The organism is Mycolicibacillus trivialis (genome assembly GCF_002102395.1).
GTDB classification, from domain to species: Bacteria; Actinomycetota; Actinomycetes; order Mycobacteriales; family Mycobacteriaceae; genus Mycobacterium; species Mycobacterium triviale.
Genome location: NZ_LQPZ01000018.1, coordinates 1 through 56477 on the forward strand (window position 1 = coordinate 1; position 56477 = coordinate 56477).

Annotated in this window: 52 protein-coding genes and 1 riboswitch; of the genes, 22 read left to right on the forward strand and 30 right to left on the reverse strand. The window is 70.5% G+C overall.

Features of this window, described 5'->3' with window-relative positions:
* Positions 1-497 (forward strand): PPW family C-terminal domain-containing PPE protein (locus tag AWC30_RS17780; protein WP_474623359.1); only part of this gene is annotated, 497 nt, incomplete at its 5' end.
* A gap of 7 nt (positions 498-504) precedes the next feature.
* Here the strand turns inward: AWC30_RS17780 and AWC30_RS08325 are convergent.
* Complete coding sequence (locus tag AWC30_RS08325; protein ID WP_085109734.1) at positions 505-1077, reverse strand: DUF7676 family protein; 573 nt, start codon at positions 1075-1077, stop codon at positions 505-507.
* Positions 1078-1251: 174 nt separating this feature from the next.
* Here AWC30_RS08325 and trpS point away from each other — a divergent pair, with 174 nt between their 5' ends.
* Together trpS and yhjD are read left to right on the forward strand one after the other, a co-directional pair.
* On the forward strand, positions 1252-2265 hold the full coding sequence (gene trpS / locus AWC30_RS08330; RefSeq protein ID WP_085109735.1) for a tryptophan--tRNA ligase: 1014 nt from the start codon (positions 1252-1254) through the stop codon (positions 2263-2265).
* Positions 2262-3284 carry an inner membrane protein YhjD gene (gene yhjD / locus AWC30_RS08335; protein ID WP_085109736.1) on the forward strand — a complete coding sequence of 341 codons (1023 nt, stop codon included), beginning with the start codon at positions 2262-2264 and terminating at the stop codon, positions 3282-3284. Before trpS ends, yhjD begins: the two co-directional genes overlap by 4 nt.
* Before the next feature lies 1 nt (position 3285).
* Here the strand turns inward: yhjD and AWC30_RS08340 are convergent, their stop codons facing one another.
* The 6 genes from AWC30_RS08340 to AWC30_RS08365 all read right to left on the reverse strand — a co-directional run bounded on the left by AWC30_RS08340 (position 3286) and on the right by AWC30_RS08365 (position 9545).
* Entirely contained in the window at positions 3286-3600 is a 315-nt protein-coding gene (locus AWC30_RS08340) for a DMT family transporter (protein ID WP_085109737.1), read from the reverse strand.
* 11 nt (positions 3601-3611) lie between these two features.
* Positions 3612-3675, reverse strand: a riboswitch (guanidine-III (ykkC-III) riboswitch).
* Between the two features lie 25 nt (positions 3676-3700).
* On the reverse strand, positions 3701-4870 hold the full coding sequence (gene nagA / locus AWC30_RS08345; protein ID WP_085109826.1) for an N-acetylglucosamine-6-phosphate deacetylase: 1170 nt from the start codon (positions 4868-4870) through the stop codon (positions 3701-3703).
* Positions 4867-6336 carry a sugar porter family MFS transporter gene (locus AWC30_RS08350; protein WP_272937748.1) on the reverse strand — a complete coding sequence of 490 codons (1470 nt, stop codon included), beginning with the start codon at positions 6334-6336 and terminating at the stop codon, positions 4867-4869. The genes nagA and AWC30_RS08350 overlap by 4 nt, the downstream gene beginning before the upstream one ends.
* 15 nt (positions 6337-6351) lie before the next feature.
* A complete protein-coding gene (gene dacB1 / locus AWC30_RS08355) occupies positions 6352-7569 on the reverse strand; it encodes a D-alanyl-D-alanine carboxypeptidase DacB1 (RefSeq protein ID WP_109561994.1) in 1218 nt (405 codons plus the stop codon).
* Positions 7570-7674: 105 nt separating this feature from the next.
* Positions 7675-8676 carry an SMP-30/gluconolactonase/LRE family protein gene (locus AWC30_RS08360; RefSeq protein WP_085109739.1) on the reverse strand — a complete coding sequence of 334 codons (1002 nt, stop codon included), beginning with the start codon at positions 8674-8676 and terminating at the stop codon, positions 7675-7677.
* 77 nt (positions 8677-8753) lie between these two features.
* Positions 8754-9545, reverse strand: coding sequence for a phosphatidylethanolamine N-methyltransferase family domain-containing protein (locus AWC30_RS08365; RefSeq protein ID WP_085109740.1), 792 nt, complete (start codon positions 9543-9545; stop codon positions 8754-8756).
* Between the two features lie 128 nt (positions 9546-9673).
* Here AWC30_RS08365 and AWC30_RS08370 point away from each other — a divergent pair, with 128 nt between their 5' ends.
* Entirely contained in the window at positions 9674-10576 is a 903-nt protein-coding gene (locus tag AWC30_RS08370) for a sigma-70 family RNA polymerase sigma factor (RefSeq protein WP_085109741.1), read from the forward strand.
* Here the strand turns inward: AWC30_RS08370 and AWC30_RS08375 are convergent.
* From AWC30_RS08375 to sdhC, 5 genes are all read right to left on the reverse strand, one after another.
* Positions 10548-11150, reverse strand: a complete 603-nt coding sequence (locus AWC30_RS08375; protein ID WP_085109742.1) for a carboxymuconolactone decarboxylase family protein — start codon at positions 11148-11150, stop codon at positions 10548-10550. The genes AWC30_RS08370 and AWC30_RS08375 overlap by 29 nt on opposite strands.
* Positions 11151-11317: 167 nt before the next feature.
* Positions 11318-12121, reverse strand: coding sequence for a succinate dehydrogenase iron-sulfur subunit (locus AWC30_RS08380; RefSeq protein ID WP_085109743.1), 804 nt, complete (start codon positions 12119-12121; stop codon positions 11318-11320).
* Complete coding sequence (gene sdhA / locus AWC30_RS08385; protein ID WP_085109828.1) at positions 12121-13875, reverse strand: succinate dehydrogenase flavoprotein subunit; 1755 nt, start codon at positions 13873-13875, stop codon at positions 12121-12123. The genes AWC30_RS08380 and sdhA overlap by 1 nt, the downstream gene beginning before the upstream one ends.
* Before the next feature lie 9 nt (positions 13876-13884).
* Complete coding sequence (locus AWC30_RS08390; RefSeq protein WP_085109744.1) at positions 13885-14352, reverse strand: succinate dehydrogenase hydrophobic membrane anchor subunit; 468 nt, start codon at positions 14350-14352, stop codon at positions 13885-13887.
* Entirely contained in the window at positions 14349-14780 is a 432-nt protein-coding gene (gene sdhC, locus AWC30_RS08395; protein ID WP_085109829.1) for a succinate dehydrogenase, cytochrome b556 subunit, read from the reverse strand. The genes AWC30_RS08390 and sdhC overlap by 4 nt, the downstream gene beginning before the upstream one ends.
* A gap of 184 nt (positions 14781-14964) precedes the next feature.
* Here sdhC and AWC30_RS17375 point away from each other — a divergent pair, with 184 nt between their 5' ends.
* Genes AWC30_RS17375 through AWC30_RS08410 form a run of 3 tightly spaced genes read left to right on the forward strand, consistent with a single transcriptional unit; the run spans position 14965 to position 17749 of the window.
* Positions 14965-15366, forward strand: coding sequence for a cytidine deaminase (locus AWC30_RS17375; RefSeq protein ID WP_165756466.1), 402 nt, complete (start codon positions 14965-14967; stop codon positions 15364-15366).
* Positions 15363-16664 carry a thymidine phosphorylase gene (locus tag AWC30_RS08405; RefSeq protein WP_109561985.1) on the forward strand — a complete coding sequence of 434 codons (1302 nt, stop codon included), beginning with the start codon at positions 15363-15365 and terminating at the stop codon, positions 16662-16664. Before AWC30_RS17375 ends, AWC30_RS08405 begins: the two co-directional genes overlap by 4 nt.
* A complete protein-coding gene (locus AWC30_RS08410; protein ID WP_085109746.1) occupies positions 16661-17749 on the forward strand; it encodes an adenosine deaminase in 1089 nt (362 codons plus the stop codon). The genes AWC30_RS08405 and AWC30_RS08410 overlap by 4 nt, the downstream gene beginning before the upstream one ends.
* A 131-nt stretch (positions 17750-17880) precedes the next feature.
* Here the strand turns inward: AWC30_RS08410 and AWC30_RS17380 are convergent, their stop codons facing one another.
* Both AWC30_RS17380 and satS read right to left on the reverse strand, forming a co-directional pair.
* Positions 17881-18459, reverse strand: coding sequence for an LGFP repeat-containing protein (locus tag AWC30_RS17380; protein ID WP_109561986.1), 579 nt, complete (start codon positions 18457-18459; stop codon positions 17881-17883).
* A gap of 117 nt (positions 18460-18576) precedes the next feature.
* Positions 18577-19845 (reverse strand): protein export chaperone SatS, encoded by a 1269-nt coding sequence (gene satS / locus AWC30_RS08420; RefSeq protein ID WP_085109747.1) that lies wholly within the window; start codon positions 19843-19845, stop codon positions 18577-18579.
* 254 nt (positions 19846-20099) lie between these two features.
* Between satS and AWC30_RS08425 the strand changes: the two genes are divergently transcribed.
* The 3 genes from AWC30_RS08425 (at position 20100) to upp (ending at position 23876) form a co-directional block, all read left to right on the forward strand.
* On the forward strand, positions 20100-21566 hold the full coding sequence (locus tag AWC30_RS08425) for a PE-PPE domain-containing protein (protein WP_165756467.1): 1467 nt from the start codon (positions 20100-20102) through the stop codon (positions 21564-21566).
* 113 nt (positions 21567-21679) lie between these two features.
* Positions 21680-23224: a PE-PPE domain-containing protein gene (locus AWC30_RS08430; protein WP_165756468.1), complete on the forward strand. Its 1545-nt coding sequence runs from the start codon at positions 21680-21682 to the stop codon at positions 23222-23224.
* A gap of 22 nt (positions 23225-23246) precedes the next feature.
* A complete protein-coding gene (gene upp, locus AWC30_RS08435; RefSeq protein ID WP_275993656.1) occupies positions 23247-23876 on the forward strand; it encodes a uracil phosphoribosyltransferase in 630 nt (209 codons plus the stop codon).
* Between the two features lies 1 nt (position 23877).
* On the opposite strand, the gene AWC30_RS08440 is transcribed toward upp, so the two are convergent.
* Both AWC30_RS08440 and AWC30_RS08445 read right to left on the reverse strand, forming a co-directional pair.
* Entirely contained in the window at positions 23878-25488 is a 1611-nt protein-coding gene (locus tag AWC30_RS08440; RefSeq protein WP_085109750.1) for a phospho-sugar mutase, read from the reverse strand.
* A 5-nt stretch (positions 25489-25493) separates the two neighbouring features.
* Positions 25494-26300: a purine-nucleoside phosphorylase gene (locus tag AWC30_RS08445; RefSeq protein WP_085109751.1), complete on the reverse strand. Its 807-nt coding sequence runs from the start codon at positions 26298-26300 to the stop codon at positions 25494-25496.
* A gap of 121 nt (positions 26301-26421) precedes the next feature.
* Here AWC30_RS08445 and AWC30_RS08450 point away from each other — a divergent pair, with 121 nt between their 5' ends.
* Positions 26422-27591 carry a M20 family metallopeptidase gene (locus AWC30_RS08450; protein WP_085109752.1) on the forward strand — a complete coding sequence of 390 codons (1170 nt, stop codon included), beginning with the start codon at positions 26422-26424 and terminating at the stop codon, positions 27589-27591.
* Here AWC30_RS08450 and AWC30_RS08455 read toward each other — a convergent pair.
* Genes AWC30_RS08455 through AWC30_RS08465 form a run of 3 tightly spaced genes read right to left on the reverse strand, consistent with a single transcriptional unit; the run spans position 27585 to position 30750 of the window.
* A complete protein-coding gene (locus AWC30_RS08455; protein ID WP_085109753.1) occupies positions 27585-29453 on the reverse strand; it encodes a GMC family oxidoreductase N-terminal domain-containing protein in 1869 nt (622 codons plus the stop codon). The genes AWC30_RS08450 and AWC30_RS08455 overlap by 7 nt on opposite strands.
* Positions 29450-29803 carry a hypothetical protein gene (locus AWC30_RS08460; protein ID WP_085109754.1) on the reverse strand — a complete coding sequence of 118 codons (354 nt, stop codon included), beginning with the start codon at positions 29801-29803 and terminating at the stop codon, positions 29450-29452. The genes AWC30_RS08455 and AWC30_RS08460 overlap by 4 nt, the downstream gene beginning before the upstream one ends.
* Positions 29800-30750 carry a tocopherol cyclase family protein gene (locus AWC30_RS08465; RefSeq protein ID WP_085109755.1) on the reverse strand — a complete coding sequence of 317 codons (951 nt, stop codon included), beginning with the start codon at positions 30748-30750 and terminating at the stop codon, positions 29800-29802. Before AWC30_RS08465 ends, AWC30_RS08460 begins: the two co-directional genes overlap by 4 nt.
* 62 nt (positions 30751-30812) lie before the next feature.
* Between AWC30_RS08465 and AWC30_RS08470 the strand changes: the two genes are divergently transcribed.
* Entirely contained in the window at positions 30813-31529 is a 717-nt protein-coding gene (locus AWC30_RS08470; protein WP_085109756.1) for a FadR/GntR family transcriptional regulator, read from the forward strand.
* Between the two features lie 13 nt (positions 31530-31542).
* On the opposite strand, the gene AWC30_RS08475 is transcribed toward AWC30_RS08470, so the two are convergent.
* On the reverse strand, positions 31543-32016 hold the full coding sequence (locus AWC30_RS08475; protein WP_085109757.1) for a gamma-glutamylcyclotransferase family protein: 474 nt from the start codon (positions 32014-32016) through the stop codon (positions 31543-31545).
* 37 nt (positions 32017-32053) lie between these two features.
* Here AWC30_RS08475 and AWC30_RS08480 point away from each other — a divergent pair, with 37 nt between their 5' ends.
* From AWC30_RS08480 to AWC30_RS08490, 3 genes are all read left to right on the forward strand, one after another.
* Positions 32054-33469: an NAD(P)H-quinone dehydrogenase gene (locus tag AWC30_RS08480; RefSeq protein WP_085109832.1), complete on the forward strand. Its 1416-nt coding sequence runs from the start codon at positions 32054-32056 to the stop codon at positions 33467-33469.
* A gap of 95 nt (positions 33470-33564) precedes the next feature.
* Positions 33565-35268 (forward strand): glycerol-3-phosphate dehydrogenase/oxidase, encoded by a 1704-nt coding sequence (locus tag AWC30_RS08485; protein ID WP_109561987.1) that lies wholly within the window; start codon positions 33565-33567, stop codon positions 35266-35268.
* Complete coding sequence (locus tag AWC30_RS08490) at positions 35265-36125, forward strand: pseudouridine synthase (RefSeq protein WP_085109759.1); 861 nt, start codon at positions 35265-35267, stop codon at positions 36123-36125. Before AWC30_RS08485 ends, AWC30_RS08490 begins: the two co-directional genes overlap by 4 nt.
* 101 nt (positions 36126-36226) lie before the next feature.
* Here the strand turns inward: AWC30_RS08490 and AWC30_RS08495 are convergent, their stop codons facing one another.
* The 5 genes from AWC30_RS08495 to AWC30_RS08515 all read right to left on the reverse strand — a co-directional run bounded on the left by AWC30_RS08495 (position 36227) and on the right by AWC30_RS08515 (position 45172).
* Entirely contained in the window at positions 36227-37219 is a 993-nt protein-coding gene (locus AWC30_RS08495) for an NADPH:quinone reductase (protein ID WP_234807995.1), read from the reverse strand.
* 192 nt (positions 37220-37411) lie between these two features.
* The gene (nei2, locus tag AWC30_RS08500; protein WP_085109761.1) at positions 37412-38167 is read right to left on the reverse strand and encodes an endonuclease VIII Nei2; all 756 of its coding nucleotides are present in this window, start codon (positions 38165-38167) and stop codon (positions 37412-37414) included.
* 28 nt (positions 38168-38195) lie between these two features.
* The gene (locus AWC30_RS08505) at positions 38196-39047 is read right to left on the reverse strand and encodes an SDR family oxidoreductase (protein WP_085109762.1); all 852 of its coding nucleotides are present in this window, start codon (positions 39045-39047) and stop codon (positions 38196-38198) included.
* A gap of 37 nt (positions 39048-39084) precedes the next feature.
* Entirely contained in the window at positions 39085-40569 is a 1485-nt protein-coding gene (locus tag AWC30_RS08510; protein ID WP_085109833.1) for a bifunctional phosphatase PAP2/diacylglycerol kinase family protein, read from the reverse strand.
* Between the two features lie 31 nt (positions 40570-40600).
* Positions 40601-45172 carry an ATP-dependent helicase gene (locus tag AWC30_RS08515; protein WP_234807996.1) on the reverse strand — a complete coding sequence of 1524 codons (4572 nt, stop codon included), beginning with the start codon at positions 45170-45172 and terminating at the stop codon, positions 40601-40603.
* A gap of 124 nt (positions 45173-45296) precedes the next feature.
* Between AWC30_RS08515 and AWC30_RS08520 the strand changes: the two genes are divergently transcribed.
* Positions 45297-45650: a hypothetical protein gene (locus tag AWC30_RS08520; RefSeq protein ID WP_085109764.1), complete on the forward strand. Its 354-nt coding sequence runs from the start codon at positions 45297-45299 to the stop codon at positions 45648-45650.
* Positions 45651-45682: 32 nt separating this feature from the next.
* Here the strand turns inward: AWC30_RS08520 and AWC30_RS08525 are convergent, their stop codons facing one another.
* Both AWC30_RS08525 and AWC30_RS08530 read right to left on the reverse strand, forming a co-directional pair.
* Entirely contained in the window at positions 45683-46168 is a 486-nt protein-coding gene (locus AWC30_RS08525; RefSeq protein ID WP_085109765.1) for a hypothetical protein, read from the reverse strand.
* Positions 46165-48486 carry a molybdopterin oxidoreductase family protein gene (locus tag AWC30_RS08530; RefSeq protein WP_085109766.1) on the reverse strand — a complete coding sequence of 774 codons (2322 nt, stop codon included), beginning with the start codon at positions 48484-48486 and terminating at the stop codon, positions 46165-46167. The genes AWC30_RS08525 and AWC30_RS08530 overlap by 4 nt, the downstream gene beginning before the upstream one ends.
* A 217-nt stretch (positions 48487-48703) precedes the next feature.
* Between AWC30_RS08530 and AWC30_RS08535 the strand changes: the two genes are divergently transcribed.
* A complete protein-coding gene (locus tag AWC30_RS08535; protein ID WP_085109767.1) occupies positions 48704-48952 on the forward strand; it encodes a hypothetical protein in 249 nt (82 codons plus the stop codon).
* Positions 48949-49104: a DUF6131 family protein gene (locus AWC30_RS17785; RefSeq protein WP_165756469.1), complete on the forward strand. Its 156-nt coding sequence runs from the start codon at positions 48949-48951 to the stop codon at positions 49102-49104. Before AWC30_RS08535 ends, AWC30_RS17785 begins: the two co-directional genes overlap by 4 nt.
* 37 nt (positions 49105-49141) lie before the next feature.
* Here AWC30_RS17785 and AWC30_RS08540 read toward each other — a convergent pair whose 3' ends face one another.
* Positions 49142-50257 carry an Rv2629 family ribosome hibernation factor gene (locus AWC30_RS08540; protein WP_085109768.1) on the reverse strand — a complete coding sequence of 372 codons (1116 nt, stop codon included), beginning with the start codon at positions 50255-50257 and terminating at the stop codon, positions 49142-49144.
* Between the two features lie 82 nt (positions 50258-50339).
* On the opposite strand from AWC30_RS08540, the gene AWC30_RS08545 reads away from it, so the two are divergent.
* From AWC30_RS08545 to AWC30_RS08555, 3 genes are read left to right on the forward strand one after another with little or no spacing between them, the layout of a single operon-like run.
* Positions 50340-50885 carry a DUF1360 domain-containing protein gene (locus tag AWC30_RS08545; RefSeq protein WP_085109769.1) on the forward strand — a complete coding sequence of 182 codons (546 nt, stop codon included), beginning with the start codon at positions 50340-50342 and terminating at the stop codon, positions 50883-50885.
* A 33-nt stretch (positions 50886-50918) separates the two neighbouring features.
* Entirely contained in the window at positions 50919-51332 is a 414-nt protein-coding gene (locus AWC30_RS08550) for a ChaB family protein (protein ID WP_085109770.1), read from the forward strand.
* Positions 51333-51385: 53 nt separating this feature from the next.
* Positions 51386-52147: a cutinase family protein gene (locus AWC30_RS08555; protein ID WP_085109771.1), complete on the forward strand. Its 762-nt coding sequence runs from the start codon at positions 51386-51388 to the stop codon at positions 52145-52147.
* 109 nt (positions 52148-52256) lie between these two features.
* Here the strand turns inward: AWC30_RS08555 and AWC30_RS08560 are convergent, their stop codons facing one another.
* Positions 52257-52955: a winged helix-turn-helix transcriptional regulator gene (locus AWC30_RS08560; RefSeq protein WP_085109772.1), complete on the reverse strand. Its 699-nt coding sequence runs from the start codon at positions 52953-52955 to the stop codon at positions 52257-52259.
* Positions 52956-53030: 75 nt separating this feature from the next.
* Entirely contained in the window at positions 53031-54209 is a 1179-nt protein-coding gene (locus tag AWC30_RS08565; protein WP_085109773.1) for an alcohol dehydrogenase catalytic domain-containing protein, read from the reverse strand.
* 147 nt (positions 54210-54356) lie between these two features.
* Here AWC30_RS08565 and AWC30_RS08570 point away from each other — a divergent pair, with 147 nt between their 5' ends.
* On the forward strand, positions 54357-56459 hold the full coding sequence (locus AWC30_RS08570) for a catalase (protein WP_085109774.1): 2103 nt from the start codon (positions 54357-54359) through the stop codon (positions 56457-56459).
* Positions 56460-56477 lie beyond the last annotated feature (18 nt).

A 56477-nucleotide genomic window follows, 5' to 3' on the forward strand; every position in this document is an offset into this window, starting at 1 on the left:
GAGCGCCCGCCCCGGCACCGGCTCCCGCGCCTGCGCCCGCCCCGGCCGCCGCGCCGCCCCCGCCGGGGCCGCCGCCGATCCCGGCCGGCCCGGAACTCTACGCCTACATGGTGGCCAACATGGGCATGGAAGCGCAGGCCGGCGCCGAGGCGCGAGCCCGACGCAAGCGGCCGACACCGGATGCCGCCGCGGCCCCGGCCGCCGCAGCCGCCACCGAGGAACAGCAGGCGGTACGCCGCAAGCGACGGCACGCCAAGGCCGAACAACTCGGCCGCGGCTACGAGTACATGACCCTGGACCAGGAGCTCGACGGCCCGCCACTGCCGGGCGGGCCGGGCGTCTCGGCGAGCGGCGCGGGAACACTCGGGTTCGCCGGGACCGCAGCCAAGGACGACGGCCGGCGCGCCGGTGGTCTGACGGTGCTCGCCGACGATCAGGGCGACGGGGTGACCGGCGCCCCGATGATGCCGAGCACCTGGGACACCCGCACCGACTGACCGCGGGTCACCCGCCGCTGCAGGTGATCCGCTTGCCGGTGCGGTCCAGCGGGTCGGGTTCCAGGCCGAGGAACTCCGCGCGCAGCTTGTCCCACAGCTCCAGCTGCTCCCACACCGGCTCGTCGCGCAGCTGCTGGTCGTTGGTCAAAAACGGATTCGGCAACATCACGGTCATCAGCTGGTCGTCACGGCCGTTGAACAGCCGGACGCCCCAGGAGTTGGGGTCGCCGTCGCGGCCGTAGCGGCGGTACAGCTCCGCGCGGGCGCACTGGCGGATCTTGCGCAGCTCGCGCGGCGCCCCGAGGTGCCGGCCGATGCACAGGTGGAAGTGCCAGCGGCCGAAGTCGACGGTGGCGTAACCGTCGAGCACCGAGATCTTCTTCGGTGCGTTCGGGGCGGCGACCTCCCACGCGGCACCCTGGATGAGGACACCGAACCAGATCTCGTTCCAGTACTCGTCGAAGCACAGGTGCAGCAGCTTCAGCAGGCTGTCCTGGTCGGTCGGCAGGGGCCAGCTCTGCTCCCTGCCGCCGTCCTCGGTCTCGATGATGGCCGGCTCGGCCACGCTGCTGCTGGTCATGACGTTCCTCCTGTGTCGTCGAGGTCGCGAGGCGGCCGGTCGGGAACGGCCCTGCGCCGCTCCGACGATAACGCGCCGCCGCGCCGGCCACGCCGGGCATCGCCGAATCGCCGGCGCGGCCGTTGCGACCCGGGCGCCCGCAGCGCAGCAAAAGCGTGCGAAGATCGGGACACCATGACTTCCGCGCGTCGACCCCGGGTGTTCTCCGGTGTACAGCCCACCTCCGATTCACTGCACCTCGGCAACGCGCTCGGCGCGGTCAGTCAATGGGCCGGGCTGCAGGCCGACCACGACCCGTTCTTCTGCGTGGTCGACCTGCACGCGATCACCATCCCGCAGGACCCGGCCACCCTGCGCCGGCGCACCCTGCTGACCGCCGCGCAGTATCTGGCTTTGGGCATCGACCCCGAGCGCAGCACCGTCTTCGTGCAGAGCCACGTCCCGGCGCACACCGAACTGGCTTGGGTGCTGGGCTGTTTCACCGGGTTCGGGCAGGCGTCCCGGATGACGCAGTTCAAGGACAAGTCGCTCAAGCAGGGTGCCGACTCCACCACGGTGGGCCTGTTCACCTACCCGGTGCTGCAGGCCGCCGACGTGCTCGCCTACGACACCGATCTGGTGCCGGTCGGCGAAGACCAGCGTCAGCATCTGGAACTGGCCCGCGACATCGCCCAGCGGTTCAACGCCCGGTTCCCCGACACCTTCGTCGTGCCCAACCTGCTCATCCCCAAGGCGACCGCGAAGATCTACGACCTGCAGGACCCGTCGGCGAAGATGAGCAAATCCACCGCGACCGACGCCGGACTGATCAGCCTGCTCGACGACCCGGCCAAGACCGCCAAGAAGATCCGCTCGGCGGTCACCGACAGTGAACGCGAGATCCGGTTCGACCCCGAGGCCAAACCCGGGGTCTCCAACCTGCTGACCATCCAGGCCGCGGTCACCGGCGCCGACGTGGATAAACTCGTCGACGGCTACGCCGGCCGCGGTTACGGCGATCTGAAGAAGGACACCGCCGAGGCGGTCACCGAGTTCGTCGCCCCGATCAAGAACCGGGTCGACGAACTCATCGCCGACCCCGCGCAACTGGAGGCGGTGCTCGCCGCCGGGGCGCACCGCGCCACCGAGGTCGCCACCGCCACGATCGCCCGCACCTACGACCGATTGGGCTTTCTGGGGGCGCGATGAGCGAGGCGAGCAAACCCGGACTCCTCGAGCGGCTGCGGGAACGCTACCGCTGGCTCGACCGGGTGCTGCGCGCCCAACAGCGTTACACCGAATGCCAGGGCAACTTCTACGCCGCCGGGCTGACCTATTTCACGATCTTCGCGCTGTTCCCGATCCTCATGGTCGCCTTCGCCGCCGGTGGTTTCCTGCTGGCCAGCCGCCCCGACCTGCTCGGCACCATCGAGGAGCACATCCGTTCGTCGGTGTCGGGCAAATTCGGTGAGCAGCTCATCGACTTGATGGACGTGGCGATCGACTCCCGCGCCTCGGTCGGGATCATCGGTTTGGCGGTCGCCGCCTGGGCCGGGCTGAGCTGGATGGACAAGCTGCGCGAGGCGCTGAGCCAGATGTGGGAGCAGCGCGTCGAACTGCCCGGTTTCGTCAAGCGCAAGCTCTCCGACCTCATCGCGATGCTCTCGGCGTTCGTGGCGATGGCGCTCACCCTGGCGCTGACCGCGCTCGGCGACCCGGGCCTGATGGCCGCCGTGCTGCGTTGGGTCGGTATCCCGCACGTCTCGGCGCTGGGCGGCGTGCTGCGCGCGGCGTCGCTGCTGGTGTCGCTGCTGGTGTCGTGGATGCTGTTCACCTGGATGATCGCGCGACTGCCGCGCGAATCGGTCAGCTTCGTCAGCTCCCTGCGGGCCGGACTGTTGGCCGCGGTCGGGTTCGAGGTGTTCAAGCAGTTCGCCTCGATCTATCTGAAGTCGGTGCTCAACAGCCCCGCCGGCGCCACGTTCGGCCCGGTGCTGGGTCTGATGGTGTTCGCCTACGTCACCGCACGATTGGTGCTGTTCGCCACCGCATGGGCGGCGACATCCGAGGAGAACCTGCTCGCCGCGCCGGTGCTGCCACCCAACCCGGTGGTGATCTCGCCGCGAGCACAGCCCCGCCCGGAACTGCGGGCCTGGCAGGCGGTGAGCGCGGCGGCCGCCGGCGCGATCGGCGCCCTGGGCCTCTCCCGGGCGCTACGGCGCCGTTGACTCAGGCCACCAGCCGCAACCCGATGACGCAGCCGATCACGCCCGTGATGAGCAATATCTTGGCCACCGACGCCGTCTCGTTGCCGGTCATCATCGCGTAGGCGACCGTCAGCGAGGCGCCGATCCCCACCCACACCGCATAACTGGTCCCGGTGGGCAGTTCGCGCATCGCGATCGCCAGCCCCACCACCGACAGCACCGAGAACACCGCGAACACCAACGACGGCACCAGTCGGGTGAACCCGTCCGAGCGCCCCAACGCGGTGGCCCACACCGCCTCCAAGGCGCCGGAGAACACCAGAATGAGCCAGGCCATCACACACCTCCGTGACGCCGTCTTGTCGCTGGCCGGGTACGGCGCCCCTCGTCCGGTGTCAGATTCTGACCGCCCGACGCTAGCAGAGACTCCCGGCGCACTACCGCCAGGCGCCGTCGACCATGACCCGGCTCACCCGCAGATCCCGGTCCAGCACAACGAGGTTCGCCCGCGCACCCGCACCCAGGACACCGACGCCGGGCAGTCCCAGTGCGCGTGCCGGAGTGGTCGCGGTCATCTGCACCGCCGCGAGCAGCGCGGCGTCGTCGCCGGCCGGGCCGGTGGTGGCGCCGCGGCCGTGGCCGGCGGTGTGGTCGACCACCGCCCGGAAGACGGCGTCCATGGTGGCGGTGCTGCCGGCGATGGTGTCATCCCCGGTGACCCGGGCGATCCCGTCGGTGACCGTCACGTCGCACTCGCCCAGCCGGTAGCGGCCGTCGCCGCACCCGGCGGCGGCCATCGCGTCGGTCACCAACGCCACCCGCGCCGGCCCGGCTGCCGCGATCACGGTGCGGATCACCGCCGGATGCAGATGGACGCCGTCGGCGATGAGTTCCACGCACACCCCGGGATCCTCGAGCAGGGCGGCGATCGGGCCCGGGTCGCGGTGGTGCAGTGGGCGCATCGCGTTGAACAGGTGGGTGGCCACGGTGGCGCCGGCATCGATCGCGGCGCGGGTCTGGGCGTACTCGGCGTCGGTGTGCCCGACCGCGACGACGACACCGGCCTGCACGAACCGATCGACCGCATCGAGTGCGCCGGGTAGCTCCGGGGCCAGGGTCACCATCCGGATGGTGCCGTCCGCGGCGGCCAGTAGCGTGTCGATCTCGACCGGGTCGGGGTTGCGCAACTGCCGAGCGTCGTGGGCGCCGCACCGGGCCGCACTCAACCACGGTCCCTCCAGGTGGATCCCGGCGATGTGGCCGGCGCGGGTGGCGGCGCCGAGCACTCCAGTCGCGTCGAGCAGGTCCGCTGGGCTTGCGCTGACCAGGCTGGCCAGCGTGGTGGTGGTGCCGTGGGAGCGGTGAAAGTCGGCCGCCTGCTCCGTTGTTGACGCGGTGGCGTCCGGGTAGGACGCGCCACCGCCGCCGTGACAGTGCATGTCGACGAAACCGGGCACGACGATCGCGTCGGGCAGTGCGGTGTCGACCGGCCGCGGTGGGGAGTCGGGACCCACGTCATGGATCATCCCGTCGGCGATCTGCAGCCAACCCGGCCGATGCACCTGCCCGTCGACGACAACGGTGCCCGCGCTGATCGTCGTGTTCACCGCGGGACCGCCGCCGCATCGGTGTCGTCGGGCCAGCGGCACTCGTTCTCCCAGTAGTGTCGGATCTCCTCGAGCTGACGGCCCTTGGTCTCCGGGGCGTAGCGGTAGACGAAACCGAAACTGAGCAACGCCATCACGCCGAGGAACCCGAACGTGACCGCGCCGCCGAATGATTCGAGCAGTGACAGGAACCCGCCCACGATCACCGCGTTGGCGACCAGGTTGGCGGTGAGCATCGCCGAGGACCCCATCGAGCGCAGCCGGGCGGGCAGGCTCTCCCCGGCATAGACCCACACCATGGCCCCGAACCCGAACGTGTAGCCGACCGTGAACAGCAGCACGCCACCGAATTTCAGCACCGGCAGCGCCTCCGCGCCTGCGGCGTCGGATGCGAACACCGCGACCAGGACCAGGTTCGCCAGGACCATCACGGCGATGCCGATGAGCAGGATCGGGCGGCGGCCTAGCCGGTCCACCAGCATCAGCGAGGTGAACACCGCCGCCAGGGCAGCGGTTTGGACCAGTGCGGGCAACACCAGCAGCGCGAAATGACCGGTGAAGCCCAGGGTCGCGAAGATGCGTGGACTGTAGGCGACGATCGCGTTGATCCCGGTGATCTGGATGAAGAACCCGAGGGTGACGACGAACAGTGTCGCCCGCAGGTAGGGCAGCCGCAGCATCTCGCGGAGCACGCCGACGTTCTCGGCCCGTTCTTCGCGCAGTGCCCGGTCGATCTCGGCGAGTTCGGTGTCGGCGTCGGCGCCGGGCTCGATTCCGCGCAGGGTGCGACGGGCCTCGTCGAACCGGCCCTTGAGCAGGTACCAGCGGGCGGTGTCGGGCACCCGGGGCAACAGGGCGAGCACCAGCACCGCGGGCACCGCGGCCAGCCCCAGCAACAGTCGCCAGCTGCCGAAACCGGCCAGCAGGTAGCCGATCAGGTAGCCGGCGATGAGCCCGCACACCGTCGCCAAGCCGTAGGAGACCAGCAGGGAGCCGCGCACCGCCGCGGGCACCGACTCGGCGACGAACACCGGAACCACCACGATCGCCACACCGATGGCCACCCCGAGCAGCAGTCGGGCGACCACCAGCATCGGAATCGACACCGCCGCAGCGCTGATCGCCGCCAGCAATGCGTAACCGGCCGCCACCCCGACCAGGCACTTCTTGCGTCCGATGGCGTTGGCCAGCCAGCCGCCCGCGGCGGCGCCGACGATCTCGCCGAGCACGACGGCGATCACCACGACCTCCAGCGCCACCGCGGTCAGCTGGTAGTCGGACTCCAGGAACAGCAGCGCGGTCGCGAGGGTGGCCAGGTCGTAGCCGTAGAGGAAGCCGATGCCGGCGGCGGTGACGGCGACGGTCAACGTCAGCGGCGAGGAGCGCCGCAGTTCGGTCAGTGCCCCCACAGCCCGCTCCTCCCGCTCGGTCGATGTGGTGGAGAAGTTACCGTCGGGCACCGCCACGCCGGGAGGCCGGTGTCAGGCCTGGATGCCGCGGCGGTTCATCGACCGCGCCACCAGCATCAGCGCGAAGACGATCAGGGTGCCGATGACGGCGACCCCCACCCGGACCGGCACGGTGTCGGCCGGGGCCAGTAGGGCGGCGGCGCGTCCGTCGGCGACGCTGGTCGCCGGGTCGGCGGCCGGGGCCAGCAGTGCGGGGTCCGGGTCGACCAGGGAGCCGATCTGGGTGCCCGGCGGGGTGGCGAACCCGTAGTCGAGCAACCGGGCGGCCTGCTCCCACGGCGCGATGGGCTGGCGGGTGCCGCGCAGCAGCACCGCCACCAGCCGGCGGCCGTCGCGTTCGGCCGCACCGACGAAGGTCTGACCCGCGTCGTCGGTGTAGCCGGTCTTGCCGCCGAGCGCCCCGGGGAAGTTGTAGAGCAACTGGTTGTCGTTCTCCAGCACGTAGCCGGGACTGTCGCCGTGGCCGGGGAAGTCGAAGGTGCGGGTGGCGACGATACCCGCGAAGGTCGGGTCGCTCCAGGCGTAACGGTAGAACAGGCCGATGTCGTAGGCCGAGGTGCTCATCCCCGGTCCGTCCAGGCCGGACGGGGTGGCGGCGCGGGTGTCGCGCCCGCCGAGCCGGGCGGCGAGCTCGTTGATCTTGTCGATCGCCACCGGCATGCCGCCGAGCTGGACCGCCAGCGCGTGGGCGGCGTCGTTGCCCGAGTGCATCAGCAGGCCGTGCAACAACTGGTTGACGGTGAACATGCCGCCGGGTGCGACGCCGACCTTGGTGCCCTCGGCGGCCGCGTCCTCGGCGGTGCCGGCGACCGGCTTGTTGATGTTGAGTTCCCTGATCGCGGCCATCGCGGTGAGCACCTTGATGACCGAGGCCGGGCGGTGCCTGCCGTGCGGGTCGCGCGCGGCGATGACCGCGCCGCTGTCCAGGTCGGCCACCAGCCAGGCCTCCGCGGAGACGTCGCCGGGCACCGGCGGCGTGTCGGGTGCGGTGATCACCCCGCAGCCGGCCAGCGCGTCACCGCCGACCGGCTTGGCCGGCACCGGCAGCGGTGCGGGCGGGTCGCCGGCCTGCGGGACCTCCGAGGAGTCCACCGCGGGCGGCGTGGTGACCCGGTAGGGGCAGTTGTCGGCGCCGGCGGCCGGGTTGGGTGCGGCATCGGCGACAGCGGGCAACGCGATCGGGGCGGCCACCAGCAACAGCGCCGCCAGGCAGGTGGCGGCGCGGGGCATGACCGCGGAGCGCAACGAGACCATCGTGTGTGCACAGTAGGCACTCGACGCCCGAAAACGGGGGAGCCACGCTGTTGCCAGTGTTACGGAAGTGGCAAATTTAGGTCAGCAGGCCAGGTCGGCCAGCGCCACGTGGCCGACCGCCGAGTAGCTGATCGACCCCATCCACAACCGGCCGTCGGCCTCCACCAGGCCGGTGACGACACCGAAGTCGGGTTGCGTGGTGCGTAGCCCGGCCACCGGGGCGCCGCTGTCGGCATCGAACGCGACCGCCCACACCTCCGGCTCAATCTGCGGCTGCAGCCGGTCCGGGAGCCGCCACACCACCTGCCGCAGCAGCGGTGAGCGGGGCAACAGCCATTCCAGCCGGGTGTTGACCGGGGTGACCATGGCGGTCCAGATCCGGCCGTCCGCGCCGGTGGACAGGTTGTCGGGCATGCCGGGCAGGTGGAGCGCCAGCGGGCTGACCGTGCCCGCCTGCGGGCCGGACAACCAGTACTTCGACAGCCGCCGGCCCTGGGTCTCGGCGAACACCAGCGCCGTCTGGTCCGCGGTGACCGTCACCCCGTTGGCGAAGTAGAGCCCGTCGACCACGGTGGTGACCGAACCGTCGGTGTCCAGCCGGAACAGGGCGCCGCTTCCGCGGGCCTCGAGGATGCCGGCGGTGAAGTCCTCGAAGTGCCAGTCGGCGGTGGACTCGGTGAAATAGATGGTGCCGTCGGCGGTTTCGGTGACGTTCGAGCAGAACACCAGCGGTCGGCCGGCCACTTCCGCCACCAGGGTCTCCAGCGAGCCGGCGGCGGGATCGAGTGCGAGCAAGCCGCGGTGGCTGTCGCAGATCAGCACCCGCCCGTCTCGGGCGACGTGCAAACCCAGTGGCCGCCCGCCGGTTTCGGCGACGACGGTCGGCTCGCCCCCGTCGGTCCCGAAGCGCACAATGCGCCCGTCGACCAACCCGGTCCACAACCGGCCGTCGGCGTCGACGACGACGTCCTCCGGGCCGTGGCCGGGCAACGGCACCACGGTCGCGGCCGGCGACGGCAACCGGGGGAGGGGATCGACGGGCGGCGGCTGCCAGCGCACCGGACGGATCCGTGGTTTGGTCATCGAACCTCAATTCACAGGTGGCCTGGCCGCCTCGACCGTACAACCGGTCCCGGCGGTCGGGGGTGAGAACAGCCGGTTCAGAGCACGAACGGGATCAGGGCCTTGCGGTCGGTGGGGTAGTCGGGGAACTTCGTCGCGTACCAGCGTTGGGTGGCCAGCGCCCGCGGGACCAGGTTGCCCGCGGTGATCAGCAGGATCGCGACCCCGGGCAGCGCCCAGGTGAGGATGGCGAACCCGGTCCAGGCGATCAGTTCGCCCAGGTAGGCCGGGCTGGTGACGAAGCGGAACCCGCCGCCGTAGGGGATGCGGTACTCGGCTCCGCCGGGATCGTTCTTGTCGCGCAGGTTGCGCACGATCGCCTCGGAGTTGACCAGCAGCGCGAACCCGGCGAGATAGACGGCCAAGCCCACCAGGAACCGCGGGTCGGTCAGCCACTGCGTGCCGTACCGGCCGAAATAGTCGTGGCTGAACAGCGCTCCGTTGAGGTAGCCGTGCATCGAGGTGACCAGCATGCCCATCACCACGACCGAGACGTTGAACGTGCTGCGCTTGCCGGGCACCTGCCGGATCGCCAGCGGGAAGAACCAGCCGCGGTTGGCGTAGTGCAGCGCCCAGATGCCGGCGAGCACCAGCGACGTGGGCTCGAAGCGGGCCGGGCCGGACAGGTAGGCGACGGCGAACACCACCGTCGCCGGGATCTCCATCAGCCACCACCCGAACTTCGGGTTCAGGTTGAAGCCGAGCGTGGTCGAAGAGAACCGCCCGTAGGAACTCTGCCCGAAGAATCCGGCGATGATCACGAAGGCGGCGAAGACGAACGCCGCGGTCAGGATGGCGTCGTAGCCGGTGTGGCCGGTGTACCAGTGCATGTTTGGGGTCTATCACGTCGGCGTGGCGGCCGGGCTACTCGGTGCGGTGTCGAGCGTGTGCCCAGTGCGAAAAGATCGGTGATCTTTCGCAGGAGGTGCACGTTGGCGGGCGCCTCTAGGCTGGTGCCATGCGCGCGGCGCCGACCGAGGAGTTCGAGGCTTTGCGCCCCCATCTGCTCGCGGTCGGCTACCGGGTCACCGGAACCGTCGTCGACGCCGAGGACGCGGTGCAGGAGGCCTGGCTGCGCTGGGACGCCGCCGACCGGGCGGCGATCGTCGACCCGCGGGCCTGGCTGACCACGGTGGTCAGCCGGGTCGGGTTGGACCGGCTGCGCTCGGCGGCGCACCGCCGCGAGCACTACGTCGGCGAATGGCTGCCCGAACCGGTGGTGACCGGCTTCGGGGAGAGCGAACCGCTGTCGGCGGTGGTGGCCGCCGACGACGCCCGGTTCGCGGCGATGGTGGTGCTGGAGCGACTACCGCCCGACCAGCGGGTGGCGTTCGTGCTGCACGACGGGTTCGCGGTGCCGTTCGCCGAGATCGCCGACGTGCTGGGCACCAGCCCGGCGGCGGCCCGGCAGTTGGCGTCGCGAGCCCGCAAGGCGGTGGCCGCCGACCCACCGCCGCAACCCGACCCCGCCCACGACGAGGTGGTCGGTGAACTGATGGCGGCGATGGCGGCCGGGGACCTGTCGGCCGTGGTGGCGCTGCTGCACCCGAAGGTGACGTTCGTCGGGGACGCCAACCGTCGGGCGCCGACGGCCACCCGGGCCATCCGGGGTCCGGAGAAGGTGGCCCGGTTCCTGTTCGGGTTGGCGCGGCGCTACGGGCCGACGTTGGTGCAGGCCAACCAGTTGGCGATGGTCAACGGCGAGCTGGGCGCCTACACGCCCGGCGCCCCGGCCGCGGAGGGTTTCGCCCCGCTGCTGCCGCGCATCACCGCGATGACCGTGCGGGACGGAAAGATCTACGCGGTGTGGGACGTCGCCAACCCGGACAAGTTCACCGGTTCTCCGCTGCGGGATCGGTAGTGGCCCACGGCACCCGGCAGGCGTCACCGGTGCTGAAGCCCTGCTCGGTGATGCCGAGCGCGCAGTACATCCGGGCCCGCATGTTCTCCACGCCGATCTGGTAGGTCAGCTCGATCACCCCGGCGTCGCCGAAGCGGGCGCGCAGGTCGGCCACCTGTCGGTCGGTGACGGTGTGTGGGTCGGTGGTGATCGCGTCGGCGTAGGCGATGGCGGCGCGTTCGTCGTCGGTGTAGGCCGGCGAGGTGGCGTAGTCGTCGATCTCCTTGAGCCGTTCCACGTCGAGTCCGTCCAGCCGTTGGAGCATGGCGCCGAAGTCCACGCACCACGAACAGCCGATCGTGCGGGCGGTCCAGAAGACCGCCAGCTCGCGCACGCCCGCGGGCAGGACCCGCGAGCCGCTGTCCAACAGGGCTTCGTGCACGCCGTTGGCGACCAGCAGCCGGGGGTGGTGGGCGGCGACGGCGAACGGTTCGGGCACCGCGCCGAAGCGTCGGCGCGCGTAGCGGTAGAGCAGGCGCGCCAGCGGGTTGGCGTGTGCGGGCGGTAGCGGAGCGATGCGTGGTGTTGTGGTCATACCCGCTAGACGAGATAGCCCGCAGAAGTGTGACGGCCCCGCCGTCGCACCCAGCCCGCCCGCCGAGCGTGCGCACAGGCTCACGTTCGGCGCCGAGCGTGAACCTGTGCGCACGCTCGGCAGTGGGGGAGGGCTCAGCGTGCGCACGCTCGGCAGTAGGGGAGGGCTCAGCGCGCGAACATCAGCGCGCGCTTGACCTCCTGGATCGCCTTGGTGACCTCGATACCGCGCGGGCAGGCCTCGGTGCAGTTGAAGGTGGTGCGGCAACGCCACACCCCGTCGACCTCGTTGAGGATGTCCAGGCGCTCGGCGGCGGCCTCGTCGCGGCTGTCGAAGATGAACCGGTGCGCGTTGACGATCGCCGCCGGACCGAAGTAGCTGCCCTCGCTCCAGAACACCGGGCAGCTGGTGGTGCAGATCGCGCACAGGATGCACTTGGTGGTGTCGTCGAAGCGGGCGCGGTCCTCGGGGCTCTGGATCCGCTCGCGGGTCGGCTGGTTGCCGGAGGTGACCAGGAACGGCTTGATCGCCCGGTAGGCGTCGAAGAACGGCTCCATGTCGACCACCAGGTCCTTCTCCACGGGCAGACCGCGGATCGGCTCGATGGTCAGGGTCAACTGCTTCTTGGGGTTTTTGGGCAGCATGTCGCGCATCAGCACCTTGCAGGCCAGCCGGTTGTGGCCGTTGATGCGCACCGCGTCCGACCCGCACACGCCGTGGGCGCAGGAGCGCCGGAAGGTGAGGGTGCCGTCGAGGTAGCTCTTGACGTAGATCAGCAGGTTGAGCACCCGGTCGGTGGGCAGGCACGGTACCCGGAAGCTCTGCCACCCGGCGGCGTCGGGGTTTTCCGGGTTGAAGCGCGCGATCTTGAGGGTGACCATCACCGCGCCCTCGGGGATCGGTGGCAGTGGCGGGTCGCCCGGCTCGGGGGAGTCGATCACGGCGCCCTGGGAACGTGCCGGAGGAGTCATCAGTACTTCCGCTCCTTGGGTTCGTAACGGGTCTGGACGACGGGCTTGAAGTCCAGCCGGATATCGCTGCGCAGCTCTGCGCCTTCCTTGTAGGCCATGGTGTGCTTCATGAAGTTGGCGTCGTCGCGGTCGGGGTAGTCCTCGCGGGCGTGCCCGCCGCGGGATTCCTTGCGGTTGAGCGCACCGACGACGGTCACCTCCGCCAACTCCAGCAGGAAGCCCAGCTCGATGGCCTCCAGCAGGTCGGAGTTGAACCGCTTGCCCTTGTCGTGGACGGTGATGTGGGCGTAGCGGTCCTTGAGGGCGTGGATGTCGTTGAGCGCCTGGGTCAGCGTCTCCTCGGTGCGGAACACCGCGGCGTTGTTGTCCATGGTCTGCTGCAGCTCACCGCGGATGTCGGCGACCCGCTCGTGGCCGTGGTCGGACAGGATGTGCGCCACCCAGTCGGCGACCATCGCCGACGGGTTCTCCGGCATCGGCACGAAGTCGTTTTCGAGCGCGTACTCCGCAGCGGCGATCCCCGCGCGACGGCCGAACACGTTGATGTCCAGCAGCGAGTTGGTGCCCAGCCGGTTGGCGCCGTGCACCGACACACACGCGCACTCACCGGCGGCGTAGAGGCCCGGAACGACCGAGGTGTTGTTGCGCAGCACCTGGCCGGTGACGGTGGTGGGGATGCCGCCCATGATGTAGTGGCAGGTCGGGTAGACCGGCACCAGTTCGGTCACCGGGTCCACCCCCAGGTAGGTGCGGGCGAACTCGGTGATGTCGGGCAGTTTCGCCTCCAGCACGTCGGCACCGAGGTGGCGGACGTCGATGTAGACGTAGTCCTTGTTCGGGCCCGCACCGCGGCCCTCGAGCACCTCCAGCACCATCGAGCGGGCGACGATGTCGCGCGGCGCCAGGTCGACGATGGTGGGCGCGTAGCGCTCCATGAACCGCTCGCCGTCGGCGTTGAGCAGCCGGCCGCCCTCGCCGCGCACCGCCTCGGAGATCAGGATGCCCAGGCCGGCCAGACCGGTCGGGTGGAACTGGTGGAACTCCATGTCCTCCAGCGGCAGTCCCTTGCGGAACACCACGCCCATCCCGTCGCCGGTCAGGGTGTGGGCGTTGGAGGTGGTCTTGTACATCCGTCCCGAACCGCCGGTGGCGATGATGACCGACTTGGCGTGGAAGACGTGCAGCTCGCCGGTGGCCAGCTCGTAGGCGACGACGCCGGAGGTCACCGGGCCGCTGGGGGTCTCGGTCAGCAGCAGGTCCAGGACGTAGAACTCGTTGAAGAACTCGACGTCGTGTTTGACGCAGTTCTGATAGAGGGTCTGCAGGATCATGTGACCGGTGCGGTCGGCGGCGTAACAGGATCGGCGCACCGGCGCCTTGCCGTGCTCGCGGGTGTGACCGCCGAACCGCCGCTGGTCGATGCGGCCCTCGGGGGTGCGGTTGAACGGCATCCCCATCTTCTCCAGGTCGAGCACCGCGTCGATGGCCTCCTTGGCCATGATCTCCACCGCGTCCTGGTCGGCCAGGTAGTCACCGCCCTTGACGGTGTCGAAGGTGTGCCATTCCCAGTTGTCGTCTTCGACATTGGCCAGCGCCGCGCACATGCCGCCCTGAGCGGCCCCGGTGTGGCTGCGGGTGGGGTAGAGCTTGGTCAACACCGCGGTGCGCGCCCGCGGGGCGGCCTCCACCGCCGCGCGCATGCCGGCGCCGCCGGCGCCGACGATCACCACGTCGTATCGGTGTTCGCTAATCAACTGCAATCCTTAGGAGATGTTGGCGTCGAACGTCAGGAGCACGTAGGTGCCCAGCACCAGGGTGAACACCATCGACACCAGCAGCAGAGTGTTCAGCCAGAACCGGGTGGAGTTCTTGCGGGTGTAGTCGCCGATGATCGTGCGCATCCCGTTGGCGCCGTGCAGCTGGGCCAGCCACAGCAGCAGCAGATCCCAGATCTGCCAGAACGGGGAGGCCCACCGCTGGGCGATGAAGTTGAAGTCGATCCGGTACACGCCCCGGTCCCACATCAGCATGATGAACAGGTGGCCGAGCACCAGGAACACCAGCACGGCCCCGGAGAACCGCATGAAGATCCAGGTGTACTTCTCGAAGTTCGGCATCGCGGTGTGCCTGCGCGGGGAGCGCGGGTTCCCGAAGCTGGCGGGGCTGTCGAAGCTGTCCTGGATCACCGGGGCGTGCTGACCACGCCCGAGTTGCAGGTCCGGCCGGTTCATCCGAAGTGTCCGATCATGTGAATGGCGATGACGACGGTCGCCGGCACCATCACCAGCAGCCAGATGACCGCGATCGTCCAGAGCATCGTGCGCTGATGGCGCGGGCCTTCCTCCCAGAAGTCGATCAGGATCACCCGCACCCCGTTGAGACCGTGATAGAGCACCGCGGCCACCAGGCCCAGCTCCATCAGGCCGACCAGCGGCGTCTTGTACGTCTCGATGACCTGGTTGTAGATCTCCGGACTGATCCGCACGACGGCGGTGTCCAGCACGTGCACGAACAGGAAGAAGAAGATCGTCGCGCCGGTGATGCGGTGCAGCACCCAACTCCACATGCCGGGGTCGCCCCGGTACAGGGTGCGGCGAGCCCGCCGCGTACGCCCCCGCGTGGCCGGCGTCGCCGGGTCAGCGGATGCCGCCGTCGTCATCAGCGCCTCCAACATCATCGGTCTGGAACCGTCATTTGGACTCTAGTCCCACCCTGATGGCCGAACGAAACGTGTTGGCCCGATCGGAGTTGACGCCGACGGAAGTTAGGGTTGCTTGTGTGAGGTGGCCAACACGACGACCGGACCGATCGAGTGCGTCTCAACGACGCGGTAGAGCGCGGCGATGAGCGCGGAGATCGACTGGAACCTGTTGCGTCACAAGGCCGTCGAAGTATCGAACCACGCGTATGCGCCGTATTCGGGACTGCGGGTAGGGGCTTCGGCGCTCACCGACGACGGCCGGGTCGTCACCGGCTGCAATGTGGAGAATGTCTCATATGGACTCAGCCTCTGCGCCGAATGCGGTGTGGTCAGCGCCCTACACGCCGGCGGGGGCGGGCGGCTTCGCGCGCTGGTCTGCGTCGCCGCCGGCGGTGCGACCCTGATGCCGTGCGGGCGGTGCCGGCAGCTGCTGTGGGAGAACGGCGGACCGGAGTTGCTGATCGATCATCCCGCCGGCCCGCGCAGGCTTGCCGACCTGCTGCCCGCGCCGTTCGGCCCCGACGACCTGCCCGCGCCGCGGTGAGCGCGCGTTTCGACGCGCCGACGCTCATCGGCGTCAAACGCGACGGCGGCCGGCTGCCCGACGAGGCGATCGACTGGCTCATCGCCGCCTACACCGACGGCCGCATCGCCGATGCGCAGATGGCCGCGCTGCTGATGGCGATCTACCTGCGCGGCATGGACGCCGCCGAAACGGCCCGCTGGACCGCCGCGATGACCGACTCCGGCCGGCGGCTGGACTTCCGGGACCTGCGCCGCGGCGGTGCGCCGTTGCCCACCGTCGACAAGCACTCCACCGGCGGCGTCGGCGACAAGATCACCCTGCCGCTGGTGGCGGTCATCGCCGCCTGCGGCGCCGCCGTCCCGCAGGCCTCCGGGCGCGGGCTGGGCCACACCGGCGGCACGCTGGACAAGCTGGAGTCGATCGCCGGGTTCGACCCGAGGCTGTCACCGGCCCGCATCGCCGCGCAGCTGCGCGACGTCGGTGCGGCCATCTTCGCCGCCGGCGATCTGGCGCCCGCCGACGCGAAACTGTATGCGCTGCGCGACATCACCGGCACGGTGGCCTCCCTGCCGCTGATCGCCAGCTCGGTGATGAGCAAGAAACTGGCCGAGGGCGCCGGCGCGCTGGTCCTCGACGTCAAGGTCGGGACGGGGGCGTTCATGACCGATCCGGGCCGAGCCGCGCAGCTGGCGCGCACCATGGTCGGCCTGGGCCGCGCGCACGACGTCCCGGTCACCGCACTGCTGACCGACATGAACACTCCGCTGGGGCGTACCGCGGGCAACGCGCTGGAGGTCGCCGAAGTGCTCGAGGTGCTCGCCGGCGGCGGGCCGCCGGATGTGGTGGAGCTGACGGTGCGGCTGGCCGCCGAAATGCTGGCCCTGGCCGGAATCGACGGCCGCGACCCGGCTCAGACGCTCGCCGACGGCACCGCGATGGACCGCTTCCGGGCGATGATCGCCGCGCAGGGCGGCGACCCGGAGGCGCCGCTGCCGGTGGCCGCGCACCGGGAGACGGTGACCGCGACCCGCGATGGCGTCATGGGCCCCATCGACGCGATGGCGGTGGGCCTGGCGGTGTGGCGACTGGGCGCGGGCCGGTCGGGTCCCGGCCAGCCGGTGCAGCACGGCGCCGGGATCGTCATCCACCGCCGTCCCGGCGAGCCGGTCGCGGCGGGGGAGCCGGTGTTCAGCCTGTACACCGATACCCCGGACCGCTACCCTGCGGCGATGGCCGAACTGGACGGTGGCTGGAGCGTCGGCGACACGGCCCCGGAGTTGCGGCCGCTGATCATCGATCGGATCGTTGAGCCATGACGACGCCGTTGACCCTCGAGACGATCCGGCAGGCCCCCAAGGCGCTGCTACACGACCACCTCGACGGCGGGCTGCGCCCGGCCACCGTTTTGGAGATCGCCGAGCAGATCGGCTACCGCGGGCTGCCCGCCGACGACGCCGACGAGTTGGCCGCCTGGTTCCGCACCCGCTCGCACAGCGGATCCCTGGAGCGCTACCTGGAACCGTTCTCCCACACGGTGGCGGTGATGCAGACCGCCGACGCGCTGCACCGGGTGGCCCGCGAGTGCGTCGAGGACCTGGCCGACGACGCGGTGGTCTACGCCGAGGTGCGCTTCGCCCCGGAGTTGCACATCGATCGGGGGCTGTCCTTCGACGAGATCGTCGAGGCGGTGCTCGCCGGCTTCGTCGAGGGGGAGCGGATTGCCGCCGCGGCCGGCCGGCCGATCACGGTGCGGTTGCTGGTGACCGCGATGCGCCATGCGGCGGTGTCCCGGGAGATCGCCGAGTTGGCGATCCGGTTCCGTGACCGCGGTGTGGTGGGCTTCGACATCGCCGGTGCGGAGGCCGGGCACCCGCCGACCCGGCACCTGGACGCCTTCGAGTACATGCGTGACCACAACGCCCGGTTCACCATCCACGCCGGGGAAGCCTTCGGGCTGCCGTCGATCCACGAGGCGATCGCGTTCTGCGGGGCCGATCGGCTCGGGCACGGCGTGCGCATCGTCGACGACATGGTGGTCGCCGAGGACGGGTCGGTGCGGTTGGGGCGGCTGGCCTCGATCCTGCGGGACAAGCGGATCCCGCTGGAGATGTGCCCGTCGTCGAACGTGCAGACCGGCGCGGTCGGCTCGATCGCCGAGCATCCCTTCGACCTGCTCGCCCGCACCCGATTCCGGGTCACGGTCAACACCGACAACCGGCTGATGAGCGACACCACCATGAGCCGGGAGATGCTGGTGCTGGCCGAGACCTTCGGTTACGGCTGGAGCGATCTGCAGCGGTTCACGATCAACGCGATGAAGTCGGCGTTCATCCCGTTCGACGAGCGGTTGGCGATCATCGACGACGTGATCAAACCGCGCTACGCGGTCTTGGTGGGCTAGGGATCTTGGTGGGCTGAGCCGCACCGTTGGGCTGAGCCGTCCCGCTGGGTTGACCGGCCCCCGAAAACACCGCAGGCCCGGGCGGCTATCGGTGGATAGCGGCCCGGGCCTGCTGGTGTGAACGTCGGGGTTTAGCCCTCGGCGCCCTCTTCGGGGTTCTCGACGACGACGGCTTCCTCGTCGCCCTCGGCCCACGTCACGGTGCCGTGCTCGAAGGTTGTCTGCTTCTGGCCCTCGGCGTTGGTGGTCTCGTCGCTGGTCGGGTAGCCCAGCTCACCCTGCGAACCGCCCAGCTCGTTCCACTTGTCGCGGATCTTGCCCCACACCACGTAGGACTTCTCCTTGTGGACGATGACGCCGTCCTCGAACTGCTGGTAGACACCACCGTCGGGGTTGGTGACCGCATCGTCGATCGGCGCGCCCAGGTTGGTGCGGGCGGTCTCATCGAGCGAGTTGTACTTCTCCAGGATGACACCCTCGACGGTGTACTCGGTGCCGTCGGGACCCGCGATCTGGGTGGAGCTCGCAGCGGCGCTGGTCTCGGTGGCGGTGGTCTCGGACGCCATGATGGACGACGTCACCGAGCTCGCCGAGCTGGCGATGTCCTTGGCGTTGTCCTTGGCCTCGTCGCTGCTGCACCCGGAACCGATGAGTGCAAACCCGGTGACCGCCGCGGTGATGGCGGCGGCCCGTTTCGTTGCCTGTCGCATGCTGCTCCTCTCGAGTTGATAGGCGCCCCTGGTCGAGGCAACCCTGCGCGAGCGTATCGCGAGCGTATACGGACCCGCAGTGCAGGGCCACAGATTGCGTCAACTCCGCAGGTGAAGCTATTCGCGGCGGAGGCGCGATTCGACGAATCGCTCCAGTTTCTCCCATTGTTTGACAGCCTCGGCAAACGGGCCGGACAGGGTCCGCCCGGCGTCGGCGTCGAGCACCCGGGAGACCAATTTGCCCAGGGGTTGGCCGTCGGCGAGGGTCTTGTCGATGACGTCGTCCTCGGCGTAGTCGCCCACGTCACGCAGCAATTCCACGGCCAGCTCCAGCTGGTCGCGGTCGATGGCCTCGGGGCCGTCGGCCAGGTCGTCGGCGATGCCGGTGAGCACGTAGACGTTGTTCTCGGTGATCGCCACCTCCAGCGAACCGTCGGTGGCCGCGGTGCGGATGTCCTCGTAGGTGCTCAGGTTCGACAGGTCGTGGTCGTGCTCGTCGGCCAGGTAGCGGGCCAGCGCGCGTTCGGAGGTAAACACGCTGACCCGGCCGTTGCGGCCTAGGAACAGTGGACGGTCGTCGAAGTAGCAGCGCAGGGTGTAGAAGGTGCCGGCCGCGGTCATGATCTGGATCGGGTCGATACCGACCTTGCCCCAGAAGTCCTCGTCGCTGCCCAGCACCACGGTGTCGGCGGCGGCGCGGGCCTCGGCGGCGGGCGCGGTTTCCGTCTCGACCTGTTCGACGACGTCCTCGACGTCGGGTTCCTCGTCGGCTTCGGCCTCCGCGGGAGCAGGTTCGGCAAGCTCGTCGGCGGCCCGGCCGGCGGCGGCGCTGTCCACCTGCGGGGTCGTCACCAGTGCGTCGATCGCGTCGAGCACGGTGTCCCAGTTGCGCGAGATGACCTCGCCGATCGCATGCCAGCGGGCCAGCCCGGCGCGGCCACTGAAGTGGTCGAAGCCGCTGGTCACCGTGCCGAGGCTGGGGTTGCCGTTGAAGAACCGGGTCACCGGCGCCAGCTCGCACACCGACCCGATCGAGGACACCACGGCCAGCGCGCCGGCCAGGGCGCGCACCGACTTCTTGGTCGGGTCCTCGGCGAGCCACTCCTCGACGGCGACCAGGTCGAAGCGGTAGTTCTTGCCCGGGTCGAGCCGGTGGGCGTTGGCCTCGGTCAGCGCGGCCCACTTGGGGTGGTCGGTGAGGTCGTTGTCGCGGTCGGTGCGCACGAAGGCGACCAGGTCGGCGACGCTGTCGAAGCCGTAGAGGTCCTCGTCTTTGCCCAGGAACGCCTCCCACTCGTCGGCGCCGTCGCGCCAGCGCGGCGCCCACAGCGTGTAGCGGTCGCCGGCGGTCAGGCTCAGGCGAATCGGGAGGAGGTCAGCAGCCATGCGGCACAGGATAACGACGGCCGCCTCGTGAGCGGCCAGCCGACCCGGTTGTCTTCCCGCCGCGAGTGAAGGTTGTCTTCTCGCCGCCCCGCCCCGATCCACCCCGATCGAGTGAAGCCTGAGGGAGGTCCGGGAGCGAAAATTCCGCCCTGGAGCTTCACTGGGTGCGCGTTGACGAGCGAAAACCTGTCATTTGCGACCCGGTGGGCCTACGATTCAGGCGAATTTCAGCAAGGGCGGTCGGGATGGGTGCGATGACGGCGGCGCGGGCGCGCTCGTTGGCGGCAGCGGTGGTCGTGCTCGTCTGTGCTTTTGCGCTCGCAGGGCTGCCGATGTCCGCGCTGTCGACACGGGTGGAGCGGTTCGTCGCCGACGTGGTGCTGCTGGCCGGTGATGTGCTGGCTGATCCGGTGTCGGTCGACATGGGCTGGGTGATGGGCGGGACATTCGACCCCGACCCAGTGGCCGCAGGCTACTACCAGACTGTTGTCGACGGGATCCTGCAGCACAGCGTCAACTTCAACGCCGACGCGGTCGTTTCACCGCTGTGGACGCCGGAACAGGTTTGGCCGCTCTTCGGTGACCTGACGTTCGGGGAGTCGGTGGACCAGGGTGCGGCGATATTGAAGACCGCGATCCTCCAGGGTGGCGGCACATTGCAGCAGATCCCGGGATATCCGATCCCGGGACCGCTGGGAAACGCCGACACCGGAGTGGTGTTCGGCTACTCCCAGAGCGCCACCGCGGCGACCAAAGCGATGGGCGCGCTGCACCAAGGGCTCGCCCACCCAGAGAACCTGCACTTCGTGCTGGCCGGCAACCCCAACAATCCGCTCGGCGGCATCCTCACCCGTTTCGACTTCCCGGACAGCCCGATCACCGGAGCGGCGCGGACGGTGCCGCTGCTGAACATCCCGCTCGGCATCGGGCCGACCCCCACCGACCTGTTCCCGACCGACATCTACACCGCCGAATACGACGGGTGGGCCAGCTTCCCGCAGGACCCCACCAACCTGCTCGCCGACCTCAACGCGCTGGCCGGCATTTTGACGGTGCACTCGGTCTACAAAGACCTCGATCCCGCCGATGCGTTCGTGCTCGGCACGGCCGATCAGACGGTCTTCCACATGATCCCCACCAAGGAACTGCCGATCCTGTGGCCGCTCTATCAACTCGGCGAGCCGGGCAAGGTGCTGGCCTCGGCGCTGGAGCCGGGACTGCGGCTCGGCATCAACTGGGGGTACGGCAACCCGGGCATGGCGTTCGACGGCGTCGGCGCAGACGGGATCGGACCGTGGGCGGTCAACGCGCTCGGCGACCTCTCGGCAATCCAGTCCGACCAGTTCGTGGCGGGTTCGGGTTCGGCCGGCTTCCTGCCGATGATGGATCCGCTGCAGATGCTGATGGGCATCCAGGAAGCCGGCGCCCACACCTTCCTCAACCCGGTCGAGGACATCTTCGATCTTGCGGGCCTGGGCACCGTTCCAGCCTGGTTCACCGATGCACTGCATCTACCGATCGGCCTGACCCAGTCGATCGACCAGTGGGTCATGGCCGGTTGGAACGACCTGATCACTTCGCTGGACCTGTCCACGCTGTTCGGCACCGGCCTGCTCTGGCACGAGATCTTCGACGGGCTGCCGCTGATCTCCGGCGCGCCGGTCATGGCCGGGGTGGGCCTGGTGTTCGACCTGCTGAACGCGGTCATCCCGATCCCGTAGGGCGAAACGGCGCCGGAACCCGCGCTCGCCGATCCGGAAAAAATTCGGGACAGCGGCGGTGCGTGAGGCGCATGATGTTCGCTGTTGTTGTTCTCCAGGTCGTGGAGGTCGGGGTGACTGGCGTGCGCTGGCACGCGCTGGGTGCGCTTTCTGTTGCGCTCGCCTGCGCCGCCACGGTCGGCATCCGCCCGGACGCCGGGCTGCGTGCGGTCGCCCAAGTGGAGAACCTCATCGCCGACGTCACGTTGCTGGCAGAGGATGACGTCGCCGGCGGTTTGGGTCTGATCATGGGCGGAACCGGTAACCCGACCCCCGACACCGCGTATTTCGACTTGGTCCGGGAGCTGTACCTGGAGCCGCGCTTCGACATCCCGCTGGACAACTACCACGCGTTGGTCACACCGGAGCAGTTCTGTCCGATCGTCTGCACCCCGGCGGGCGCAGCGCCCGGCGGTCTTCCGGACTGGGGCCTGCCCGAGCCGCTGGACCCGGCCGACTACCCGCCGCAGCTGAGCTTCGGCAGTTCGGTGTACACCGGGGCGGGGATCTTGAGCAATGCGATCCGGGAGAACATCGAGACCTTGGCCCAGGGCGATCCGCTCGCGGTGTTCGGCTACTCACAGAGCGCGGTGATCTCCACCGTGGTGATGCAGGACCTGATCGCCAAGGCCGGCACCGACGGCTACCCCACCCTGGACGAGTTGGCCAACCTGCACTTCGTTCTGATCGGCGATCCCAACGATCCGCTCACCGGGTTGTTGACCCGCTTTCAATTCCCGGCCGGCATCGAGGCGTTCAATCCGTTCGCCAGTGCGGCCCAGCACCTGCCGTTTCTCAACGTCCCGTTGGGGATCGGGCCGACTCCCACCGATGTCATCCCCACCGACATCTACACCGCCGCCTACGACGGATGGGCGAACTTCCCGGCCGACCCGACCAACCTGCCCGCCGTGCTCAACGCGCTCATGGGCATCCTCTATGTGCACGCCGGCTACGGCATCCTCGACCTGGACAACGCCGTCGACGTGCCGCTCAGCGAGCTCACCACCCTGCACCTGCTCTCCTTCGCGAGACTGCCGCTGCTGGCGCCGTTTTACGAGGCCGGCGGTCTCGCCACGACGTTCGGCGACGCCCTGCAGCCGGGCCTGCAGCTGGGGATCAACTGGGGTTACGGCAACCCGGGCGATTTGGCGGTCAGCCAGCTCGCCGACCAGGCCGGCGACGCCGTGGTCGGGCCGTGGGCCGTCGACGCCTCCGGCGAGCTCGCGAAAGGCTCCGGGCTGGCCGGGTTCATCCCGATGATGGATCCGCTGCAGATGCTCGCGGGCGCCCAGCTTGCGGGGCTGGACACCATCGGGCCGGTCGACACGATCCTGAAATCCATCGACCCCGCCCTGGGGCTCCCGGACTGGCTCGACGACGGCCTGCACTGGACCTACGACCTCACCAACCAACTCGATCAGTTCCTGCTGTCGGGCTGGACCGACCTGATCGGGATGCTGCAGACCGCACTCAACGACCTCGGCCTCAACGTGACCGATCTTCTCGGCGTGATCGGCCCCGACGCCGTCTTCGACGGGCTGGCGCTGATCTCCGGGGCGCCGGTGATCGACGCGGTCGGGTTGATCTTCGACCTGTTCAACTTCTTCGGCGCCTGAGCCGCCGCGCCGCCGTAGGGTCATGGCCGTGGACATCCGTGTCATCGACCATCCGCTTGCCGCGACCCGGCTGACCACGCTGCGTGACGAACGCACCGGCAACGCCGAATTCCGCGCCGCCCTGCGCGATCTGACGCTGATGCTGGTCTACGAGGCCACCCGCGACCTGGCCCACGAACCCGTCCCGGTGACCACCCCGGTCGCCCGGACGACCGGCGCCAGGCTGCTCACCCCGCCACTGCTGGTGCCGGTGTTGCGCGCCGGGCTCGGCATGGTCGACGTCGCGCACGCCCTGATCCCCGAAGCCGACGTCGGGTTCGTCGGCATGGTCCGCGACGAGGACACCCACACCCCGGTGCCCTACCTCGCCGCCCTGCCCAACACACTGGCCGGCCACCCGGTGCTGGTCTTGGACCCGATGCTGGCCACCGGCGGCTCCATGGTGCACACCGTGGAACTGCTCGCCGACCGCGGCGCCACCGACATCACCGCCGTGTGCGTGGTGGCCGCCCCGCAGGGCGTCGCCGCGCTGCGCGACACCGCGACCCCGGTGCGACTGGTCACCGCCGCACTCGACGACGGACTCGACGACGACGCGTTCATCGTGCCCGGTCTCGGCGACGCCGGTGACCGCCAGTACGGGCCGCGCTGAGCTACCAGCCCTCCACTTGTGCGACCACCTCGTCGCACAACCGCTGCGCCCGCCCGCGGGCCGCCCCCAGATCGCCGTCGACAGCGCAGCGAACCTCGATGTAGCACTTGAGCTTCGGCTCGGTGCCCGACGGCCGAACCACCACCCGGGCCCACCTCTCGTCGTCGCCGCCGGTATAGACCAGCGCATCGCTGCGCCACGCGTCGCGGCGCTCCGCCAGATCGCTGGCCGTGGCGTCGAAGCCGCCCAGCCGTGCCGGCGGCTGGGCGCGGAGTCGACCCATCAACACCGTCGCCTCGGCGGTGTCGGAGACCCGCCGGGTCACCGCCGCGCCCACGTGCACGCCGTGGCGGCGCGCCAAGGCGTCCAACGCTCCGGTCACCGAACTGCCCCGCCCTCGCAATGCCGCCACCAGATCGCAGACCAACACCGCGGCGCTGATCCCGTCTTTGTCGCGCACCGCATCCGGGTCCACGCAGTGTCCGATGGCTTCCTCATAGGCGTACACCAGGGCGGCGTCTGGGCTCTCGGTGTCGGCGCGCGCCAGCCACTTGAACCCGGTCAACGTCTCCACATGCCGGGCGCCGTGGTCGGCGGCGATCGCCGAAAGCATCCGCGACGACACCACGGTGGAGGCCACGATCGGCTGCGCCGTGCGCCCCGGGTCGAGCGTCGACAGCACGTAATCGCCGAGCAGCCAGCCGGTTTCATCGCCGGAGAGCATCCGCCACCGGTCGCCGTCGGGGATCCCGACCGCGCAGCGGTCGGCGTCGGGATCCAGCGCGATCGCCACATCGGCGCCGACGGCGGCCGCCAACTCCAGCAGGGCGTCGGCCGCGCCGGGCTCCTCCGGGTTGGGGAAGGCCACGGTCGGGAAATCCGGGTCGGGTGCGAACTGCGCGTCGACGACGTGAACGTCGTCGACCCCGGCGCGGCGCAACGCCTCAAGCACGACCGCGCCACCCACCCCGTGCAGCGCGGTCAACGCCACCCGCACGGCTCCGGTTGCGCGGCGCACCGATGCCGCCCGCGCGAGGTAACGCTCGATCAGCTCCGGGGACGCCACGGCCGCAGCGCTACGGGCGATCTCGTCGGCTGGGGGAGCGGTGGCCATCGCCGCCTCGATCTGCGCATCGGCCGGCGGCACGATCTGGATGCCGCCGTCGAAGTAGACCTTGTAGCCGTTGTCGGTGGCCGGGTTGTGCGATGCGGTGATCTGGATGCCGCATGCGGCTTCCAGTGACCGCGCGGCGTACGCCAGCACCGGGGTGGGCACCGGCTCGGGAAACGACACGACGGAGAACCCCTGCGCGGCAAGCACCTCGGCAGCCGCGACCGCGAACCGCTGCGAACCGTGCCGGGCGTCGCGGCCGACCACCACCGGGCCACATGCACCGCGCGCCGTAAGCACCTGCCCGACCGCCCAACTGGCCCGCAACACCACCGCCGAGTTCATCGCGTCGGGCCCGCCGCGCACCGGGCCGCGCAGCCCCGCCGTCCCGAACGTCAGCGGCCGGGCGAACCGGGCGGCCAGCTCCGCACGGTCACAGGCGGCGAGCTCGGCGGCGGTCACCGGGTCGGGGTCGTGGGCGATCCACTCCTCGGGAGTCATCCGCGCTACAACCGGGCGATCACGTCGGCGAGCAGCTTGCCCATCCGCGCAGCCGACACCCGGCCCGCCTCCACCACCTCGTCGTGGCTGAGTGGCGCCCCGGTGATCCCGGCGGCCAGATTGGTCACCAGCGACACCGCCAGCACCTGCGCCCCGGCCGCCCGCGCAGCGATCGTCTCGTGGACCGTCGACATGCCGACCAGGTCGGCGCCGAGCACCCGCAACATCGCGATCTCCGCCGGCGTCTCGTAGTGCGGGCCGGGCACCCCGGCGTAGACACCGTCCTGCAAGCTCGGGTCGACCTCGCGGGCCAGCTCCCGCAGCCGCGGCGAGTAGGCGTCGACCAGATCGACGAACTGCGGGCCCACCAGCGGTGAGCGCGCCGTCAGGTTGAGGTGGTCGCGGATCAGTACCGGCTGACCGACCGTCATCCCGTCGCGCAGACCGCCAGCGGCGTTGGTGAGCACCACGGTGTGCGCACCGGCGGCGACCGCGGTGCGCACCGGGTGCACCACATGGGTCAGGTCGTGGCCCTCGTAGGCGTGCACCCGGCCGACCAGCACCAGCACCGGGTGCGCGCCGATGCGCATCGACATCACCTGCCGGCCCTGCCCGGCCACGGTCGGCATCCGGAATCCGGTCAGCTCATCCATCGCGATCACCGCGGTGGAGGTGCCCAGCGCAGCCACCGCCGGCGCCCAGCCCGACCCCAGCACCACCGCCACGTCGTGGGCACCCACCGCGGTGCGTTCGGCGATCTCGTCGGCGGCCCGCCGGGCCAGCGTGCCGGGGTCCGGTGCTGCATCGCTCACAGCCCCGCACTCTAGCCGCTGCCGGGGCGCCTCGGCGGCGGTGAGATACTGCGGTAATGCCCACCGTCGTCGCCTCCGAGCACGTCGGGAGCGTGGTGACGCCGCCGCCCGGGGGAACCGGATGAACCTCGCTCCGCTCGCCGAATCCTGGCTGGCCGCCAACCATGACGACCTGGTCGCCTGGCGCAGGCACCTGCACCGCCACCCGGAGCTGAGCCGCCAGGAGTACAACACCACCGCGTTCATCGCCGAGCGGCTCGCCGAAGTCGGCCTCAACCCGAAGGTCCTGCCCGCGGGCACCGGCGTGATCTGCGACTTCGGCCCCGAACACCGCCCCCGCATCGCGCTGCGCGCCGACATCGACGCGCTGCCGATGACCGAGCAGACCGGAGCGAGCTACGCCTCGACGGTGCCCGGTGTCTCACACTCCTGCGGCCACGACGCGCACACCGCGATCCTGCTCGCGGTGGCCCAGGCACTGGCCTCGGTGCCCGACCTGCCGGTGTCGGTGCGGCTGATCTTCCAGGCCGCCGAGGAGTTGATGCCCGGCGGCGCACTGGACGCCATCGCCGCAGGCGCGCTCACCGGGGTGACGCGCATCTTCGCACTGCACTGCGACCCGCGTCTGGCGGTCGGCCGGGTCGCCACCACCCCCGGCCCGATCACCTCGGCCGCCGACACCATCGAGCTCATCCTGTCCTCACCGGGCGGGCACACCTCCCGGCCGCAGCTGACCGGAGATCTGGTCTACGGGCTGGGCACGCTGATCACCGGGCTGCCCGGGGTGCTGTCGCGGCGCATCGACCCGCGCAACAGCACGGTGATGGTGTGGGGTGCGGTCAACGCCGGCTCGGCGCCCAACGCCATCCCGCAGTCCGGGTCGCTGGCCGGCACCGTGCGCACCGCCGACCGGGAGACCTGGCTGCAGATGCAGGCCATCGTCGAAGAGGCGATCGCCAGCCTGCTGGCACCGCTGAACGTCGAGCACACCCTGCACTACCGGCGCGGGGTGCCACCGGTGATCAACGAGGCCGTCTCCACCCGGATCCTGAGCCACGCCATCGAGTCGGTCGGCCCGGACGTGCTCGCCGACACCCGCCAGTCCGGCGGCGGAGAGGACTTCTCCTGGTATCTGGAGGAGGTGCCCGGCGCGATGGCTCGGTTGGGCGTCTGGTCGGGGGAGGGACCACAGCTGGATCTGCACCAGCCGACCTTCGACATCGACGAGCGGGCACTGGCGGTCGGGGTACGCACGATGGTCAGCATCGTGGATCAGTCCGGCGCCTACTGACGGGCGGCGATCACCTCGTCGGCGACCGCTGCCGCCAGCGCCATGATCGACAACTGCGGATTGACTTCCGGGCAACTCGGCAGGATCGACGCATCGGCCACCCAGACGCCGTCGACGCCACGTAACCTGCCGGTGTCGTCGACCGGGCACCGCTGCGGGTCGCTGCCCGCCGCGGCCGTGCCGGTCGGATGAAACGCGGCCAGCCGCAGCCGCTTCGGGTCGGTGCGGCGCAGCACGTCGCGCAATTCCGGCATCGAGCGGACGGTGGGGCCGGCGGGCAGACCGGTGATCACCTGCTCGGCGCCGGCGGCGAACAACAGTTGGCCCATGGCGTCCACGGCGGTCAGCAGTTTGGCGGCATCGCCAGGGTCGATGCTGTAGCGCAACACGGCCGCACCCGGCGTGCGCAGCACCCGGCCGACCCCCCGGTCGGCCACCATGGCGCCGAACGTGGCGACTCGCGGCGCCCGGTCGAGCCATTCCAATAGATCGCGGCCGTAACCCGGATAGGCCATCGCCCCCATCCCCGGTGGCGTGGAGGTGGCCTCGATCAACACCCCGTCCGAATCGTGCAGTTCGTGCACCGCAGCGCTTTGCAGGACCCCGCGCCAGGCGTAGACATCCTCGGGGAAATAGCCGGCCAGAACCGTGGCCGGATGTAGCGCCAGATTCCGGCCCAACCGGTGATGGCCGCCGAGCCCGCTGCGCCACAACAGCTTCGGGGTCTCGGTGGCCCCGGCAGCAACCACCACCGTGTCGGCCAGCACGTCGATGACGGTGCCGTCGGGGCGTGCGGCGCGCACTCCCCGCGCCCGCGCGCCGTCGAGCAGCAGGCGATGAACCCGGGCGTCGGCGATGATGCGCGCCCCGGCGGCGCAAGCCTGCGGCAGCGCATTGAGGTGCACCCCGAATTTAGCGTTACGCGGGCAGCCGATCGCGCACTGGCAACAGCCTTGGCAGCCCGGTGCGTTGCGCGGAATCGGTGCCGCGCGCCAGCCCAGTTGCTCGGCAGCGTCGAGCATCAGTTGCCCATTGCGGCCCATGATCTCCAGCGGAACCGGAGCCACCGCCAGCAACTCCTCGACGTCGCGGAGGTGAACGGCCAGCGAGTCCGGGTCGGCCAGCCGCAGCCCGTACGTGTCGCGCCAGCGGCGCTGGACCGTCGACGGCGGTCGGTAGCAGGTTCCCGAGTTGACCACGGTGGTTCCGCCGACGGCCCGACCGATCGGCAGCACCACCGGTGGGCGGCCCAACGCGACGGTCGCACCGCCACCGCGGTACAGGCCGGCGTAGCGGTCGATCGGGTGGCGGGTGCGGAACTCCGCCACGGTCCAGCGGCGCCCTTCCTCCAAGACGACGGTGTCCATGCCGGCCCGCGCCAGGCTGCGAGCCGCCATCGCCCCGCCGGCTCCTGATCCCACGACCACGGCGTCGGCGGACACGATCGATCGGCTCTCCGCGGCGGAGAGAAGGTTCAATGCCGCGTCAGGGCGCGCCGGGTGATCGTCTTGTGCACGGCTCAACAGTTCATCGGCATAGCTGTCGGCACCGTTGGCCAGCAAGACGACGGCCTTGATCCCGTCAATAGCGCCACCGCTGTCGGCGGTGAGTCCCGCGATCCGGTTGAGTAGCGCGGCACGGTCATCCGGCTTCAGCCGGGACAGCGAACGGCCGGTGCGAAGATAACTGGCGGTGGCCAGTGCCGCCAGCCCGCCGCGCACCGCCCACCGCGAGGTTCCCGGGAGTTGGGCGACGTAGCGCTCGACCCGCTCGGCCAGCAGCGCCGGTGGCGGCCCGCCGTGTTCGGTCGGTAGCAGCGCGCTACCCACCGCTGCGGTGGACCGGGTGGCCGGCCCGCTCACGGCGTCACCCGTAACGCGGCCCGACGTGGCCGACCGAGACGGCGGCCGATTTTGATGAAGAGCGGGTAGGTCGCGAAGATCAGGCCCGCCGCGGCGTGCATCGGAGCGTCGAGTTTGTCGGTGTCGATGCGAAAGACCCCGCTGTTCCACATGAAATCACGTCCGTCCCGCGACCGGAACGGCCGCCACAGGACGCCGAGGCCCGGCACGTTGTGGTACAGGCCGAACGATCCGCCGAAGAAGGCACCCAGGGTGGCGGCCTCGGCGACGTCACGTTGCTCGTCGGGCACCGTCCGTTCGATGAGCACTCCGGCCGCGACCAGCAACGGCGGGTCGAACAGAAAACTCATCGCGGGATCCTTTCGTTGAGGGCCGGCGCGTCGATGCCGCGGAGGCCGACCTCGGCGTGTCCGGTGCCCGCCACCGACCAGCGCCGGTCGCCCACCTCGACATGGATGTCGGACTGCAGCGTGTTGGTGCACACCGCGGCGCCCCCGTCGGGATCGGTGTAACCCAGGCTCACGCAGCGATTCTCGGGTTGGTCGACGCGGATCAGCACTGCCCTCCGTCCGATCCGGCCGGCCAGCTGCCAGTGCCGCACCCCCAGGGTGGTGCGCATCCGCAACGCGGGGAGCCCGAAGCGCGGCCAGTCCGCACCGTCGATACGGAATCGCACGAAGGCCGTGGGGGACAGGCGGCGGAGGCCGGGCAGGTGCGATACCGCGGTGACGACCTCCAGGACGTCGCCGCCGCCGAGGTCGGCGTGCAGCCATCCCCACCGCCGGGCGTTGCCGTGCCCGTAGATGTGCGAAACCGCGCCCCGCCAACCGTCGACGGGCTGGGTGGCGCCGCCGACGGTGAGGGTGCCACTGAACCGCGCGGTCGGGGCGAACACCACCTGGGCGCCGGGCAAAAGTTCGCGCTCCCAGGCGATGCGCGGAAACGTCCACAGCGGCCGATGGTTGTCGGCCCAGGTCAGTGCCCAGCGCAGGGTTCCGGCGTGGCCGGTGATGTCGGTCGGTCCGACGTGGGCGCCGGGGATGGCGAACCACGTCGCGCCGGTGGCCGGTTCGGCGGGGTGCGGGCCGAAGCGTTCGGTGCGTGGGGGGCCGTCGGGTGGGAACCAGGTAGCCCAGCCGTGGCCGTAGGCGGCGCCGACGGTGGGCGCCACGGTCTCGTAGTGCACCCACAGCCCGGCGCCGCTCGCCGGGTCCGACAGTGTCGCGTACCAGACCTCCAAACGGTTCGGGGTGCCCTGCCAACGGGGCCTGGTCGCGGACGCCAGTTCGTTGTCCACCGACAGCCTCCCGCCGATCGCCGTGCGTCTGTATTGGTTGAACCACTATATTGGTTGAACCAATGAACCAGTCAAGCCCTCTTGTGCCTCCCGAGCGGCAACGCGTCGATGAGCAGATCGCCGCGTCGATCGTCGACGCCGTCCTGGACGGCACCTTCCCGGCCGGTTCTGTCCTGCCGCCCGAACGCGACCTGGCCGCGCATCTGCGGGTCAACCGCACCTCGCTGCGGCAGGCGCTGGCCCGGCTCCAGCAGATGGGGCTCGTCGAGACCCGGCACGGCAGCGGCAACGTGGTCGCAGATCCCGCCACCCTCACCCACCCGGTCATCGTGGAGGGATTGATGCGCCGGCTCGGCCCGGACTTCCTGGTGGAACTGCTCGAACTGCGGACCGCCTTCGGCGCTTTGATCGGACGGCTCGCCGCCGAACGAGGACAGCAGCCGACGCTCGAGCAGTTGCCCGCCGCATTGGCCGAGGTCAGTGCCGCGGGCAGTGCGGCGTTGCGGCAGGAAGCCGAACTCGGTTTCTTCGACGTCCTCATCCGGGCCACCGGCAACCGCGCCCTGGCCCTGTTGTACCGCTGGGTCCAGCAGGCCTTCGGCGGCCGCGAACACCAACTCACCGCCGCCTATCGGGACGGCGACGCCGTGGTCGCCGGGCTCACCAGGATCGTCGCCGCGGTGACGTCACACGACCCCGACGCGGCAGCCACGGCGGTCGAGCAGTATGCCCGGGACAGCGCGCTGCGGATGATCGCCGCCGCCCAGCGGCACGGCTGACGGGATCGCCCGGCTACCGTCCGGGGCCGATGTTGCGCGACGGCCGGGTGCGCAGATCGTGCACGTACTCCTCAGGTGCGCCGGCGATCTCGGCGGCGTCGGCCATCACCCCCAGATAGCGCGCCGAGGGCAGCCCGCCCTCCCAGTCGTCGACCACATACAGCCACGCAAGCACCGGATCGGTCGTGGTGTCCGAGGACGTGCGGTGCACCCGGCAGCGGATCTTCTTGTGGATCCCCAGCTCGGAGCCCTCCCAGCGGTCCAGGTTCTGCTCGTCGGCGACGGTCATGTCGTAGAGCACGACGAACACCCGCGACCCGGGCTCCTGCACGACGGTGGCCAGCGCGCCCTCCCAGCCGATGTCCTTCCCGCCGAAGGTCAGCCGCCAGTCGTGCAGCCAGCCGGTACCGGCCATCGGCGAGTGCGGGGCGCGCTCCAGCATCTGTTCTGGATGCATGTTCGACCCGTAGGCGGCATAGAGCGGCACGGGGAAATCTTAAACGGCACCCGATAGGTTGGAGACCGTGGTGAGCCGCATAGTCATCATCGGCGGGGGCCCCGCCGGCTACGAGGCAGCCCTGGTGGCCGCCGCCCAGGGCCCCGACGTCGCCGAAGTCACCGTCATCGACGCCGAGGGAATCGGCGGTTCCTGCGTGCTGTGGGACTGCGTCCCGTCGAAGACCTTCATCGCCTCCACCGGGGTGCGCACCGAACTGCGGCGCGCCCCCGACCTGGGGTTTCACATCAGCGTGGATGGCGCGGCGATGTCGCTGGCGCAGATCCACAACCGGGTCAAGTGGCTGGCCGCCGCCCAATCGCAGGACATCACCGCCCAGTTGGAGGCCAGCGGGGTGACGGTGCTGGCCGGCCGCGCCGAACTCGGCGACAAACACCCCGGCCAGGCTCATCACCGGGTCCGGGTGACCGGCCCCGACGGCGAGGAGCGGATGCTCGACGCCGACGTGGTGCTGATCGCCACCGGCGCCACCCCGCGCATCCTGCCCGGCGCCGAACCCGACGGGGAACGCATCCTGACCTGGCGCCAGATCTACGACCTCGACACCCTGCCGGAGCACCTGGTGGTGGTCGGTTCGGGGGTCACCGGCGCGGAGTTCGTACACGCCTACACCGAGTTGGGCGTCAAGGTCACCGTCGTCGCCAGCCGCGACCGGGTGTTGCCGCACGAGGACCACGACGCCGCCCTGGTCCTGGAGGATTCCTTCGCCGAACGCGGCGTCACCCTGGTCAAGAACGCCCGCGCCGCCTCGGTGACCCGCACCGACACCGGCGTGCTGGTCACGATGACCGACGGGCGCACCGTGGCGGGCAGCCACGCGCTGATGACGGTCGGCTCGGTGCCCAACACCGGCGGGCTGGGCCTCGACCGTGTCGGCATCGAGCTGGGCCGCGGCGACTACCTCACCGTCGACCGGGTGTCACGCACGACCGCACCCGGGGTATACGCCGCCGGGGACTGCACCGGGCTGCTGCCGTTGGCCTCGGTGGCCGCGATGCAGGGCCGCATCGCGATGTATCACGCGCTGGGCGAGAGCGTCACGCCGATCCGGTTGCGCACCGTCGCGGCGGCGGTGTTCACCCGCCCCGAGATCGCGGCGGTCGGGGTGCCGCAGGCCGCGATCGACGACGGCACCGTGCCCGCCCGCACCATCATGCTGCCGCTGAAGACCAACCCGCGCGCCAAGATGTCCCAGCTGCGCCGCGGGTTCGTCAAGCTGTTCTGCCGGCCGGCCACCGGCGTGGTGATCGGCGGGGTGGTGGTCGCCCCGATCGCCTCGGAGCTGATCCTGCCGATCGCGCTGGCGGTGCAGAACCGCATCACGGTGGCCGACCTGGCCCAGACCCTGTCGGTCTACCCGGCGCTGTCCGGCTCGATCACCGAGGCGGCGCGCCGCCTGATCACCCACGACGACCTCGACTGACCGGTAGCCTGGTCCATGTCCTACCGGCGAGTAACCGATGAGGAGCCGCTGCTGTGAGCGACCCGGGTGACGGGCAGACGTCGCTGAGTTCGGCAATGGGGCCCGACCATCGGGCACGGTCCTGGCAGCGACTGGGCAGCGACCAGTTCGACGTCGTGGTCATCGGCGGGGGCGTGGTGGGCGCGGGCTGCGCGCTGGACGCCGCCACCCGCGGCCTGCGGGTCGCGATGGTCGAAGCCCGCGACTTCGCGTCGGGCACCTCGAGCCGCTCGTCGAAGATGTTCCACGGCGGGCTGCGCTACCTCGAACAGCTGGAGTTCGGTCTGGTGCGCGAGGCGCTGCACGAGCGGGAACTGTCGCTGACCACGCTGGCGCCGCACCTGGTCAAACCGCTGCCGTTCCTCTACCCGCTGACCAAACGGTGGTGGGAGCGCCCCTATGTGGCGGCAGGCATCTTCCTCTACGACCAGCTGGGCGGAGCGAAATCGGTTCCGCCGCAGCATCACCTGACCCGGGCGGGCGCGCTGCGACTGGCGCCGGGACTGAAGCGCAGCGCCCTGATCGGCGGAATCCGCTACTACGACACCGTCGTCGACGACGCCCGGCACACCATGACCGTGGCGCGCACCGCCGCCCACTACGGTGCGGTGGTCCGCTCCTCCACGCAGGTGGTGGCGTTGCTCCGCGAAGGCGACCGGGTGACCGGGGTGGTGGTGCGCGACTCCGAGACCGGCGACACCACCGAGGTACGCGGCCATGTGGTGGTCAACGCCACCGGGGTGTGGACCGACGAGATCCAGGCGCTGTCCCGCCAGCGGGGCCGCTTCCACGTGCGGGCCTCCAAAGGCGTCCACATCGTGGTGCCGCGCGACCGCATCGTCAGCGAGGCGGCGATGATCCTGCGCACCGAGAAGTCGGTGCTGTTCGTCATCCCGTGGGGCACCCACTGGATCATCGGCACCACCGACACCGACTGGAACCTGGACCTGGCCCACCCCGCGGCCACCAAAGCCGACATCGACTACCTGCTCGGTCACGTCAACACGGTGCTGGCGACCCCGCTGACCCACGACGACATCGACGGTGTCTACGCCGGGCTACGCCCGCTGCTGGCCGGGGAGAGCGATGACACCTCCAAACTCTCCCGCGAGCACGCGGTGGCGGTGCCCTCCCCGGGGCTGGTGGCCATCGCCGGCGGCAAGTACACCACCTACCGGGTGATGGCCGCCGACGCGATCGACGCGGCCGCCGAATACATCCCGGCGCGGGTGGCGCCGTCGATCACCGAGAAGGTGCCGCTGCTGGGCGCCGACGGCTACTTCGCCCTGGTCAACCAGGCCGAGCATGTCGGCGCCGACCAGGACCTGCACCCCTACCGGGTACGGCACCTGCTCGACCGTTACGGCTCGCTCATCCACGACGTGCTGGCACTGGCCGCCGACCGGCCCGAGCTGCTGGAACCCATCACCGCCGCACCGATCTACCTGAAGGTGGAGGCGGTCTACGCCGCCGCCGCCGAAGGCGCCCTGCACCTCGAGGACATCCTCACCCGCCGCATGCGGATCTCGATCGAATACCCGCACCGCGGCGTGGACTGCGCCGCCGAGGTCGCCGACCTGGTGGCACCGGTGCTGGGCTGGAGCGACGACGACTGCGCAACAGAGGTGGCGAACTACGTCGCGCGGGTCGACGCCGAAGTGCGCTCGCAGACCCAGCCCGACGACGCCTCCGCCGACGCGTTGCGCGCCGCGGCGCCCGAGGCGCGCAGCGCGATCCTCGAACCGGTGCCGCTGGATTGAGCCGGGTTCCGCCGCTGCCGGTGCGCGACGGGCTGGGTCCGGCCCGGGTCCGGCTGCGCGGCGGGCCGGTCGCGGCCGAACTGCGCGCCCGGTTCGGTGCTGCGGCGGCGGCGAAAATCGCAGCCGGCGAGGTGGTGTGCGCCGGGGGCGGGGTCGTCGACGAGACGACAGTGCTGCCCGCAGGCGCCGTCGTCTACCTCTACCGCGACCTGCCCGACGAGGTGCCGGTGCCCTTCGCCCTGCCGGTGCTGTACCGCGACGAACGCATCGTGGTCGTGGACAAACCGCATTTCCTGGCCACCATGCCGCGGGGCCGCCACGTCGCGCAGACCGCCCTGGTTCGGCTGCGCCGCGAGCTCGACCTGCCCGAACTGGCCCCGGCGCACCGCCTCGACCGGCTCACCGCCGGGGTGCTGCTGTTCACCACCCGCCGCGAACTGCGCGGCCGCTACCAGGGACTGTTCGCCACCGGCGCGATCGACAAGACGTATCTGGCGGGCAGCACCGGAACGCCGAACACCACCCTGCCCGCCGTGGTGCGCAACCGGATCGTCAAACACCGTGGGCGTCTGCAGGCGGTCGAAGAGCCCGGCGAACCCAACGCCGAAACCCGGATCGACGCGCTCGGCGGCGGCCGCTACCGGCTGACCCCGCACACCGGGCGCACGCATCAACTGCGGGTGCACATGGCATCGGTGGGGCTGCCGATCGCCGGTGACCCACTGTATCCGCAGGTCATCGAGGTCGCGGACGATGACTTCAGCACGCCGCTGCAGCTGTTGGCCCACACCCTGGCGTTCGAGGACCCGATCACCGGGCAGCGCCACCGGTTCGAAAGCCGGCGGCGTTTGTGGTGAATCATCCCTGAAATCGACGTCGAAACGGCCGAATACGGTCGTTTTTCGCGCTATGCCGCGGCCATGGCGTCGATTTCAGGGACGACCGGGCTCACCGCAGGCTATCCGGCACCGCCCGGCACCACGATGATCCGGCCTCCGCCGGTCTGGCCGTGTTCCTGCAGCCGGTGCGCTTCGGCGGCCCGCGACAGCGGCAACCGGGTGCCTGCCCGCCCGCGCAGAACACCCGCGCAGAGCCCGGCGTTGATCGCGTGGGCGGCCTCGGCCAACGCGGCTACCGAGGCGTTGCTGATCGCGAAGCCGCGCACGCTGACATCGCCGGTGTAGAACTCTCGGGCCGGCAGGGGGGCCGGTGAGGCGGCTGCCGCGGTGATCAGCACGGTCGCCCCGATCCGCAGCAGCGGGGCGACGGCCGGCAGGTCCTGGTGGCCGGAGATGTCCCAGTACACGCTGATCCCGTCCGGCGCGGCGGCTCGCAGCTGCTCGGCCAGGTCCGGGTCGCGGTAGTCGAGGACGACCTGAGCGCCGCTTTCCCGGCACCACACGCTGTCCGCTGACTGGGCGGTGGCGATCACCCGGGCCCCGGCGGCGCGAGCCAGTTGAACCGCGGCACTGCCCACCCCTCCGGCGCCCCCGCCGACAACGACCGTGTCGCCGGGCCGGACCCGGGCCACCCGGAAGAGCCCGAGCCAGGCGGTGCCGGCGGTGTGGAGCACGGTCACCGCGTCGAGTGGGTCGATCCCGGCGGGCAAGCGGTAGAGGCGGTCGGCGGGCACCACCACCTGTTCGGCGAACGAGCCCTGCCTGCCGCCGTGACCCATGCTGTTGCACCACACCGGTTCGCCCACCCGGAAACCTGCGGCACCCGCGCCGGTCGCGACGACCGTGCCGACCAGGTCGCGGCCGATCACGAATGGAAACGGTGTCGGCGTGCGGTAGGCGCCGGAGCGCACCAGCGTGTCGACCTGGTTGACGGCCAGCACCTCGGTGCGCACCACCACGTCGGTGGGGCCCGGGCCGGGGACCGGTAACTCGCCGAACCGGATCCGGTCCGCGGGCCCGAGTTCGGTGAGGTAGGCGGCACGAGTGCTCACCACTTCAGTATCGGTGTCGGCCACCGAGCGCGGTCACCGAGTGAAGCTTCAGGTAGCCCGAGTGATGCTCCAGGGCGGTGAAACGCGGTGGTGAGCTACCTGAGACTTCACTCGGCGTGGGCGTGGGCGTGGGCGTGGGCGTGGGCGTAGGCGGAGTCGGAGGCGGAACCGGACGCGGGCAGCGGGCAGCGGTCAGCGCTGACAGTTCGGGCACCAGAACGTGATTCGCGTCGTAGCGCTGTCCGATCGGATGACGGTGCCGCAACGCCGGCACGGCAGACCGGCCCGGCCGTAGACCCACAACCGCTCGCCGTGGCGGGTGTTGCCGGTGGTGCAGCGCGCCCACCGCGCGCGGTTCGCCCACAACATCTCCCGCGCCCGCCGCATCAACCGCAGCGGCTGCGCCACGTCGGCGACCGGCGCGCTCGGCAGATGACCGCTGAGGAAACACAGTTCGTTGGCGTACACGTTGCCGATCCCGGCCAGCACCCGCTGGTCCAGTAGCGTCTCGGCCAGCCCGCGCTCCGGTGCGGCGATCAGGTTGGCGCAGGCCACTTGCGCGTCCCAGTCCGCGCCCAGCAGATCCGGTCCCAGGTGGGCCACCGCATCGGTGTCCCGAGACCGGTCGAGGACCTCCAGTTCGCCCAGGTCCACCCCGACCGCGCTGACCTCGCCGGCCCGCAGGACGATGCGGACCCGGTGATCGGTGCGTACCGCACCGCGGGTCACCCGCCAGCTGCCCTCCATCTTCAGATGCGCACGGATGCTCGCCGAACCGGCACGCACGAACAGATGCTTTCCGCGGCTGATCACCTCATCGACTGTTTCGCCGGTCAGGTCGACGGCCGCGAACCGCGGCACCCGGATGTCACAGCCGGTCAACACCCGGCCGGCCAGGGCGTCGTGCAGGAGAGTGGCGGTGTGCCACACGGTGTCGCCTTCGGGCATGGGGCATCCAGCCTAGCGACGCGGCCGGTCAGTCCGCGGGGGTCTCCGGCGCCATCCGGTGGGCGGTGGCCACCGCGTCAGCGCGTTCGCCGAGACCGTCGGCGGACCTGCGGGACCACACCGCATCCAGCTGGGTGCGCAGGCCGTCCACCATGGTGTCGGGGATGACGTTGCGGTACGTGCCGACCTGTCCGGTGATGACCTCCACCGCGCCCCGGTAGACCGCCTCGGGGTCGTACTGTTCGTGCGGGAACGACAGCTGGGTGTAGTCGAATAGCCGGGTCGACGGGTCGTCGTCCCAGCTCCGGAACGTGTCGAGGAGCCGGTCGTTGAACCCGGTCAGGTAGGGGCCGGGGTTGATCGTGGCGACCTCCACGTTGAACTCCGCCAGCTCCTGATACAGCGCCTCGGCGACCGCCTCCAGCGCGTGTTTGGAGGCGGCGTAGGCGCCGCCGAACGGGTCGACGATCAGTCCGGCGATCGAGGACATGAACACGATCTTGCCGCTGCGACGGGCGGCCATCGTCTTCGCGATGGCCTGGCTCAGCAGCACCGGCCCGATGACGTTGACCTCGAACTGGCGGCGCAGATTCGCACCCGGGATGTCGGCCATCGAACCGCCCTCGGCGATCCCGGCGTTGTTGACCAGGATGTCGACGTCCCAGCCGGCGGCCTTGCGCCGATCACCGGGATGAGTGACGTCGAGTTTCTCCGGCCGCAGCCGTACCCCGCGGCGCCGGGCCTGCTGCTCGAGCTGCCACACCTGCGGATAGATCTCCACGCCGGCGATGACGTCGTAGCCCCGTTCGGCGAGGCGGAACGCGATCTCGTTGCCGAACCCGGTGCCCGCCCCGGTGACCAATACCGTCTTGTCAGCCATCCCGGTCGGCTACCCGCCCCCGAGCCGCCGGAAACGGTCACAGCGGCCGGAACACCCGCAGCCCGCGGTAGTGCACCCGGAACGTCACGCTCTGGCAGGATGCGCCGACCTCACCGTCGTGGGCGCACGGCACCGGCCCGTCGAGTGCGGTGAACCGGAACTCCGGGACGTGCAACTCGTGGTAGAGCTTGCTGCGCTGCAGCCGCCCGGCGAGCAGCGCTGCCACGATCCGGGTCCGGGCAAAGCGCTTGCCGGCCTCCAGGATGCGCACGTCGAGCAGACCGTCGTCCATCCGGTGGCGGGTGGTGGGGGCGAATCCGGCCGGCAGGTAGGTGGAGTTGCCGACGAAGAACAACGACGTCTGGAAGGTCTCGTTGTCGTAGTTGATCCGCAACGCCGACTCGGCGCGCAGTACCCGCAGCATGGCGTAGGCGCCGGCCAGCGGTTTGCCGATCTTGTTCTCCAACCGTTCCCGGGTCCGCACGAACCGCGGGTAGGCGCCGACGCTGAACGTGTTGAGCATCGTCAACTCGTCATTGACGCTGACCACGTCCACCCGGGACAGCTGTCCTTCGGCGATCGCCCGGATGGTCGTCTCGGCGGTGTGGCAGCCGATGTCCTTGGCGAAGTGGTTGAAGGTGCCGCCGGGGAACACCGCCAGGGGCACGTCGGCGCGGATCGCGGCCGCCGCTGCCGCCGCGACGGTCCCGTCACCGCCGGCGACGGCCAGCACCTCGCTGCGCTCGGCAGCGTCCGCCAGCACCTCGCTCAGGTCGTCGTCGCCGCCGAGTTCGACGACGACGGCCGCGGGCAGGGCGGTGCGCACCAGGTCGGCGATGTCGGCGCCGCGGCCGTTGCCGGATGTGGGGTTGACCACCAGGGTCACCCCGGCCCCGCCGGGCCGGGCGGGCGTGTCCACCCGCAGGGGTGCGGTGCGCGGGGTGTTGTCCGGCGGGATCGGCGGCACCTGACGCCCGCCCACCACCGCGACGGTCGCCCCGATGCCGAGCCCGGCCAGCACGTCGGCCGGGTAGTGCGCGCCGGTCGCGATCCTCGACAACCCGACCAGCCCGGCCAGGCCGGCCAGCGGCAGCCCCAGCGCCGGGCTCTCCAGGCCGACTCCCACCGCGAACGCGGCCGCGCTGGCGGAGTGCCCGGACGGCAACGAGTTGGAGGTGGGCAGCCGGGTGGCCCGCCGCAGCAGCGGCACCGAGGCGATATCCGGGCGGGCCCGCGGCCGGATCCGTTTCACCAGCTGGTTGGTGACCAGGCTGGTCACCGCCAGCGTCGCCACCCCGCGTGCCGCGCCGCGCTGAGCGGCCGGCCGGCCGCTGGCCGCCAGTAGCGCGGCCAGCGCCAGCCACAGCTTCGAATGGTCGGCGGCGCGGGTCAACACCGGCATCGTGGTGTCGAGCAGCCGGCTCGGGGAGTGCGCGACGGCATCGAAGACGGCGACGTCGAGGTCGGCCATCCCGTCGGTGATCCGGGTGAGCCGGGAACGTCGTGAGAGTCGTGGGCGCATGCGCGAATCCTGCCCCATCGCCGCCGCGGGGTCAGCCCCGCAGCCGGAACCCCTTCGGTGTGCGGGCGAACCCGGCGTCGAGCAGCGCGGCGGGGGCCGGCGCGTCGCCGGGTTGCAGCACCGGGGCGCCGTCGACGCGCTCGACCAGCAGCCCGTCGACTCGGCCGCCGGTCACCGCGTCGGCCAACGCGCCGGCAGCGGCGTGCAGCGCGTTCGGATCGGCGTCGAAAGTCAGCAGCGAACGGCCGCCCCGCTCGACGAACAGCACCAGGTCGCCGTCGACGAGCACCACCAGCGCGCCGGCTTTGCGGCCGGGGCGCGCGGCCGAACCGTCCGGTGCGCCGGACGGCCACGGCAGCGCCGCGCCGTAGGGATTCGCCGGGTCGGCCGCGGCCAGCAGCACCGCCCGGTAGTCGCGCTGTTCGGGATCGACCCCGCCCAGATAGCCCCGCAACCGGTCCACCGTCGAGGCCGCCGCGAACTGCGCGCCGCCCAGCGATTCCACGAAATAGCCGCGCTGGCAACGCCCGGCCTCCTCGAAGCCGGTCAGCACCGGGTAGAGGCCGGCGAACCCACCCGGCACCCCCTCGGCGGCCACCGCCCCCTTGGTCAGGACGCCGTGGCGGTCCAGCAGCAGCGCGGCGCGGTGGTGGGTCCGCAGCGTGGCGTCGGGTTCGGGGGCCGGCAGCGCCGACCAGCGTCCCGCGACCGTCGGGTCGACCGTCCTGGCCGTCGCGGCGGCGACGCTGTAACGGGAGAGCCGCGGTGGGCGCCGCCGCTGCCGATGCGCCGGCGTCGAGCGGCCCGGAGCCCGCCCTGCGGCGAGCAACGCGCGCAGCGGGGCGAACGTATCGCCGGTGACCCAGCCGGCCCAGATCAGCTCCCACAGCACGGTTTTCAGCTGCGCTTCGCGTCCGGGTGCGTCGGGTAGCGCCGCCTCGGCGAGTTGCCGGAAGAAGTACGCTCCGCCGCCGGCCAGCGTGTTCAGCACGGACCGGTGGGTGTCGGTGAGGTCGGTGTCGACCGGCGGATTCAGGGTGAGCGGTGCGGTCTCGGCGGTGTGGAACACCACCCAGCCGTCCGAGGCGGGCGGCCCGCCGGCGATCGCGCCGGCCCCCGACCACAGCATCTCGCCGGAGGCCAGCAGCTCATCGAGCAGGGCGGGGGAGTACCCGGCGACCCGCGGCGCCAGCACCAGCGGCTCAACCGCGGACGCGGGCAGCGGCACCCCGGCCAGTTGCTCGATGACCGTGGCCAGCGCGTCGATGCCGCCGCCTGCCGCGCCGTCGTCAAACTGCTGCCAGGTGGGCAGGAACCGGGCGTAGGCGGCGGTGGAGACCGGCTCGACCTGGGCGCGCAGCGCCGCCAGCGAGCGTCGGCGCAGGATGCGCAGCACCTGCGCGTCGCACCACTGATCGCCGCCGGCGGTGTCGGCGGTCGCGGCGACGAACTCGCCGCGCACCAGCTTGCCGTCCGCGCTCAGCCGGCCCAGGACGTCGGCGGCCACCCGCAGCCCCAGCCCGAACCGGGCGGCTGCCGCCGCGGTGGTGAACGGCCCGCGGGTGCGCGCATAGCGGCCGAGGAGTTCAGCCAGCGGATCGTCGACGGGCGTGGTGAAGCCGGCCGGTACGCCGACCGGCACCGCCACCCCGACGCCGTCGCGCAGTCGCCCGATGTCCTCGATCGCCGCCCACCACGACGCACCGGCGAACGCCACCGGCAGCACCCGTTTGGTCGCGGTCAACTCGTCGAGCCAACCGTCGACCTCCGCATCGCCGGCCCGCTCGGCGATCTCCGCGCCGGTCAGCGGGCCGAGCAGCCGCAGCAGGTCGGCGACGCCCTCGGTGTCGCGGACCGCCTTCTCCGGGGTCAGATGCTGCAGCTGACGACCGGTGGCGGCGATCACCTCGGGGTCGAGCAGCTCACGCAGCTCGACCCGGCCGAGCAGCTCGGCCAGCAACTTCGGGTCGAGGGTGAGCGCGGCGGCCCGCCGTTCGGCCAGTGGCCGGTCGCCCTCGTAGATGAACGCACCCACGTAGCCGAACATCAGCGACGCCGCGAACGGGGACGGTGTCCCGGTGACCACCTCGACCAGCCGTACCCGGCGCTGGCCGACGGCGGCCATCAACTCGACCAGCGCGGGAACGTCGTAGACGTCCTGCAGCGCTTCGCGGATCGCCTCCAGCACGATCGGGAAATCCGGGTAGTGCCGTGCCACGTCGAGCAACTGGGCGGCGCGCCGACGTTGCTGCCACAGCGGTGAACGCCGCCCGGGTTGTCGGCGCGGCAACAGCAGCGCCCGGGCGGCGCATTCGCGGAACCGGGATGCGAACAGCGCCGACCCGCCGATCTCGGCGGTGACGATCGCCTCGATCTCATCGGCGTCGAAGACGAACAGCTCCGCACCCGGTTCCGCGCCGCCGTCGCCCTCGGTCAGCGTGTCGGGCAGGTGGACGACGATCCCGTCGTCGGAGGCGGTGGGTTTCTCCTCGACGCCGTAGCGCTCCCGCAGCCGCAGGCCCACCGCCAGCGCAAGCGGGCCGTGCACCCGCAGGCCGTACGGCGAGTGCAGCACCACCCGCCAGTCACCGAGCTCATCGCGGAACCGCTCCACCACCAGGGTGGCGTCGGTGGGGACGACCCCGGTAGCGGCCCGCTGGTCGTCGAGCAACCGCCGCAGGTTCTCGCGGGCGTAGCCGTCCAAACCCAGGCCGTCGCAGCGGATGTCGAAGGCTGCTTGGTCAAGCCCGGCGAGTTCGCCGGTGAATCTCCCGACGGCAGCGCCCAGTTCGGCGGGACGGCCGACGTTGTCCCCGCGCCAGAACGGCAGCCGGCCGGGCTGGCCGGCGGCCGGGATCACCAGCACGCGGTCGTGGGTGATCTCGGTGATCCGCCAGCTGGTCGCACCGAGTGCGATGACGTCGCCGGGACGGGATTCGTAGACCATCTCTTCATCGAGTTCGCCGACGCGTGAAGGCTTTTCGGGATCGCTGGCCAGATACACGCTGAACTGGCCCCGGTCGGGGATGGATCCCCCGGAGGTGACCGCGAGCCGTTGCGCGCCGGGGCGTCCGGTCAGGGTGCCGGCCTCGCGGTCGTAGATCAGGCGCGGGCGCAGTTCGGCGAAGTCGGTGGACGGGTACTTGCCGGACAGCAGGTCCAAGGTCGCCTCGAACGCGCTGCGCGGCAGGGTGGCGAACGGGGCGGACCGGCGCACGGTGTCGAACCAGGCGTCGACGTCGACCGGTTCCAGCGCGGCCGCGGCGACGGTGTGTTGAGCCAGGATGTCCAACGGGTTACGCGGCACCTGCAGGCTTTCGATCGCACCGGTGCGCATCCGCTCGGTGGCCACCGCGCAGCCGATCAGGTCGGTCCGGTGCTTGGGGATGAGCACCCCGACCGACACCTCGCCCACCTGGTGCCCGGCCCGCCCGATGCGTTGCAGGCCGCTGGCCACCGAGGGCGGCGCCTCGATCTGGATCACCAGGTCGACCGCACCCATGTCGATGCCCAACTCCAGGCTGGAGGTGGCCACCACCGCGGGTAACCGCCCCGACTTGAGGTCTTCCTCGACTTCGGCGCGGGCTTCCTTGCTCACCGAGCCGTGGTGGGTGCGGGCCAGTATCGTTGGGGCGCCGAAGCTTTGACCGCTTCCCATCAGCTGAGCCGGGGCGCCGCCGGCTACCTGCGGGTTGGCTGTCGGCGGTGCGGCGTCGCCGCGGCGTTCGGCGTGGATCTCGTTGATCCGGGCGGTGAGGCGTTCGGCCAGCCGGCGGGAGTTGGCGAACACGATCGTGGAACGGTGCGCCTCGATGAGGTCCACGACACGGGTTTCGACCTCCGGCCAGACGGTGTTGCCGTCCGGGCCGGCCATGTCCGGCACCGGGACCTGCACGCTCAACTCGAAGGTCTTGGCCGCCGGTGGTGCGACGATGCGGGTCGGCGCCGCGCCGGAGAGGAACCGGGCCACCTCCTCGGCGGGCCGCACGGTGGCCGACAGCCCGATGCGCTGGGCGGGTCGTTGCAGCATGGCGTCGAGGCGTTCCAGCGACAGCGCCAGGTGGCTGCCACGTTTGGTTCCGGCCACCGCGTGGACCTCGTCGACGATCACCGTCTGCACATCGGTCAACGCCGAGCGGGCCGACGACGTCAACATCAGGAACAGCGATTCGGGCGTGGTGATCAGGATGTCGGGCGGGTCGGTGACCAGCCGACGCCGTTGCGCCGCCGGGGTGTCCCCGGAGCGCACCCCGACCCGGAGTCGTGGCGCGGGCACGCCGCGGCGCTCGGCGACCCGGCCGATCCCCGACAGCGGGGCCCGCAGGTTGCGCTCCACGTCGACGGCCAGCGCCTTCAACGGCGAGACGTACAGCACCCGGGTGCCGCTGCCCGTGGCGTCGGCGGCCAACCGGTCGAGCGCCCACAGGAACGCTGCCAGGGTCTTACCCGACCCGGTGGGCGCGACCACCAGCACGTGGTGACCGTCGGCGATCGCCGACCAGGCCTGCTGTTGGGCGGCGGTGGGGGCCGGAAACGTGCCGGTGAACCATTCCCGGGTCAGCGCGCTGAACCGGCCCAGGGCGTCTGAGCGGTCGGCGGTCACCCGGTCATCGTGCCAACGGTGGCCGACGCCCGCACCCCCAGCGGGGTTTCGCGCCGGTGGGCGCCGGGTAGCCTGGCACCATCCGCGCCGGTGGAACGGCGGACCGGGGATGGGAGGCCATCTGATGACCGTGTCGAGCAGCGAGACCGCCCCGCGGCAGGGCGGACGCGGACTCCCGGCGTGGCTCAACTGGGTGTTGGCCGTGCTGACGGTTCCCGGGGCGGCGCTGGTGATGCTCATCGCCACCGGGGCGGTGCTGAGCGTGGCGGCGTGCAGCACCACCGAGTGCCCGGAGCTGGGCCGCAACGGGTTCCTGTTCAACGTGTTGTTCTACGCGCCGGTGGTGGTGTCGGCCGCGACCATCCTGGTCTCCTTCGTCACCGCGGCGAAGCGGTGGGGGATCGTGGTGCCGATCCTGGGCTGGGCGCTTCTGGTCGCCGACCTCGCCGCGCTGGCGGTGGTGTTCAACACCGGGTGAAATCTGCGCCGGGTGAATCGGCTCAGCCCCGCTCAGCCCGCCAGAGCCTGCGGAGACAGCTCCTTGGCCATCGTGTCCACCCAGCGCATCTGTCGCAGGGTGTGCGGGTGGCAGCGGGAGGCGACCGTCAACAGCTCCTCGTCCCGGGTCGCCTGCGCGCCCTGCGCGACCAGATCCCATTGCAACGACACCGTCGCGGCCTGCCGGTAGAGGGCGACCAGTTCAGCGAGCAGCAGCAGGCTGGGCTCGGGTCTGCGCCCCAGGAGTCGGCTGTCGGCGGTGCGCAGCCACGCCGTGGCCCGGTGGGTCCGCGGTGGAGCCGCGTCGAGCCGCAGGCCGTGCTGTTCGCCGACCGCGGCCAGCAGACGCAGGTGGCTCTCCGACCAGGCGGCCAGATCGCCGCAGAGGTGATAGACGTCGTGGTCGGCCTGATGGCGTTGCCCGACGCGACGCAACCGGCGGGCCAACGCTGCCTCGGATCGGTACTGCCGCCGGATCAGTTCGGCCAGCTTGGTCATGTTCCGCCGTCCTTTCGCCGCAGGCGCACCGCTGAGGTTTTGAACAGCGGTTGCTTGGACACCGGATCCCAGTCGGTGACCGTGAGTTCGTTGGCGGCCCGGTGCCGGCCGGCGGCGGAACAGTCCCAGTAGCCGTAGTGAAACGGCAGAAATGCCACCCCCGCGCGGATGTCGGTGATGCGGGCGGGCGCGGTCACCGTCCCGCGCGGGGAGGCCAGTTCGACGACGTCGCCCTCGGCGATTCCCAGCCGGTCGGCGTCGGAGCGCGACAACTCCACCCACACCTCCGGTGCGGCCGCGTTGAGCTGAGGGGTCCGGCCGGTTTTGGTGCGGGTGTGGAAGTGATACACCGTTCGGCCGGTGATCAGCCAGAGGCCGTTCTCACCGCGGGGCCGTTCGTGGGGCGGTAGGTACTCGACCGGCCACAGCATCGCCTTGCCGTCCGGGTTCGCCGCGGCGTACTCGGTGGGCTCGACCGCACCGCCGGTGATCAGGTCCTTGGTGTATGTCTCCGAGTACGACGGCTCGCTGAAGAATCGCCCGTCGGCGTAGAGCCGTTCCGTGCCGTCCGGGTGATCGGCGTTGCAGGGCCACTGGATTCCGCCGGACCGGCGCAGTTTGGCATAGCTCAGGCCGGTGTAGTCGCACGGTCGGCCGGCGCTACACCGCTGCCAGGCGGCGAACGCGGACTCGGGACCGTGCCAGGAGATCAGCGGCGCACCGTCGTTGTCGCGGAAATCCATCCGGCGGGCGTAGTCGAGGAAGATGTCGAGGTCGGCACGGGCCTGCCCGGGCGGATCGACCGCCTGGTCCGAGATGTGCACGGTGCGGTCGACGTTGGTGAAGGTGCCGGTCTTCTCCCCCCAGGCCGCCGCAGGCAACACCACGTCGGCGAGTTCGGCGGTCTCGGTCAAGAAGATGTCCTGCACCACCAGCATCAGCCGGTCCTGCCGCAGGATGCTGCGGATCCGGTGCAATTCGGGCAGCGACACCGCCGGGTTGGTGGCGCTGACCCACAGCATCCGCAGGCTGCCCTGTTCGGCGAACCGCAACATCTGCATGGCGTGGGTGGGCTCGGAGTAGTGCGGGATGGTGGCGACGTCGACGTTCCACAGCCGGGCCAGTTGGGCGACATGCTCGTCGTTCTGCCAGTTCCGGAAGCCCGGCAGATCACCGTTGGCGCCGCACTCACGGGTGTTCTGCGCGGTGGGTTGCCCGTTCATCTGCAGCACTCCCGCGCCCGGCCGGCCGATCATCCCCCGGATCAGGTTGAGGTTGTTGACCTGCACCGCCGCGGCGGTCGCCTGGTGGGACTGGTAAAACCCCTGCAGCACGGTGGACAGCAGTCGTTCGGCCCCGCCGACGATGCGGGCGGCCCGGCGCAGGTCTGCGGCGTCGATGCCGCAGATCGCGGCGGCCCGCGCGGCGGGATAGTCGGCCACCGTGGCGGCCAGTTTCTCGAAGCCGACGACGTGGGCGCGAAGGTAGTCGCCATCGATCCAGCCGTGTGCGATGACCTCGTGCAGCAGGCCGTTCATCAACGCCACATTGGTGCCGGGCAGCGGCGCGAGGTGCACGGTGGCGGCGCGGGCGACCGGAGTGGAGCGCGGGTCGACGCAGACGATCTGCGGCGGATCCGGCCCGGCCAACCGGTCCAGAATGCGCGACCACAACACGGTCTGGGTCTCGGCCACGTTGTGGCCGAACAGGGCGATCACGTCGGCGTGGTCGACGTCGGTGTAGGACCCGGGCTGGCCGTCGCAGCCGAAGGACTCCTTCAGCGCCCATTCGGCGGTCGCGGTGCACAGCCGGGTGTTGCCGTCGACGTGGTTGGTGCCCAGCCCTGCCCGGGCGATCACTCCCAGCGTGTAGTACTCCTCGAGGAACAGCTGTCCGGAGGTGTAGAAGCCGATGGCGGCCGGGCCGTGCTCGCCGAGGAGTTCTCGGGAGCGGTCGACGACGGCGGCCATCGCGGTCTCCCAGTCGGTCTCCACCAGTCGGCCGCCGCGGCGGATCAGCGGCGCGGTGAGCCGGTCGCGGGAATTGTTGGCCTGCCAGCCGAATAAGTCCTTGGGGTCGAGCCTGCCGTGGTTGACCCGGTCGTGGCGTCGACCCCGGACCCCGACGATGCGGTCGTCTTTGACGGCGATGTCCAGGCCGTCCCCGTTGGAGTGCAGGATGGCCGCCGACGGCACCCAGCGGTCGACGTCGTCGTCGCCGAGGCCGTCGGCCAGGTAGCCGTCGACCCGCTCCGGCCACCGCTGCCCGGCCGCGTAGGGGGTCCGGGCGCCCCACGGTTCGGCGATGCGGTCGACCATGGGCACTCCTCACGTGGGCGGCGACGACTTCGGCGCGCTCACCGGAGTGCGTACCCGTTCCGGTGGAACGTATGCGGGCGGACCTGCCGCGACGGCGAATCGGGTCGCGAGTCGCGAAACCAGGTTTGGGCAATCGCGAGACCGGGTATGTGCCACCAAGGCCGAGCCGCTGCCAGCGGTCGGCTGACGCTGGCACCAGCCGGCAGGAGGGAGCCTCATGCGTGGGATTCTCGGCGTGGTCGTGTTGGTGTGGCTGTTGATCGGATTGCTGGCGACTTGGCAGCGCGGGTATCTGCAGCACACCGAGACAAGTTGTGCGACAGCGGGAACGATCGCCGTGACGATCATTTCCGGGCCGTTGAACTACTTCGGGGTCAATCCAAAGGTCACCGATTGCCGACTGCCTGAGCCCAGTGCTTTGCAGCCGTCCTGGCAAGAGGTCCAACGAGAAATGGAGTTGTCATGATAGTGCTCGGCATCATTCTGCTGATCCTCGGCTACGTGCTGGCCATCCCCGCACTGTGGACGATCGGCATCATCCTGTTGGTGATCGGTGCGGTTTTCTGGCTGCTCGGTGCGGTGGGCCGGCCGGTCGCCGGAAGACGCTATTGGTTCTAGCCCCAACGCAGTTCCCGGTGCCGGGCCTCGTCCGCCGTCAGGACGGGCCCGGCACTGCTGTGACCGGGTAGCGCAGCACCGCGGCGACACCGTCGGCCGGGTGGATGCGCTCGTCGGTGCGAACCACCCCGGCCCCCACCGCCAACGCGCCGACCGGCAGGGCCTCGTCGGCTCGGATCGTGTGGGCGGGCTGTTCGCCATACGCCGAGAGCACGTCGGGGTCGGCGGCAGCGACCGTCAGCTCCGCGTCGGTGACCACGGTCGCGTCGCCGATCTCCCCGATGATGAGCGTCTCCACCGCACCCTGGTTCAGCGCCGAGCACACCGCGGCCAGCCCCTCGGCGGCCAGGCCGTCGGGCCGGTCGACCTCGGCACGGAACCGTTGCACCACCGCGTCGATCTCGTTCAGCCTGCGCTTGAGCAGTTCGGCCTCGATCCGATCCTGTATCTCGGTCAGGTCGTGGCCGCTGTCGCGGGCCCCCACGTCGAGCACCACCACCCGCTCGGCGATCCGGTCCGGCAGCTCGGCGATGAGGTCGCTGCGGGCCTGAACCTCGCCGACCACGAAGACCGGGTCGGCCCCGGCATCGTCGACGAGTTCGGTGACCCGCACCGCGACGGCGCGGATGTTCTTGCGGGCCGCCTCCTCGCTGCGCGGCTGCGGATCCTTGTAGCCGGCGGACTCCGCGCCGGCGGCCTTGTGCACCGGATAGCCGCCACCGTCGACCGTCTCGGCCGCCAGTCTGCCGTCGCGGTGGACGGTGAGGTCGGCGCCGCGATGGTCGACGGCCGCCAGCAGGTACGCCGACGTGTCATAGCCGTGCGTGATCAGCGGAACCAGATAAGGCAGCGGCGACACCCGAACGGTCGGGGGCGTCGGCCGGATCAGGTGCTCGTTGAGCAACACACCCCCGGAGTCGGCGATGATCGCGCGCCCGCTGGCTCCGACCGGCGAGCGCAGCTCGAACACGGCGCGCTCGACAGCGCTGATCACGGTCTCGTCGGCGTCGTGCTCGGCCAGTTCGTCGCGCAGCGCCCGCCACCTCAGCTCCAGTTGCGTCGCGGCGTCCTCGGTGTCGTGCGAATCCTCGAAATAGATCGATGCGAAGGGCCGCTTCCCGGCCAGCAGCGATCGCAAGCGTTCAGCGTCCATACCGGATCGGGTTGCCGGGGTGCGCGGCGATCAAACGTGCGGCCGTGATTGCCGCGCACTGGTTGCGGGTAGACGTCGTGCTGTGCAGGAGAACACCCCGCTGCCCGACGCCCTCGTCGGTAAAGCCAAGGCGGAAGCCGATGCCTACCGCGGCGATCAGCCACGCCCGCTGGGCGGTTATGCCGTCGTGCTCGGCGTCTATACCGCGCTGGTGGGCCTCATCGCAGTGCTGGCCGCCGCCACCGGCCGAGTACTGCCGGAGCGCTGGCGGGCCCAGGACCTGCTGCTGTTGACGGTGGGCACCCACAAACTGTCCCGCACGCTGTCCAAGGACGCGGTGACCAGTCCGCTGCGGGCGCCGGTGGCCCGCTACGCCGAAACCGGCGGGCCGGCCGAGGTCAACGAGGAGGTCCGTCGGGACGGGCCGCTGCGCCACAGCCTGGGTGAGTTGTTGACCTGCCCGTTCTGCCTGGACATGTGGGCTGCGACCGCATTCGTCATCGGCCTGCTGTTCGCCCCGCGGCTGACCCGGTTGGTGGCCGGCGGTTTCAGCGCGGTGGCCGGGGCGGACTTCCTGCAACTCGGCTACGCCTATGCCCAGAAGCTGGCCGAACGGCACAGTGACTGATCCATCAATCGACTGACCGACTACGGAGGAGCCATGCCCAAGACCACCAGGAGCGGCACACCCAAACGCGACGAGTTGCCCAGCACACTGCAGCGCTCCGACCGCAAAGCGCAGCGCACGTTCGCCAAGGCCCACGACTCGGCGCTCGACGAATACGGCAGCGAGAGCCGTGCTCACCGAGTCGCTTACGCCGCGCTGAAACACAGTTACGAGAAGGTCGGCGATCACTGGGAGGCCAAGGAGCAGCGCGGCCCGTCGGACCGTCGCGCCGAAGGCGGCGGACCGCACAACAGCGGCCCCTCGGCCGAAGGCGTCGACGCCAACGCCAGTAAACGTCACCTGCTGGAGGTGGCGCGCCGCCTCGACATCACCGGCCGCTCGACGATGAACAAACCCGAGCTGGTCGAGGCGATCAAAAAGCACAACCGGCGGGTTCGCGGACGCTAAAGTTGTCGTGCGACCGGGTTTAGATTTTCGGCAGCGGGGGCATTGTTGTGGTCATGAAAGCACGTCACCAGACTCGGTTATTCGCGCAGGTCTTAGGTTCGGCGGCACTCGCCGTCGGCGGCATCGGGGCCCTGGCGCTTTCGTCCACCACTGCGCCGCCCGCCGCCGCGGCGCAGTGCCCCGACGTGGAGGTCGTGTTCGCCCGCGGCACCGGTGAACCTGCCGGGCCGGGGCCGACCGGGCAGGCCTTCATCGACGCGCTGGGCTCGCGGCTGGGTGACCGGTCGATGGACGTCTACGCGGTCAACTACCCGGCCACCGACCAGTGGGCCACCGGGGTCGACGGCATCCGCGACGCCGGCGCCCACATCGTCAATACCGCCAACACCTGCCCGAACACCAAGATGGTGCTCGGCGGCTACTCCCAGGGTGCGGCGGTGATGGGATTCGTCACCTCCGAGGTGGTGCCCGACGGGGTGGACCCGGCGACGGTGCCCAAACCGCTGGACCCGGCGGTCGCCGAGAACGTGGCCGCGGTGGTGCTCTACTCGATGCCCAACGTGCGGGCGATGAACTTCCTCAACGAGCCTCCGGTGGCCATCGGGCCGCTCTACCAGGACAAGACGTTGAAGCTGTGCGTGCCCGAGGACGCCGTCTGCTCCCTGGGCCTGGACTTCAGTGCGCACAACAGCTACGCCAACAACCCGGCGGTGATCAACCAAGGCGCGGACTTCGCCGCCGCCCGCATCAACGGGGTGCCCGCGGCGCCGGCGCCCAACGAGCCGGTGATCGCGGCGCCGAACTTCGGTAACTGATCGCGGTTCGGCACCGGCCTGCTCGATTCTGCGCTGACCACGAGCGCTTCCCGCACAACACCGTGGTCAGCGCAGAGTCGATGGCGTGGACCCAGACGGCGTGGACCGATCAGGGCAGCACCGCGACCGGCGCGCGCCGGCCGGCTGATACCGGCGCTGACGCGACGGCGCGATAGCCGACCCCGCGGACGGTTTCGACGAGGTGTTCGTGGTCGCAGCCGAGCTTGGCGCGCAGCCGCTGCACATGGACGTCCACGGTGCGGCGGCTGCCGCAGTGCCCCCAGACCGCGTTCATCAGCCGGCTGCGGGTCACGGCCTGGCCGGCGTGTTCGACCAGGAAAATCAGCAGCTTGAACTCGGTGATGGTCAGATGCAATTCCCGGCCGGCCAAACTGGCCGAGTAGCCGGCCGGGTGCACGGTGAGTTCACCGAGCCGCAGGGTGCTGTCGACCGACACCTGCTGCCGTGAGATCGCCAGCCGCAGCCGGGTGTGCAACTCCGCGGTGCCACAGGACTCCAAAAGCACGTCGTCGAGCTGCCAATCCAGATCCACGGCCACCAGATCCTCGGGCGCCAGCACCGCCACCACCGCGATCTGCGGGGCTGCGTTCGCCATCACCCGGCAGGCGTGTCGCGCCGCGGCGAGGTCGGTGCGCCCGTCGATGACCACCACGTCGGCGTCACCACCCCGCGGTGGTGGCGGATCGGACAGCGGGGCGTGCCGTAGCCGGTCGGCGACGACCGGCAACGCCGGCACCACCGATGCCGGATCGGCGGCACCGGTGAGCACCAATACGTCCACCGACATCGACCATGCTCCCTTCGCCCGGTACCCGCTGGTTACCCTGCCCGGCGCGGGTTAACCCAGGGTTCGAGCCGGCACTCAGGGCTTCAGCAGCACCTTGACCGCGCCGTCGCGCTTCTCCTGGAAGATCCGGTACCCGTGTGCGGCGTCCTCCAGCGGCAGCTCGTGGGTCGCGAAGGTGTCCACGCCCAACGGGTCGTCGTCGGTGAGCAGGGGCAGGATGTCGTCGACCCAGGGCTTGACGTTGGCCTGCCCCATCCGCAGCTGGATCTGTTTGTCGAACAAGGTGAACAACGGCAGCGGGTCCAGTTTGCCGCCGTAGACACCGATCAGGGAGATGGTGCCGCCGCGGCGTACCGCATCGATCGCGGTGTACAGCGCGGCCAGTCGGTCGATACCGGCGTTCTGGATCAGTGGTCGCGACAGCAGCCGGGGCAGCAGCGCGGTCAGTCGCTGCACCGCTTGGGCGGCGGACGACCCGTGCGCCTCCATCCCGACCGCGTCGATGACCGCGTCGGTGCCGCGGCCGTCGGTGAGCTCCCGGACCGCGTCGCCGACCTCGGGTTGGTCGGTGGCGTCGATGATTTCGATCCCGCGGGCGCTGGCCCGCGCCAGCCGCTCGGCCACCAGATCGACGCCGATCACCCGGAATCCCAGGTGGCCGGCGATGCGCGCGGCCATGTCACCGATCGGGCCCAACCCGAGCACGGTCACCGACCCCCCGGGTGGAACCGCCGCGTACTGCACGGCCTGCCAGGCGGTGGGCAACACGTCGGAGAGGTAGACATACCGGCTGTCCGGCGGCCCGTCCGGTACCGGGATGTGGGTGAACTGGGCCTGCGGCACCCGCAGGAAGTGTGCTTGGGCGCCGGGGATCTGGCCGTAGAGCTTGGAGTAGCCGAACAGGGCAGCTCCGGTGCCGTACTCGTGCACCTGCGTCGTCTCGCATTGGGTGGTCAACCGGTCCCGGCACATCACGCAGTGACCGCAGGAGATCTGGAACGGGATCACCACCCGGTCGCCGGCGCGAAGATTGGTCACCTCCCGGCCGACCTCGCGGACCACGCCGATCGGTTCGTGGCCCATGATGTCGCCGGCCGCCATGAAGGGACCCAGTACCTCGTAGAGATGCAGGTCGGACCCGCAGATGTTGGTGGTGGTCACCTCGATGATCGCATCGGTGGGTTCCTCGATCACCGGATCGGGAACGGTGTTCACCTCGACGTTGCGGGGTCCCTGCCAGGTCACGGCGCGCATCAGCGACGTTCTCCGCTCGGCGGCATCGGCTTCGTCATCCCATGGCTATTGCCCTGCGGACGGCCGGCCAAACCGACTCCGGTGCGTCGTTTGCCGCCGGTGCGCGCGGGTACCCGGCCGTCAGACCCCTATCCGGAAGGAGCGGCCGTGGATCGCAAACAGCAGCAGTTGGACGACTACCGGGTCGACCGGGAGTCGGGATATCTGACCACCCAGCAGGGTGTTCGCGTCGACCACACCGACGACGCGTTGAGCGCGGGGGAGCGGGGGCCGACGCTCCTCGATGATTTCCACGCCCGCGAGAAGATCACCCACTTCGACCACGAGCGCATCCCTGAGCGGGTGGTGCACGCCCGCGGCGCCGGCGCCTACGGGTACTTCGAGACCTACGACGACTGGCTGGCGCCCTACACCGCGGCGAAGTTCCTGACCACACCCGGCAAGCAGACCCCGGTGTTCGTCCGGTTCTCCACCGTCGCCGGCTTCCGGGGATCGGCGGACACCGTGCGCGACGTACGCGGGTTCGCCACCAAGTTCTACACCGAACAGGGCAACTACGACCTGGTCGGCAACAACTTCCCGGTCTTCTTCATCCAGGACGGCATCAAGTTCCCCGACTTCGTCCATGCGGTCAAACCCGAACCGGACAACGAGATCCCGCAGGCGCAGTCCGCGCACGACACACTCTGGGACTTCGTGGCGCTGCAACCGGAAACGCTGCACACCATCATGTGGCTGATGTCGGACCGGTCGCTGCCGCGCAGCTACCGGATGATGCAGGGCTTCGGGGTCAACACGTTCCGGTTCGTCAACGCCGACGGCGAAGGCACGTTCGTCAAGTTCCACTGGACGCCCAAACTGGGTGTGCACTCGCTGATCTGGGACGAGTGCCAGAAGGTGGCCGGCAAGGATCCCGACTTCAACCGTCGCGATCTGTGGGACGCCATCGAGGCCGGCCAGTACCCGGAGTGGGAGCTCGGGGTGCAGTTGGTGCCGGAGAGCAAGGAATTCGACTTCGATTTCGACCTGCTCGACGCCACGAAGATCATCCCCGAGGAGCAGGTGCCGGTGCAGCCGGTCGGCAAGATGGTCCTCAACCGCAACCCGGACAACTTCTTCGCCGAGACCGAGCAGGTCGCGTTCTGCCCGGCCAACGTGGTGCCCGGCATCGACTTCACCAACGATCCGCTGCTGCAGTTCCGCAACTTCTCCTACCTGGACACCCAGCTGATCCGGTTGGGCGGGCCCAACTTCGCGCAACTGCCGATCAACCGCCCGATCGCCGAGGTCCGCAACAACCAGCACGACGGCTACGGCCAGATCACCATCCCGAAAGGCCGGTCGAGCTACTACCAGAACTCCATCGGCGGGGGCTGCCCGGCGATGGGCGCCGCCGGCGACCCGGACGTGTTCCGGCACTACACCCAGAAGATCGACGGCCACGCGATCCGCAAACGTGCGGACAGCTTCCAAGACCACTACAGCCAGGCCCGGATGTTCTGGAAGAGCATGACGCCGGTGGAACAGGAGCACATCGTGGCCGCATACGGCTTCGAGTTGGGCAAGGTGCGCGCCGAGGAGATCCGCGCCGCGGTCGTCGAACAGATCAATCTCATCGACCATTCGATGGCCGCCCGGGTCGCGGCGCTGCTCGGGCTGCCCGAACCCGAGGAACGTCCCGTCGACGACACGATGGCGCCGTCACCGGCGCTGTCGCAGGTGGGTACCGGCAGCGGCGGCATCGAGACCCGCAAGATCGCGGTGCTGGCAGCCGACGGCGTCGACGTGGAGGGCACTCGCCGGTTCATCGAGGCGATGGCCGAACGCGGCGCCGTGGCCGAGGTGCTGGCTCCGACCGCGGGCGGCACCCTCGCCGGCGGATCCGGCGGCGAACTGCCGGTGGACCGGGCGATCAACACGATGGCCTCGGTGCTCTACGACGCGGTGGTGGTGCCCTGCGGAGCGGACTCGATCGCCACCCTGAGCGGCGACGGCTACGCACTGCATTTCATCACCGAGGCATACAAACACCTCAAGGCGGTGGGAGCCTTTGGCGCCGGGGTAGACCTGTTGCGGCGGATGGACTTCGGTGAGCGTCTCGCCGAGGACACCGACGTGGTCGAGGCGCACGGCGTGGTGAGCACCGCCGCAGCCGCGGCCGACCTCGCTGAGCCGTTCTTCGACGCGTTCGCCACCGTGCTGGCCAAGCACCGGGCCTGGGATCGGCGCACCGAGGCCGTACCGGCCTGACCGACCCGCCCCGCCCGG

Coding starts and splice junctions, on each gene's coding strand:
- AWC30_RS08325 (WP_085109734.1), bottom strand. CDS start 1,077: ATGACCAGCAGCAGCGTGGCCGAGCCGGCCATCATCGAGACCGAGGAC.
- AWC30_RS08565 (WP_085109773.1), bottom strand. CDS start 54,209: ATGCGCGCCGTGACCTGGCAGGGACCCCGCAACGTCGAGGTGAACACC.
- dacB1 (WP_109561994.1), bottom strand. CDS start 7,569: ATGCCCCGCGCCGCCACCTGCCTGGCGGCGCTGTTGCTGGTGGCCGCC.
- AWC30_RS08550 (WP_085109770.1), top strand. CDS start 50,919: ATGCCCAAGACCACCAGGAGCGGCACACCCAAACGCGACGAGTTGCCC.
- yhjD (WP_085109736.1), top strand. CDS start 2,262: ATGAGCGAGGCGAGCAAACCCGGACTCCTCGAGCGGCTGCGGGAACGC.
- AWC30_RS08440 (WP_085109750.1), bottom strand. CDS start 25,488: ATGACTCCCGAGGAGTGGATCGCCCACGACCCCGACCCGGTGACCGCC.
- AWC30_RS08510 (WP_085109833.1), bottom strand. CDS start 40,569: ATGCGCCCACGACTCTCACGACGTTCCCGGCTCACCCGGATCACCGAC.
- AWC30_RS08485 (WP_109561987.1), top strand. CDS start 33,565: ATGGGGCCCGACCATCGGGCACGGTCCTGGCAGCGACTGGGCAGCGAC.
- trpS (WP_085109735.1), top strand. CDS start 1,252: ATGACTTCCGCGCGTCGACCCCGGGTGTTCTCCGGTGTACAGCCCACC.
- AWC30_RS08360 (WP_085109739.1), bottom strand. CDS start 8,676: ATGACCAAACCACGGATCCGTCCGGTGCGCTGGCAGCCGCCGCCCGTC.
- AWC30_RS08425 (WP_165756467.1), top strand. CDS start 20,100: ATGACGGCGGCGCGGGCGCGCTCGTTGGCGGCAGCGGTGGTCGTGCTC.
- AWC30_RS08380 (WP_085109743.1), bottom strand. CDS start 12,121: ATGACTCCTCCGGCACGTTCCCAGGGCGCCGTGATCGACTCCCCCGAG.
- AWC30_RS08460 (WP_085109754.1), bottom strand. CDS start 29,803: ATGAGTTTTCTGTTCGACCCGCCGTTGCTGGTCGCGGCCGGAGTGCTC.
- AWC30_RS08505 (WP_085109762.1), bottom strand. CDS start 39,047: ATGGCTGACAAGACGGTATTGGTCACCGGGGCGGGCACCGGGTTCGGC.
- sdhC (WP_085109829.1), bottom strand. CDS start 14,780: ATGACGACGGCGGCATCCGCTGACCCGGCGACGCCGGCCACGCGGGGG.
- AWC30_RS17380 (WP_109561986.1), bottom strand. CDS start 18,459: ATGCGACAGGCAACGAAACGGGCCGCCGCCATCACCGCGGCGGTCACC.
- AWC30_RS08370 (WP_085109741.1), top strand. CDS start 9,674: ATGCGCGCGGCGCCGACCGAGGAGTTCGAGGCTTTGCGCCCCCATCTG.
- AWC30_RS08375 (WP_085109742.1), bottom strand. CDS start 11,150: ATGACCACAACACCACGCATCGCTCCGCTACCGCCCGCACACGCCAAC.
- AWC30_RS08525 (WP_085109765.1), bottom strand. CDS start 46,168: ATGACCAAGCTGGCCGAACTGATCCGGCGGCAGTACCGATCCGAGGCA.
- AWC30_RS08470 (WP_085109756.1), top strand. CDS start 30,813: ATGAACCAGTCAAGCCCTCTTGTGCCTCCCGAGCGGCAACGCGTCGAT.
- AWC30_RS08530 (WP_085109766.1), bottom strand. CDS start 48,486: ATGGTCGACCGCATCGCCGAACCGTGGGGCGCCCGGACCCCCTACGCG.
- AWC30_RS08560 (WP_085109772.1), bottom strand. CDS start 52,955: ATGTCGGTGGACGTATTGGTGCTCACCGGTGCCGCCGATCCGGCATCG.
- AWC30_RS08535 (WP_085109767.1), top strand. CDS start 48,704: ATGCGTGGGATTCTCGGCGTGGTCGTGTTGGTGTGGCTGTTGATCGGA.
- AWC30_RS08555 (WP_085109771.1), top strand. CDS start 51,386: ATGAAAGCACGTCACCAGACTCGGTTATTCGCGCAGGTCTTAGGTTCG.
- AWC30_RS08450 (WP_085109752.1), top strand. CDS start 26,422: ATGAACCTCGCTCCGCTCGCCGAATCCTGGCTGGCCGCCAACCATGAC.
- AWC30_RS08390 (WP_085109744.1), bottom strand. CDS start 14,352: ATGAACCGGCCGGACCTGCAACTCGGGCGTGGTCAGCACGCCCCGGTG.
- AWC30_RS08340 (WP_085109737.1), bottom strand. CDS start 3,600: ATGGCCTGGCTCATTCTGGTGTTCTCCGGCGCCTTGGAGGCGGTGTGG.
- AWC30_RS17785 (WP_165756469.1), top strand. CDS start 48,949: ATGATAGTGCTCGGCATCATTCTGCTGATCCTCGGCTACGTGCTGGCC.
- satS (WP_085109747.1), bottom strand. CDS start 19,845: ATGGCTGCTGACCTCCTCCCGATTCGCCTGAGCCTGACCGCCGGCGAC.
- AWC30_RS08540 (WP_085109768.1), bottom strand. CDS start 50,257: ATGGACGCTGAACGCTTGCGATCGCTGCTGGCCGGGAAGCGGCCCTTC.
- upp (WP_275993656.1), top strand. CDS start 23,247: ATGGCCGTGGACATCCGTGTCATCGACCATCCGCTTGCCGCGACCCGG.
- nei2 (WP_085109761.1), bottom strand. CDS start 38,167: ATGCCCGAAGGCGACACCGTGTGGCACACCGCCACTCTCCTGCACGAC.
- AWC30_RS17375 (WP_165756466.1), top strand. CDS start 14,965: ATGAGCGCGGAGATCGACTGGAACCTGTTGCGTCACAAGGCCGTCGAA.
- AWC30_RS08365 (WP_085109740.1), bottom strand. CDS start 9,545: ATGCACTGGTACACCGGCCACACCGGCTACGACGCCATCCTGACCGCG.
- AWC30_RS08520 (WP_085109764.1), top strand. CDS start 45,297: ATGACCGTGTCGAGCAGCGAGACCGCCCCGCGGCAGGGCGGACGCGGA.
- AWC30_RS08410 (WP_085109746.1), top strand. CDS start 16,661: ATGACGACGCCGTTGACCCTCGAGACGATCCGGCAGGCCCCCAAGGCG.